Origin of the sequence: Streptomyces sp. P1-3 (assembly GCF_050613155.1) — a bacterium.
Lineage (GTDB): Bacteria > Actinomycetota > Actinomycetes > Streptomycetales > Streptomycetaceae > Streptomyces.
Genome location: NZ_CP192512.1, coordinates 5,122,934 through 5,180,604, shown reverse-complemented (window position 1 = coordinate 5,180,604; position 57,671 = coordinate 5,122,934). Strand labels below are relative to the sequence as shown.

The window sequence follows — 57,671 nt, the reverse complement described above, 5'->3', positions numbered from 1 at the left end:
GGAGGTGCCGCATGAAATGGAACTGGGACGTCGCCCGGGACTTCCTTCCCCATCTGGGGAAAGGGCTGCTGGTCACCCTCGAGGTGACCGCCCTGGGGTCGGTGCTGGCCTTCACGCTGGGCCTGGTGTGGGCGCTGGCCCTGCGCTCACCGGCCCGCTGGGTGCGCTGGCCGGTGGCCGCGGTGGTGGAGTTCGTCCGCAACACCCCGCTGCTGGTACAGCTGTTCTTCTTCTACTACGTGCTGCCGAACTGGGACATCACCTTCTCCGCGCTGACCACCGGTGTCATCGCGCTCGGCCTGCACTACTCCACGTACACCGCCGAGGTCTACCGGGCCGGCATCGACGGGGTGCCCAAGGGGCAGTGGGAGGCGGCGATCGCGCTGAGTCTCTCCCGCGGCCGGACGTGGTTCGCGGTGATCCTGCCGCAGGCCATCCGCCGCGTCGTCCCCGCGCTGGGCAACTACGTCATCTCGATGCTGAAGGACTCCCCGCTGATCGCGCTGATCGGCGTGTCCGAGATGCTGCAGAAGGCGCGCGCCGAGAGCGCCTCGTCCTTCCAGTACATCGAGGCCTACACGATGGTCGGCATCGCCTTCATCCTCATCGCCTATCCGGCATCTGTCCTCATGCGAGCTCTGGAGCGTCGCCTTGGCCACTGAACACACCGAAAGCACGAAGAAGACCGAAGGCACCGACGACGACGTGCTCATCCACTTCGACCAGGTGACCAAGCGCTTCGGGGACACCACCGTCCTGGATGATCTGTGCTTCTCGGTGTCGCCGGGGAAGCACGTGACGCTCATCGGGCCCTCCGGGTCCGGCAAGACCACGATCCTGCGGCTGCTGATGACGCTGATCAAGCCGGACCAGGGCACGATCAGCGTGGACGGCCGGTACCTCACGCACGAGGAGAAGGGCGGCAGGCTCGTCCCGGCGGGCGAGAAGCACTCCCGCGAGGTGCGGAAGCAGATCGGCATGGTCTTCCAGCAGTTCAACCTCTTCCCCAACATGCGGGTGCTGCGCAATGTCACCGAGGCCCCGATGCACGTCCTCGGCCTGAGCAAGGAGGAGGCGGAGGCGCGGGCACTGGACCTGCTGGAGCTGGTGGGTCTGGGCCGCAAGTGCAACGACTACCCGACCCGGCTGTCGGGCGGGCAGCAGCAGCGGGTGGCCATCGCCCGCGCGCTGGCGATGCGGCCGAAGGTGCTGCTGCTGGACGAGGTGACCTCGGCGCTGGACCCGGAGCTGGTGGCCGGCGTGCTGGACGTGCTGCGCGACATCGCCCACACGACTGACATCACGATGCTGTGTGTGACCCACGAGATGAACTTCGCGCGGGACATCTCGGACGAGGTCCTGATGTTCGACGGCGGCCGCGTCATCGAGTCCGGCCCACCGGAAAAGATCTTCAGCGATCCGGAACACGAGCGTACGCGGGGGTTCCTGAGCGCCGTGCTGTAACCGGACCGCCCACTGTCGCATGACAGTGGCATATGCCAATGGAGCGCGCCCCTGGTTACGGGCGCGGAAGTAGCTCCCAATATCTTCAACACCCACGCCACACGACCCGGTTGGCCGCTACCGTGGTAGTCAGCCGGGCCGTTTGGCAGCACATCGGCCCGCACGCCGCTGCGATCCAGAGCAGCGGCGATGACGCAAGCGGTAGCAACCTCCTAGGGGGAAACCGTGGCGCTCAAACCTGAGCCGACCGCGCCGCTCCACTCGGTGCAGCACGCCCTGCGTGTGATGGAGACCGTCTCCAGACACGGCAGCGGTGTGACCGATGTCCAGATCGCCCGGGAGACCGGGCTGCCCGTCGGGCACCTCGCCCACCTGCTCCGGATGCTGTGCCGCGAAGGCTATGTGGAGCAGGTCGCCGACGGCGCGTACATGGTGGGCGAGGCGCTGGTCCGCCTCGGCTCCGGCGGCGCCGAACGGCAGGCCGCGATCGAGCACAAGCTCCAGCAGACCCTCACCGCGCTGCGCGACTCCATCGGGGCCGCGATCTACCTCAGTCGCTACATCGACGGCGAGATCCGGATCACGCAGTACGCGGACGGGCCGCGCACCCCCAAGGTCAACGAGTGGGTGGACTTCAAGTCCGCCGCGCACGCGATGGCGGCGGGCAAGTGCATGCTCACCCAGCTCGACCACAACGGCCGCCGCGACCACCTGTCCCGACACAAGATCGTGCGGCTCACCTCGCACACGACCACCAGCGAGCGGGTGCTGTTCAACAAGCTCGACAGCCACCCCGCCAGCGTGCCGGTCCTCGACCTCCAGGAGTACGCGGTGGGCACGGTCTGCGCCGCCGTCCCGATCACCGCGGGCCAGGCGGTCGGCAGCCTGGCCCTCTCCCTGCCGCTGACACACGCCCACCGGCTGCGCCAGGCGGCCCACACGCTGAACCGGGAGGCCGCACCGGTGCTGCTCTCACTGGCGATCTAGGTCGGCGCTCGACCCGGTCGGGCCTGGTCGGACGTGGTCAGGAGCATCCTCCGGGACCAGGTAGTATTTACCTCGTCGACAGCCGCTCAAGGCGGCGAAGGTCGGCGGGCGCCGCTAGCTCAGTTGGTTAGAGCAGCTGACTCTTAATCAGCGGGTCCGGGGTTCGAGTCCCTGGCGGCGCACAGCATCCACAGCGGGCGCTCCTGGTCTTCCAGGAGCGCCCGCTGTCGTATGAGGTCACAGTCGCAGATGACGCAGCGCGACCGCCGGCCGACCGGTGCCGAGCCGGTCCTCGGTACGGAGCGCGACGGCGGCGTGATAGCCGTCCGGGGCGGCGACGTCGATCAGCGCCCAGCCTTCCGGGGCCCGACCGCCGTCGGGTGCGAGCCTCTCTGCGAGGCCGACATGGTTGGTGCTCACCCCGCCCGGCAGCCCGGTGCCGATGCCTTTCAGGTACGCCTCCTTGCGCACCCAGCAGCTCAGGAACGCCTCGTCGCGCAGCGGCTCGGGCAGCGCGGCGATGGCGGCCCGCTCGTCCGGGTGGAGCCGGCCGGTGAGGTCGACGCCTCCGCTACGGGTCTGCCGCGCCTCGATGTCCGCGCCCACGGGGGCGGCCGCCACGGCCACCAGAGCGGCGTCCTCCGCGTGCGACAGCGAGAAGTGCAGCCCCTCGCGCCCCGCGACGGCGGGGCGCCCGTGCGGCTCGTCGCAGTCGGGCATCCCGCACCGCTCGCGGGTGAACTCCACCGCCGCCGGCCCGACCCCGAGGTACGCGCCGATCAGGACCCGCAAGCCTACGTGCGAGGTGATGTAGCGCTGCCGATGGAGGTCGCCGCGCAACCGGGCCGCGCGCCGTGCCTCTTCGGCGTCCAGCAGATGCCCGGCCGCGGCCGCCGCGGCGGCGGCGGACGGGGGTATCTCCAGCAGCCAGACGGCGACTTCGCCGCGGCCCGGCAGCTCACCGGGGCCCGCGGGCAGCGGTGACGCCGGGCCCCACGGCACGGACGCCGGACCGGCGACGCTGTTCAACGGCACGACCGAACCCACCCCCGTGTCCCGTCCGGCGGCCCGCCTCGGCGTGCACCGGCCCGTCTGTCCCTCACAGTGAGCGTAAGGGGGCGGGGCTGCGACCGTTCAAGCCGGTACGGGGTCGGCAGGTTGCTGCCAGACGGTGACTTCGGACACGTTCGCGCCATGCGGGGCTACCAACGGGTAGCCATCCGACTACGATCACGCGCGTCTGCGCGCTCAACCTGTATGGGGGTCTTGGGACATGGCGACTGATCGGACGGCACGGGCGGAGACGTCGCGCAAGCCGGGGTTCTGGTCGGCCGCGGCCTCGGCGGCGGCCCTGCCGGTGGCGCCTCTGTACGGCGCCTTCCTCTCGTACTTCGTCTATCACCCACCCCGTAAGCCGCACCACCGCACCCCCGCCGAGTTGGGCATCGCCAGCACCGATGTGCGGGTGCCGCTGGGCGGCCGGGGCCGCAGCCTCCATGTCTGGCTCTGCCCGGGCGACCCCGAGCGGGTGGTGGTGATGGGGCATGGCCTGGGGCTCGGCAAGTCCGCCAGCCTGGCGCAGGCGCGGTTGCTGAACGAGGCCGGTTACACGGTCGCCCTGTTCGACCACCGCAACCACGGCAAGAGCAGCGGGGACCGCGCCTGCTGGGGCATGAGCGAGCGGCACACCGACGACGTCATCGCCGTGGTCCGCCACATGCGCTCGCTGGAGGAGTACACCTCGGCGAAGATCGCCGTTTACGGCTTCTCCATCTCCACGTTCCCCTCGCTGTACATGCTGCGGAAGGCTGCGGACTGCCCGGTCGACGCGGTGGTGTGCGACAGCGGGCCCGCGGTCGACCTGCCGCCCCTGTTCCGCAACTTCGTGGCGGCGGGCGGGCTGCCGGTGCCGGGGCCGTTGCGCACGGGCGTCTCCAACAAGGTGCTGGGCAAAGTGTTCTCCAAACTCTCCACGGCGATGCTCCAGGTCAGTTGGCCGCCGCCGGTGGCGGGCGCGTACGAGGACACCCCGCTGCTGTTCCTGACCGGCGAGGACGACCCCGTCATCCCGGCGTCCGGGGTGCGCGCGCTGGCGGAGCGCTATCCGCTGGCCGAGGTGCACGTCCTGCCTGGCACCGGGCATCTGATGGGCGTCAAGGCCCAGCCGGAGACGTACGCCGAGACCGTGCTGGGCTTCCTTCGGCGAACGCTCAAGAGCTGAACCCTGCACGGCGGTTCATCGCCGTCAGGGCCGCGGCGCACGGGCCGGGCTTGGCCTCCCCCGCCCCCGTGTCCACGGGGGAGACCAAGATCATGGCGCCGCGCCGGCACGCCGGCCACGCCGCCGGGCCGCGGTGGGCCGCTCACTCCATGGTCCTGCACCGCGGCGGCATACGTTCCGTACATGTCACGAAGCTGCCAGTGCGCGTGACGCGCTCCCGGACGGCCCCACCCCTCACATCGGCGTTACATTCATGCCGCACGACATTGCTACAGTCATAACCAGCGCGCGGGACAAGGGATTCGGGACACCCGTGCCACGCAGCTTTTTCGACATAGGGGAACGTGCGTTCTGGACTTACCCTCCGGTATCTGACCAGGGCAGGGGCGCACACGGCGAGCGGGGCGCTTTCATCACCCCTTATTGCACTGTTCATCGGGGGAAGGGCTTATGTTCGCATTGGTGGAGCGTGACAGCGAGATAGCGCGACTCACCCGACTATTCGATGAGCCGTTCGACGGCGGAATGCGTATCGGGGTCATCAACGGCGCCGTCGCCTCGGGAAAGACCGAGCTTCTCAACGCGGTGTCAAATAACGCCGTACAGCGCGGCATCCGGCTGCTGGGCGCCGTCGCGTCGGCCGCCGAGCAGGAGTTCCCGTACGCCGTGGTGGAGCAGATCGCGCGCGGCGCACGGCTGGACGCCGGCCCGAACGGACAGGACCCCGGCCCGGCCGGGCAGGATCAGGTCCCCCTCGCCGTCCTCCAGGAAGTCCACCGCGTCCTCGCCGGACTGGCCGCCGACGCCCCGCTGCTGATCACCGTCGACGACGTCCAGTACGCCGACCCCCAGTCCCTGCGCTGCCTCGCCTACGCCGTCCGCCGGCTGGGCCCCGACGTGACCGTGATGGTCACCTGCGGCAGCCGTCCCTGCCTGGGCACCACGGCACTCGACGAGCTGCTGTACCAGCCGAGGATCTGCCAGGTACGGCTCGGCCCGCTCACCGTCGACGGGGTGACCCGGCTGCTGGCCGAGGAGCTGGGGCCCGAAGCCGCCCGCCGGCACGCCGCCGCCTGCCACGCCATGACCGGCGGCAATCCGCTGCTGCTGCACGGCCTCGTGGACGACCACATCGGCCGGCGGGGCGGCCGCCACGACACGGGCGCCGATGTCGGCGCGCCGGTCCCGGGAGAGCTGTTCCGGCAGGCCGTCCTGGCGTGCGTGCACCGCGGCGGCGCTGCCGGGCGGCGCGCCGCCCACGGCATCGCGCTGCTCGGCGACGCCACCTCGCTGTCCCTGCTGAGCGACCTGGTCGGCCTGGAGGAGCGGACCGCCGAGCGGGCGGTCACCGCGCTCACCGAGACCGGGCTCCTGCACGAGGGCCGGTTCCGGCACGACGAGGTCCGGGCCGTGCTGCTGGAGGACCTGCCCGCGCAGGAACTCGGCCCGCTCCGCCGCCGCGCCGCCGTCCTGCTCCACGAGGAGGGCGCCGACGCCACCGACGTGGCCCGCCAGCTCCTGAGCCACGACGCCGCCGTACCCGATGAAGAGTGGGTCAGCCGGGTGCTGCGCGAGGCGGCCCGTGAGGCCCTGGCCGACGACCGGATGGACTTCGCGGTCAGCTGCCTGCAACTGGCCGAGCGCGCCAGCACCGACGAACGGGAGCGGCTCGTCCTGCGTGCCACGCTGGCCCAGGCCATGTGGCGGGTCAAGCCGCTGGCCCAGGCCCGGCAGTTGCAGTCGCTGGCCGAGCCCGCCCGCGACGGCCTGCTGCCGCCCGTCCAGACCCTCGGCGTCGCCCTCGGGCTGATGTGGGCCGGCCGGATGGAGGACGCGGCCGCGGCGATCGAACAGGTCAGCAGAGTCGCGGCCGAGGACCCCGGCTCGGAGATCGACGGCGAACTGGAAGTCATCGGGCTCACCTTGGCCTCCACCTACCCCGGCGCCCCGGAGCTGAAGAGGTTCCAGGAGCGCTGGTTCCCGCACGACACCCGCGGCCGGCTGGCCGACCAGGCCGCCGAGGCGCCCCGGCTGACCGCGATGCGCGCCCTGCAGACGGTGCTCACCGTGGGCGCCGACGAGCACGCCGTACGGGCAGCGGAGCGCGTCCTGGAGCACACCCGGCTGGGCAACACGACCGTGTTCACCCTGCGGGCCGCGCTGCTGACCCTCATCTACGCCGACCGGCTGGCCACCGCCACCATCTGGTGCGACCGGATCCTCACCGAGTCCGCGCGCCGCGGCACGCCCGCCTGGCTGGCCTGCTTCTACGCCGTACGGGCCGGGATCTCGCTGCGCGTCGGCCGGTTGACCGAGGCCGTGGGCTACGCGGAGCAGGCGCTGGAGGAGCTGCCGGCGCGCGGCTGGGGCGTCGGGATCGGCGTGCCGCTGTCGGTGCTGGTCAGCGCGCGCACCGCCATGGGCCGGCACGACGAGGCCGCGGAGCTGCTGTCCCGGCCGGTGCCGGAGGCACTGTTCCAGACCCGGTACGGGCTGCACTATCTGCACGCCCGGGGCATGCACCAGCTGGCCACCGGCCGGCACCACGCCGCCCTCACGGACTTCCGCGCCTGCGGCGACCAGATGCCCCTGTGGGGCCTGGACACCGCGGCCGTGGTGCCGTGGCGGCTCGGTGCGGCCCAGGCGTGGCTGGCGCTGGGCGACCAGGAGCAGGCGGCGCGGCTGGTGGAGCGCCAGCTGGAGCTGCTGAGCCCCTCGCAGACCCGGGCCCGGGGCTCGGCCCTGCGGGTCATGGCCGCCACCCGGCCGCTCGCCGAGCGGCCCGCCCTGCTCCAGGAGGCCGTCGGGCTGCTCCAGGACAGCGGCAGTTGGTACGGGATGGCGCGGGCGCTGGCCGATCTCGCGGAGGTCCACAAGGAGGCGGGGGATCTGCCCAAGAGCCGGCTGATGACCCGGTGGGCCTGGCGGATGGCCGACGGTTGCGGTGCGCGGGAGCTGGCCCAGCGGCTGCGGCCGGCCCCGGGCCGTACGGCACCGTCCGAGCCGGAGTCCGCGGCCGGCGGAGCGGCCGACACGGCGGCGTTCGCCACGCTCACCGACGCCGAGCGCCGGGTGGCCTCGCTGGCGGCCGCCGGGCACACCAACCGGGAGATCGCCGCGAAGCTGTACATCACGGTCAGCACGGTGGAGCAGCATCTCACCCGCGTGTACCGCAAGATCAACATAAGCCAGCGCCAGGATCTGCCCGCGAGCCTGGACCGCTATGTCGCCCACACCGCGTGACCGCCTCGCCCCGGCGTCCGGGCGTCCGCGCCTTCGGGTGCGGATTCGCAAGGGTGGATAGGGGTTGAGGGGCCGGGATCGGTGTCCATAGCGTTTCTCTTATGACGTCAGCCACCACGGCTCCGACGACGATGCTCGTGCCGGACTTTCCTTTCTCCTATGACCGTTGGCTGTGCCATCCGGCGGGGCTCGGCAGCCTGCCACCCGGAGCGGCCGGCACCGAGGTCGCCGTCGTCGGCGGGGGAATGGCCGGACTGACCGCCGCCTATGAGCTGATGCGGCTGGGCCTGCGGCCCGTGCTGTACGAGGCGGAGCAGCTGGGCGGGCGCATGCGCTCGGTCCCCTTTCCCGGAAACCCGGAACACGTGGCCGAGATGGGCGCCATGCGCTTTCCCGTTTCCGCCCGGGCGCTGTTCCACTACATCGGTCTGCTGGGCCTTGAGACGCGCCCTTTCCCCAATCCGCTGGCGCCGGGGACTCCGAGCACGCTGATCGACCTGGGCGGCGTCCGCCACCGGGCCCGTACTCCCGAGCAATTGCCGGACGTCTACCAGGAGGTCGCGGACGCCTGGGAGAAGGCGCTGCAGGAGCGGGCCGAGTTGTCCACGGTCCGCGACGCGATCCGGCAGCGGGACGTGGGGACCCTCAAGGCCGTGTGGAACCGGCTGGTCCGGGACTTCGACGACCAGTCCTTCTACGGCTTCCTCGCCACCTCCCCCACCTTCCAGTCGTTCCGGCACCGGGAGATCTTCGGCCAGGTCGGGTTCGGCACCGGCGGCTGGGACACCGACTTCCCCAACTCGATGCTGGAGATCCTGCGGGTGGTCTTCACCGAGGCGGACGACGACCACATGGCCATCGTGGGCGGTTCCCAGCAGCTGCCGCGGGGCCTGTGGGAACACCGCCCGACCGCTCTCGCGCACTGGCCGCGGGGCACGTCCCTGGCATCCCTGCACGGCGGTGCGGCGACCCGGCCCGCGGTCACCGGACTGCACCGGTCCGGCGCGGGCATCCGGGTCGAGGACGCGGGCGGCGGCAGCGCAACGTACCCGGCGGTGGTCTTCAGCCCGCACGTGTGGACGCTGCTGAACCGGATCGACTGCGATCCCGCGCTGCTGCCCACCGGCCACTGGACCGCGGTGGAGCGCACCCACTACATGGGCGCGTCCAAGCTGTTCGTCCTGGTGGACCGGCCGTTCTGGCGGGACACCGATCCGGCCACCGGCACCGACGCGATGAGCATGACGCTGACCGACCGGATGCCGCGCGGGGTGTACCTCTTCGACGACGGCCCGGACCGGCCGGGCGTGATGTGCCTGTCGTACACCTGGAACGACGACTCGCTGAAGTTCGCGACGCTGTCGGCGCAGGAGCGGCTGGAGGTGCTGCTGGCCCGGCTGGCCGCGATCTATCCGGACGTCGACATACGGTCGCATCTCATCGACGGGCCGCTGACCGTCACCTGGGAGACCGAGCCCCGGTTCATGGGGGCGTTCAAGTCGAACCTGCCCGGCCAGTACCGGTACCAGCGGCGACTGTTCACCCAGTTCATGCAGGACGGGATGGGCGCGGAGCAGCGCGGCTTCTTCCTGTGCGGCGACGATGTGTCCTGGACGGCGGGCTTCGCCGAGGGCGCGGTGACGACGGCGCTGAACGCGGTGTGGGGGGTGCTGCGCCATCTGGGCGGCGCCACGCACCCGGACAATCCGGGGCCGGGCGATGTGTTCCACGAGATCGCGCCGGTGGAGCTGCCGTACACCTGAGCCGGATGGCAGAGGGGCCGGTGACGGTGTCACCGGCCCCTCTGTCGCGTGCGGCCCCGGTCGCGTACGCCGCCGTCGCGTACGCCGCCGTGGCGGCTACTGCCGGGCGAGCTTCTCCAGCTGGCGCTTGTCCGGCTTGCCGTTGCGGTTGAGCGGGAAGCTGTCCAGGACGACGACCCGGTTGGGCTGCTCGTAGGCGGGCAGCGCCTCGGCCAGCAGGTCCCGCCAGTGGGCCGCGTCCCGCAGTTGGTCGTCCTCGACGAAGAAGACCAGCTGGGCGCCGCGGCGTTCGTCCGGCAGCGGCACGATACGGGTCGAGATGTGGGCCACGGCCGCCTTGCGCTCGATGAGTTCGGGGTAGAGCGTGTAGCCCATGCGGTGCACGGCGAACTTGCGGCCCAGGACGTAGAGGTTGTCGGACTCGTCCAGATAGCCGAGGTCGCCGGTGCGCTGCCAGCCCGACGGCATGGAGTCGATGCCGCCGTCGTCGGCGAGGTGGCCTTCCAGCGCGTCGGGGGTGTCCACCTCGATCTCGCCGGCCTCCCCGGCGGCGACCGGCACTCCGTCCTCGTCGACGACGCGCAGCTTGATGCCGTCCATGGCCCGGCCGCAGGAGACCGGGTTGTCCAGGGTGGCGAAGGCGATGTTGCCCAGTTCGGTGCTGCCGTAGGAGTCCAGCAGCGGCAGGCCGAACTCGGCCACGTAGGCGTCGTTGAGGGAGCCGTCCAGCGGCGCCGCCCCGGAGCAGAACATCCGCACCGGCGCCAGGTGGGCGCGCAGCGAGGGCTTGCGGGTGACCAGGTTGAGGATGCTGCGGTAGCTGGCGGGGGTGGCGTCGATGACCGTGGCGCCGGTCCGGCCGGCCATCTGCACGGCCCGGTCGAGCCGCTTGTACGGGGCTATGACCAGCGAGCACCGGGTGAGCCAGGCGATCAGCACCATGGACAGCCCGTACTGGTGGGCGAAGGGCAGCAGCGGCATCAGGACGTCGTCCGGGCGGTGCCCCACCTGGGCGGCGTTGCGCTCCAGGTTCTTGAGGAACTTGCGGCCCGATTTCACGGCGCCCTTGGGGGTGCCGGTGGAGCCGGACGTCCACATGATCAGGCCGTCGGGGCGGGCGCCCCAGGCGTCGAAGTCCAGCCGCTCCTCGGTGACCGGGCGTCCGGCGGCGGGGGCTATCAGCTCGTAGAGGTTGACGGCGCGGGCGTCGTCGTCGATCGGGGCGTCGTCGTCGACGAACGAGATCGCGGTGTGGGTCCGCTGGGCGATGCGCCGGGTCTCGTCCGCGTGCTCCTGCTGGTCGACCAGCACGATGGAGGCGCCCACGTGCATCAGCGCGAACAGCACGCTGACGTACGCGGCGGAGTTGCCGGCCTTGAGGATGACCCGGTTGCCGGGGTTCACCCCCAGTTCGCGGATCACATCGGCGACGCGCAGGGCGTCCTGTTCGAAGTCGTCGAGGGTCTGCACCGAGTCGACTGCAAAGATCTTCGCGGTCATCGGTCGTACTTTCCTTTTCTCTGTGGAGTACGGGCAGCCGCCGGGACCCTTGCCGGCCCCTAGGCTCCCTTGTCTTCGGCGCCGGTTTCCCACTCGGCATCGAGGGTGGACTGGGAGAGCAACTGGTCGTGCACGAGATTGACGACCTCTCTCCGGTTCGAGTCGAGGTAGCAGCCAAGGGAGCCGGGAAACACCTCGAGGTCGAATCGTCCGCTCGTACACCGCCGCCAGGCGCGCACGCCGCGCAGCGGAGTCTGAGGGTCGCGCTCACCGGTGAGGGCGACGATGCGGCAGTTGAGGGCCGGCGGGCCCAGCGGCCTGTCCCACTGGGCGGCCCGGCCGGAGACGAACAGGGTGAGCAGCGCCGTCGCGGTCTCCCGCTCCAGGCGTTCGGCGACCCGGTAGGCGAGTTCGGCCCCGGCGCGGTGGCCGAAGAGGGCCACGGGCCGGTCGGTCCACTCCCCCAGGGCGTCGAAGATACGGTCGGCCAGCTCCGGGGCGGTGGCGATGTCGCCGCCTTCCGCGCCCCTGGCCTCGGGCGGGTACTGGATCGCGAGCACCTCGACGGTGGGCAGCAGCAGTTCCGACAGCGACAGGTAGTACGCGGTGGAGCGCGCCGATTCCGGGAAACAGATCAGCCGGAAGCTGCTGGGGGTCTCCGGTTGCAGAATCCGGATAAGGCCGACATCATCGGGCTTGGCCTGCTTGACCTGACTCAAGGACCACACCTCTGCGGCGGCCGCGGGCGGAACGGGCGGTGCGCGCGGGGCCGGACAACAGCGGGCCCCACCGCCTCTTCCGGAAATCCGGAAACGGGCGCATTATTCGAAGCGCTCACGCGGTGAGGCTATGAGCCCTTCTCCGGCGGCCACAACCCCTAGTGACCGCTATTCGCGACGGCCGGTTTACGTGCCCCCTAAACACCCCTAACCCGTCCCGTCTCCCCCTATCGTGCAGGCCGATTCTGCCTGCACGTTGATGGTCCGTGCTAGACATGGCGAGCATGTTTTCCGTGCCCCTTTAATCCATGTCCTTCGCATCGGCGCACGATCCATATTCGTGTTCCGTCTGATTTAACAGGCATCGATGAACACAACACGCCCCATGGATTTCGCCGTCATCGTCGACGGCCTGGTCAAGCAGTACCCCGGCCGCCCGGTTCCGGCCGTCGACAACCTGAGCTTCACGGTCAACCACGGCGAGGTCTTCGGCTTTCTCGGCCCCAACGGAGCGGGAAAGACCACCACCCTCGGCATTCTCACCACCCGGGTCGCCCCGACCGGCGGACGTGCCTTCGTACAGGGCGTGGACGTGGTGAACAAGCCGGCCGTGGCCCGCCAGTCGTTCGCCGTCGTACCCCAGCGCAACAATCTGGACCGGTCCCTGACGATCCGCCAGAACCTCACCTTCCACGCCGGCTACCACGGCCTGTCGCGCGCGGAGCGCAACCGGCTGGCGGACGAGAGCCTGGAGTGGGTGGGACTGGCCGACCACGCCAAGGCCCGCGCCGACCAGGTCTCCGGCGGCCAGGCGCAGCGCGTGATGATCGCCCGCGCGCTGATGCACCGGCCGCGGGTGCTCTTCCTGGACGAGCCCGCCACCGGCCTGGACCCGCAGTCGCAGATCTTCGTGCACGAGCGGGTCGCCGAACTCAAGCAGCGGGGCGTCACGGTGGTCATCACCACCCACAACATGGACGAGGCGGCCCGCCTGTGCGACCGCGTCGGCATCGTGGACCACGGGAAGCTGCTGGCACTGGACACCCCGCAGGCGTTGATGGACACCCTCAGCGCCACCGCGCTGACGGTGTCGGTGGTGCCACCGCACGCGGGGATCGACGGGCCGCTGTCCATGCTGCGCGCGCTGAGCTTCGTCGAGCGCGTGGAGGTGCTCCAGCAGGACGACGCGGACCTGGTGGCGAAGGTCCTCGATGGTGGCGGCCAGGCCGCGGCCCTGGACAACACCGTACGGATGAAGATCTACAGCGAGGCGCTGTCCTCCACGCTGCTGCCCGCCGCCATCAAGGCTCTGACCGAAGCCGGTTGCGAGCTCAAGGACCTGAGCGTGAACGAGGCGTCTTTGGAAGACGTCTTCGTCGAGCTGACGGGGAAGGAACTGCGATGACCACCTCCGCAGCCGCCAACAAGCCGACCGGGGACGATACGGCCGTGATACCGGTGGTCGGGGCCGAGCCGCCGGGCTCTGGTCCCGGACCCGGAGCCGGAACCGGGAGCTCGCAGCAGCCCGGAACCGGGAACCGCCCGTCGCCGGTGACCGGGATCGTCCAGCCGGCCGCGGCCGGGAACAGGCAGACGCCCGTGGCCGGGCCCGCGTTCGGCTCGACGTCCGGCGGCGGCCAGACTCCGGTGGTGAGCGGGCCCCTGTTCGGCGGGGGCCCCGCGGGCTCCGGAGCCGCGTCGGGCTCCGGAGCCGCGTCGGACCATGGAGCTACGTCCGGCCCCGGAGCCGCGTCAGGCTCCGGAGCCGTGTCGGGCCCCACCCCCGCGTTCGCCTCCGCCCCCGCCCCCGCCCCCGCCCCCGCGCCGATGGAGAGCGCCACCCCCAAGCCCCGGGCGTCTGGCACCGGTGGCCGCCACCGCCGCCGGGCCAACCGGTGGCGCACGTTCTGCTTCATCCTGTGGCGGGACGTCTTCGTGACCGGCCGTGAGATCGCGCCCTTCCTGGGCCAGGTCCTCGTCGAACCGTTCTTCATCCTCTTCGTCTTCGGCAAGGTGCTCGGCCAGCTCGGCTACACCGCGCCCGGCTTCGAGCAGGTGCTGCTGCCCGGTGTGGTGGCTCTCAACAGCTTCCTGGTGGCCCTGCAGAACACCGCGCTCCCATTGGCCATCGACTTCTCCTGGACCAAGGAGATCGAGGACCGGCTGCTCGCCCCGATCCCCACCTCGCTGGTGGCGGTGGAGAAGGCGATCTTCGGCGCGATCCGCGGGCTCATCGGCTCCCTGATCATGATCCCGATCGGTCTGCTGCTGCTGGACAACGTGTCCTGGCCGCTGAGCAAGATGCCCGAGACGCTGGGCATCCTCGCCCTCGGCGGGATCGTCGGCGGCACGGTGGGCCTGACGCTGGGCACCCTGGCCCCGGCCCGCCACATCAGCATCGTCTTCGCCATGACGCTGACCCCGATCATGTTCACCGGCGCCACCCAGTTCCCCTGGCAGAGCCTGGAGGACCTGCGCTGGTTCCAGATCATGTGCGCCTTCAACCCGCTGACGTACGTCAGTGAGGCGATGCGCGGCCTGCTGCTGCCGCCGGAGGGCCCGGACTCGATCCCGCTGTGGATCTGCGTCTCGGCCATCTCCGCGGCGACGCTGATCTACGGGTTCATCGGGATCCGGGGCTTCAACCGCAGGGCGCAGGACTGACGCCGCGTCCGCCTCCGTTCAAAGGCAAAAGCTCAAAGGCAAAAGGTGAAAGGCAAAGGAACGCAGACCATGACGGCACCGACGGATTCCGCGCAGACGAAGACGGCCATCGTCTTCCCGGGCATGGGACCGTCCACCTTCGCCGAGGTGGGCAAGTTCCTGATGCTGGACCCGTTCGCCCGCAAGCGGCTCGCCGAGGCCGACGAGGCGCTGGGCTACTCGGTCTTCGACGCGCTGCGCGAATCCGAGGACGACTACTCCGAGGCCACCCAGATCGCCTTCCTGGTCAACTCGATGGCCTCGGCGGACCGGGCGGAGCAGGAGCTGGGCCTGGTCCCCGACCTGTGCGTGGGGCCCAGCTTCGGCCAGAAGGCGGCAGCCGCGTACGTCGGCTCGCTGCCCTTCCCCGAGGTGGTCCGGCTGACCGCGGAGCTGGCCCGCTGCGAGCACACGTACTTCACCGAGCAGTACCAGGACGCGGTCACCCACACCTTCGTCCGCACCCCGCGCGAGAAACTGGACGAGATCCTCTCCGAGTTCGACGCGCGGGGCGAGTGGTACGACTTCTCCGGCTATCTGGACGACGGCTTCTTCATGGTCTCGCTGCGCGAGAAGGAGCTGGACGGCCTGAAGCACCGGGTCAGCCAGGTCGGCGGCTACTCGATGTACACGATGGTGCCGGCGGTGCACGCCCCCGCGTTCACGGAGCTGCGGCGGCGGGCCGCGGAGGAGATCCTCCCCCGCTACACCTTCACCGACCCGAAACTGCCCGTCGTCACCGACCAGGACGGCACGGTCATCACCTCGGCCGACGACCTGCGCACGATGATGCTGGACACCTTCGATCTGCCGATCCACTGGCCGAAGGTGGTGGCGGCGTTGAAGACCGCCGGGGTGGCGAAGCTGTGCGTCACCGGCCCCGACAACCTCTTCCACCGCCTGGACTGCACGAAGCGGAACTTCGAGGTCGTGACGGTGGGCCCGGGCGCCCGGCGCGCCCGTGGCCCACGGCCGCGCTGAGGCCGGGCGCGGTGACCTGGATGCTCAGCGCCGGTCGAGCAGCATCACATCGTGGGGGCCCGCGCCCTCGCCCGGGCGCGACTCGCCGACCTTGCGGTATCCCCACGACCGGTACGCGGCTTGCGCCGCTGCCACATCCGGCCGGGCGTTGAGGACGACGCGCTCCTCGGCGGCCTGGGCGAGCAGCGCTTCGTGCAACCGTCGCGCGACACCGAACCGCCGCCAGGGTGCGCGTACGGCCAACTCCAGCAACCCGAAGGTCCGGTGCCCGTCCTCGCGGCGCAGTTCGTCGGGGACAGGGGTGATGAGCCGGTCCCACCACCCCGTGGTGGGACCGAGCGCGTGGCCGTAGGCGATCCCGACCGGCTCACCGTCCGCGGTACGGGCGAGGGCGGCCCGGAAGGTGGGCTCGCGGACCTGCGAACGGAAGTGCCGGAAGGTCGCCTCGACGCCCTTCGGGGTTTCGTTGTACGGAGGTTCGGCAAACGCTTCGGCGTACACCAGCCGGAACGCCGCCTCGGCTTGCGCGGCCGCAGCTCCATCCATGCGCTCCACGCCGATCGTCTCCGGCACGCTCATGCCCGGCCTCCTCGTGCGGTCTCGCGGATGCGGCGGTGGCTGCGACCCCGGCCGACGATACAGCGCGGAACCGCCAGGTGATCGTGAGTAATTGGGCCGACCCGGGAGCCATCATCACGTCGGCAGAGGTGAATCAGCGGACGCAATGATGGCCTTGCGCCATACCCTGATCAGTGACGAGCTGTTCAGAGAGGGGCAAGGCCATGTCATCTGATGCTACCCCGGTCCCGTACACCCAGCCCTTGGTCTTCGGCCAGCGCATGCAGGTCCTCCGAACCCGCAGAGGAATGTCGCGCACCGTTATGGCTGGGCTCGTCGGCAAATCGACGAGCTGGGTCAAGCAAGTCGAGCGCGGCGACATCGGCGTCCCGTCACTCTCCATGATCCTGCGCATCGCCGAAGTCCTGCGCGTCCGCGACCTCTCCGACCTCACAGGCGACCAGACGCTCCCCACCCACCTGTTCATCGGTCCCGGCCACCCGAAGCTGTCGGCGGTGCGCACCGCGATCGACACCTTTCCCTTCACCGCCGATCGTGAAGCGCCGCCGTCGGCCAACCTCAGCGCGCGGATGTCCCGCGCGTGGAGCGCCCGCCACTGTGCAGCCAACCACCGGGAGGTCGTGGGCACCCTGCTTCCCGACCTGATCCGCGATGCGCAGCTGGCCGTGTGCCAGACCGACCGCGCTGCCGACCGGCGAGCTGCTCAGGCTGCCCTCGCCGAGGTCTACAGCCTCTGCCAGTTCTTCCTTGCCTACCAGCCCGACACAGCACTGTATTGGCGTGTGGTCGAACGCCGCATGGTTGCCGCGCAGGAAAGCGAGGATCCGCACGCCATAGGAGTCGCCGCCTGGCTGGCAGCGGAAGCACACCGCGACAGCGGTCACTACGACGCCGCAGACGCCGTCACAGCAGACACATTGCGCTACCTGGAGCCGCTGTTGGCAGATGCCGCAACCGACGTTCGAGCCATCGTGGGGGCCCTGAAAATGGCTGCTGGATACACCGCCGCTCGGCGCGGCGACACGGGCACCGCGTGGCACCTATGGGACCAAGCCGCTGGTGTGGCGAAGAAGTTGCCCGCCGACTACTTCCACCCGGTCACCAGCTTCTCTCGCGCCATCATGGGTGCCCACGCGGTGACGATCGCGGTCGAACTGCATGCCGGAGGCGAATCCGTACGGCAGGTCGCGGCGGCGGACGCGACGACGATCCCGTCGCGCCCCCGGAGAGCCCGCCACAGGATCGAGGAAGCCCGCGGGTACCACATCGACGGCCAGCCAGAAGCCGCGATCGCTACGTTGTCCAAGGCGTACGAGGCGGCGCCGGACACCGTGCAATACAACGGGTACGCGCGCCGCATCGTCCTGGAAGAGGCCGAATCGAAGTCACCTGCCCGGCGCCGCCGTGCTGCCGAACTTGCCGCAAGGATTGGCGTCCTCGCTGCCTGAGTGCTTGTTCGAGGGGCAGGAATCCTGCCCCTATCCCTCCCCCAGCGTTCCTACGGTGATAGCCGCCTGATCACCGACGACGCTGGGGGCGCTCATGCATGTCAACATCACACGCTCCAAGGAACTGTGGTTCCCACCCTCCGGGGCCGATGCGGAGGCATTACCTGCGGGCAAGTGGTGGAACGCGGTGCGCGTCCCCGCTCGCATCGGCGAGTGCGCCGTTGCCCTGCTCGGTGACGACTGCGGGGCAGTCATCCAGGACCGGCGCAGTATGTACTGGCTGGTGCCGACGGCGATGACGCACCACCCGTCGATGCAGAACGTCACGGTCTGCCCGAGACCAGGGACAAGGTCGTCTACGTCGGCGTGCCACCGGTCCATCGGACCGTTGGCCCAGGGCTGCACTGGCGCGTCCCTGCCGACCGGGCACTCACCGACGCCGACCTGCTGTTCGTGGCGCTGCGGATCGCGATCAACACCGAGTCGAAGGTGGTGGACTCATGAGTGAGCGGCGACGGCGGTACGGAGTGGGCGGTCCGGCACCTCAAGGCCAACCCGCAACACCGCGCCTACCGCGAGCACATCACCCGGCCCTACCGGGCCGAGCCGGGGGCGTGGCTGTGAGCACGGACGCGATCATCAAGGGCGCCGAGTGGGTCCTGAGCCCCGAGTCGGGCGAGGGCGCGCCGCAGGCGATCTACGGCGTGGAGTGCATGACGTGCGCCCAGTCCTCGGGGCTGGTGGACGACGACCCGCGCCCGGTCGAAGTGTGGACGATCAACCACACGCGAGCAGAGCCGACGCATCGCCAGTTCCTCGTGACGACTCAGAAGCACTGGCGCGTCGACCCCAACCCCGGCTGAGGCACGCCGTCCTGCCCCCATTTGCCCCATGAACCCCGCCCCGACTGTTTCCAGGGCAGCCAGCCGGGGCCGGGTTCGTACGACACGACGACAGGAAGGAGCCCCTGGTGGGTGGCAACGAGATCAACGGGTATGACGTGTTCGAGAACGAGATCGTGACCCCGGCCCCTGAGCCGGAGCCCCCGGCCGAGGACGAGGAATGACCGACCACTCGCTCCCCGAAGGCGAACCACTTCCGCCGCGCGCCGTGATCGGCATGCTGATCAAGCGGGACCTGCCCGACCAGTCCGGTCCGTCGGCATGGTGCGGCAAGCACCCGAAAGAACGGACCCAGCTAGTCGCCCGCAAGGAGTGGGTCTGTCTCGACTGCCTGCGTGAGGCCAGCCGAGACTGATAACAGCGTCTCTTCGGTCCACGTAGCCCCGACAGGACGGCGCGGACCGCCCCCCTTCGGCGATCACTACGTGTGGTCCTCATACAGGTCGGCCGCCGGCTCAGCCCTCCAGCACGGTGGCGGGCTTGCGGCGCTGGTAGTAGCGGACGACACCACCCGGCGAGCTGGGAAGCTGGCTCCGTGCCATCGGCGCGTACGGCCGACGCTCCTGCTTCAGGGCCGGTAGATGCACTCCGCCAGCGTCGCGTGCTTCTTCCAGCCCAGCGTCTCGTACAGCGCACACCCGGCGTCGGTCGCGCCGAGAACGCCGAGGACCGCGCCCTGCTCCAGGGCGCGGTCGGCGAGCGTACGCATCACGAAGTTGCCCAGCCCGCGCCGCCGATGGGCCTCCTCGGTCACCACCCGGTCCACGACCACGGCTTCCCCGAGGGATGCCATCTGCCCCTGGGCCGCCTGCTCGCCCGCCACATTCAGCACCCGGACGCAGGTCACGGATCCAACGGTCTCCACGGTCGCGGTGTACCCCTCGGGTGCGACCGGGTTCGTGGCCATCAGGTCAACGGCCATCAGATGTCCGGTCTCCTCCCAGGCCACCACCCACCCCGGGGACAGCCAGCGCTCGATCTCCTTCGGCTCCGCGGGCATCTTCATCCAGGTCCGTGGCACGGTCACCGAGGCAGCGGCGCTGCGGACCAACGACTCCTCGACCTCGGGCAGGACATGGCGTCCCACTTCGTCGGGGTTGCCGGCCACCTCGACATACAGCCCCCAGGGCTTCTCGACAGGCGGGGGCGTCCGCCGGGACACGGCCCAGCCCGCAACCCAGGTCCTGACTACGTCCGCAACCATCAAGCCCTCCCGAAGCTGTGGCCGTACGAACGGCCAGGTAATAGGCAGCATCCGGGAGCACACATTACGTCGCCGTGCGGTCTGCGGCATCTGTTTTGCCGGGGTGCGGATCCTGAAGGGCAGTCGCGAGCTGAACGCGTACTGCGCGATGTGCCCGGTGGCGAACCGCAGCTGTTCGGCACCAGGCACTTCGCCCTGGAGGACCGCCGGTCCGAGATCGCCCCACTGATCGCCGACTTCCTCGACCAGACCTGGGCCTGAGCCTGCATGCGAGCCGGTGCCGCCGCGGCCGCGTGGGGGACGCCCCGACACTTGGCGCACCGGGGCGCCCGGTGCGCTGTCGAGGCCTACGCAGCACGCCGCTGACGGCGCTCCAGGCGCTGGGCGGTCGCACGCCGAGCGTCGGCCAGCACATCAACTGCGGTGCCTGCGCCCTTTCCTGGCGTGTCAGCCCAGTTGCGGAGCTTCGTCACGATCTCTGCCGGTCGCCGCCGCCAACAGGTCCCGCCTGTTCGCCATGTGCTGCGTGACAGCAGCCAGTGCAGCGACTGCAGAACAGTACAGAAAGGTGATGAACCCGGGATTCACATAGGACGGCACCAGGTTCAGCGTGTAGCCGTCTGCCCATCGGCATGTATGGCCAACAGGGAGAAGGACCTCACCGCCGGATACGAATTCAGGGAGACCTACGCCGGCGGGGTCTCCGCTCCGCTCATAGGAGCACGTCGCGAACTCGGACTCGGAAGTGAGCATGCTGGAGAGCCCGATGGTATACAGCGTCAGTGCGATGGCCAGCAGGAGCACGGATGCGTCCGCGTATAAGCGCACCCTGCCACTCCCGAGAACCGCTCCTCTCCCCTTTGCAGAGACGCACAGATACGCAACGAGCCCGACAACGGTTAACGGAACGCTGAAGAACAGCACGCTATACACAGTCATCGCACCTTCCAGACGCGCGCCTTCTGGCTAGGGACCCACCCTGATGCGGGGGCGCCGCTCCCTAAGGGAGCGGCGCCCAGCCGTGCATTGTCAACCGGTCGGACCGGTCGGACCTGTCAGAGCGAGAGCCAGTCCGAGACCGCCTGGGACGTCGTGGGCGCGTGGGTCTCCATCATCGTGAAGTGGTTGCCCGGCACGTCAACGGCCGTGTGGGGCAGGCCCCAGTACGAGCGCCAGTCTCCGTCCTCACCGTCCCTGGTCCAGTCAAAGAGGCGTTCACCGGCCCGTACCAGCAGGGTCGGTGTCTTGATCTCCTTGGGGCGCCACTCGCCGAAGAGGCGGAAGTACGCGCCCATTGCGAGGAGGCGCTGGTCGTCCACGGGGACGTAACCCTCGGCCCGCTCGTCCATGCCTGCTGTCAGGCCGGGCTGGATCGCGACGGCCGCGTCCGTGTCGTGCGAGTAGATGTCCAGCAGGACGACGGCCTGCGGGAAGACGCCGTCGGACTCCAGGCGGGCGGCGACCTCGTGGGCGAGCATGCCGCCGGAGGAGTGGCCCAGGAGGACGAACGGGGCGCCGTCCGCGTGGCGCAGGGCCGCCTCGGCCTGGGCCTCGATCGCCGCCTCGGCGTGCGCGGGCAGCTGTTCCCCGGCCTGGAAGCCGGGGGCGGCCAGCGCCCAGACGTCCCGGTGGCCGCGGAACCCGGCGGCGAAGCGCGCGTACTGGTGCGGGCCCGAGATCGACAGGATGGAGGGCAGGCAGATCAGCGACGGGCGCGTCTCGCCCCGTGCGAGGCGGACCAGGGCGGGGGGACGGCGGAGTTCCGCGGTATTGGCGAAACTCTCGCGGAACCTGGAGACGTCCATGAGGAGTTTGGTGAACTCCGCCTGCCTGCCCTGCTCGGCCGCCTCCCGCATCATCGTCGCGAAGACCGTCGTCGGTTCGGTGTCGGGATTCGTGTTCCCTGCCCCAGCCCCGTCGAGGTCCCCGGACGTGGTCGCCAACTGCTCCCGCAGCCGCCTCGCGACCAGGGTCGGCGTCGGGTGGTCGAAGAGCAGGGTCGGGGGCAGCCTCAGGCCGCTGGCCGCGTTGAGGCGGTTGCGGAGTTCCACGGCCGTGAGCGAGTCGAAGCCCAGTTCCAGGAAGCCGCGGGTGGTGCCCACGGCGTCCGCCGACGGATAGCCCAGGATCGCCGCCGCCTGGCCGCGCACCAGGTCCAGCAGCAGCTGCTCCTGTTCGGCCGGGTCCAGGCCGGACAGTCGACTTGTCAGCGTCAGGGCGTCGGCCTGCGTCGCCTCCGCCGCGCGCCGCCTGGCGGGCCGTACCGGCCCCACGAGACCGCGGAGGACCGCGGGCAGCGCACCGGCCGCGGCCTGCTCGCGCAGCGGGGCGGTGTCCAGGTGGAGCGGGACCAGGAGGGCGTCCCCCTCGGCCCCGTCGGTGTCGTGGAAGCCGCCCGCCCCGCACGCCGCGTCGAACAGGTCCAGGCCGTCCCGCGAGGACAGCGGCGCCATCCCCGAACGCGCCATCCGCAGCACGTCCGCGTCCGCCATGTCCCCGGTCATGGTGCTGCGCTGCTCCCACAGGCCCCAGGCCAGCGACAGCGCGGGCAGGCACTGGGCGCGGCGGTGCCGGGCGAGGGCGTCCAGGAAGGTGTTGGCCGCCGCGTAGTTGCCCTGTCCCGGCGCGCCGAAGACACCGGCCGCCGAGGAGAACAGGACGAACGCGGACAGGTCCATGTCCCGCGTGAGGTCGTGCAGGTTCCGCGCCGCGTCCACCTTCGGGCGGAAGACGGTGTCGATCCGGTCCGTCGTCAGGGCCGGGAGGAGCCCGTCGTCCAGCACGCCCGCGGTGTGGACCACCGCGGTGAGGGGATGGGCTTCGGGGATCTGCGCCAGCAGCCGGGCCAGTGCCCCCCGGTCGGCCGCGTCGCAGGCCGCGACGGTCACCTCGGCGCCTTCGGCGGTGAGTTCGGCGACCAACTCGGGCACGCCGTCCGCCTGCTGCCCGCGCCTGCTGGTGAGCAGCAGATGCCGTACGCCGTGCCGGGTGACCAGGTGCCGGGCGAGCAGCCCGCCGAGCACGCCCGTGGCGCCGGTGATCAGGACCGTACCGGCCGGGTCGAAGGGGGACTTCTGGTCCTGGTCCTGGCCCTGGTTCTGCTTCTCTACGCGTGCCAGGCGCGGTGCGGACACGTTGCCCCGCCGGACCGCGAGTTGTGGTTCTCGCGTCGCCACCGCCGCCGCCAGGACGCCGTACGAGGGCTCCTCGTCGTCCAGGTCGAGGAGAAGGAACCGGTCCGGGTTCTCCGTCTGGGCCGTGCGCACCAGACCCCATACGGGGGTGTGTGCCAGGTGCGGCACGTCGGCTGCGGCGTCGGTCGCGACCGCCCCCCGGGTGACGAACGCCAGCCGCGCCCCGGAGAACCCGTCCTCCGCGAGCCAGGTCTGGACGGAGTCCAGCGCCGCGTGCGCGGCCAAACGGGCGTCCTCGGCCACATCGCCGGTGCCGTCCTGGGCGCAGGGCAGCAGCACCAGGTCCGGCCGCGGCCTGCCCGAGGCCAGCACACCGGCGAGCGTCTCCAGGTCGTCGTACGCCTCCCAGTCGGCCCCGGCGGCGTCCAGCGCCCGGCCGAGGCCGAGACCGTCGTCCGCGCCGATCACGGCCCAGCGGCCGGCGGTGTCCGGGCTTACGGGGACAGGGGCGGGCAACGGCGTCCACTCCAGCCGGAACAGCGAGTCGTGGTACGCGACCTGGGCCGCACGCAGCTGGTCGGGCGCGATCCGCCGCAGGGCGAGATGGTCCACCGACGCGACGGGGCCACCGGTCTCGTCGGCCACGGCCAGGGCGACGGCGTCGGGACCGGCCGGGGCGATCCGCACCCGCAGCGCGGTCGCACCGGCGGCGTGCAGCGTGACGCCGCTCCAGGAGAACGGGAGGCGGATGCCGCCCGCGTCCGGGGCACCGCCCGCATCCGGGGTGCCGCCCTCCCTGGTGTCCGACCGGCCCTCCGGCCGGCCGTCCTTGCCCGGCGCCGAGCCGATGCCGTCTCCGCCCGGCGTCTCGCCGAGGAAGTCGCCGAGAGCCACGCCGTGCAGGGCCGCGTCCAGCAGGGCCGGGTGCAGTCCGAACAGGGCGGCGTCCGTCCGCTGCCTGCCGTCGAGCGCCAGCTCCGCGAAGACCTCGTCGCCGCGCCGCCAAGCGGCGCGCAGCCCCCGGAACGCGGGGCCGTAGCCGAACCCGCCCGCCGCGAACCCTTCGTACAGCCCCTCGACTTCGATGGGCTCGGCATCGGCGGGCGGCCAGGCGGTCAGTGCTTCGGGCGTGCGGTCCGTCGCCTCGGAGACCGCGAGGACGCCGCTGGCGTTACGGCTCCAGGGCTGGTCGGGGCCACCGTCGCCGGCCGCGGGCGGCTCCGGGCGGGAGTACACCTCCAGCGTCCGGCGTCCGGTGTCGTCGGCCTCGCCCACGGTCAGCCGCAGTTGGACACCGCCGCGCTCGGGCAGCAGCAGCGGTGCCTCCAGGGTCAGCTCTTCGAGCTCGTCGCAGCCGACCTGGTCGCCTGCCCGGATGGCCAGTTCCACGAAGGCCGTGCCGGGCAGCAGGACGGTGTCGGAGACGGCGTGGTCGGCGAGCCAGGGATGGGTCTGGAGCGAGAGCCGCCCGGTGAGCAGGAACCCGTCGGAGTCGGGGAGTTCGACGGCGGCGCCGAGCAGGGGGTGCCCGGCAGCGCCGAGGCCCGCGGAGGCGACGTCGCCGACGGAGAGCGGGACCTCGATCCAGTAACGCTGGTGCTCGAAGGCGTACGTGGGCAGGTCGACGCGGGCGGCGTCGCCGTAGACGGCGCTCCAGTCCACGGCCACACCACGGGCCCACGCCTCGCCCAGGGAGAGCCAGAAGCGCTCCAGACCGCCTTCGTCGCGGCGCAGCGAGCCGAGTACGGCGGCCTCGCGGCCCGCGTCCTCGGCCGTCTCCTGCACGCCCATCGTCAGCACCGGGTGCGCGCTGGACTCGATGAAGACCCCGAAGCCCTCGTCCAGCAACCGCCGTACAGCGCCTTCGAGTTCGACCGTGCGACGGAGGTTGGCGAACCAGTACTCCGCGTCCAGCTCCGGACCCTCGACCCACTCGCCCGTGACGGTGGACAGGAACGGCACCTCGGCCGCCTGCGGCACCACCGGGGCGAGCAGGGTCAGGAGTTCGTCGCGCAGCAGCTCGACCTGCGCGGAGTGCGAGGCGTAGTCCACCGGCACGCGGCGGGCCCGGACCTCGTCCGCCTCGCAGGAGGCCAGCAGCTCTTCCAGTGCGGTGGGTTCACCGGAGACGACCACCGAAGACGGCCCGTTGACGGCCGCCACGGAGATCCGCTCCTCGCCCCAGGCGGCGATCCGCTCGCGTACCTCGGCGTCCGGCAGCGAGACCGAGACCATGCCGCCGAGGCCGGCCAGCACCCGGCCGATCGCCTGGCTGCGCAGCGCCACGACGCGGGCCGCGTCCTGAAGGCTGAGAATGCCCGCCACGCAGGCCGCCGCGATCTCCCCCTGGGAGTGGCCGACGACGGCGGACGGCGCCACGCCCAGCGAACGCCACAGCTCGGCGAGGGAGACCATCACGGCGAACAGCACCGGCTGGACCACGTCCACCCGCTCCAGCGACGGCGCTCCCTCCACACCCCGCAGCACATCCACCAACGACCAGTCACAGAACTCCGCAAGAGCAGCGCCACACTCCTCAATACGGGCGGCGAACACCGGCGAGGCATCCAACAACCCCACCGCCATCCCCACCCACTGCGACCCCTGCCCCGGGAACACGAACGCCGTCTTGGCCGCCGTGCCGGTCCCCGCTACGGCGTTGGGGAGCGGCTGCCCCTGGGCCAGGGCCTCCAGCGCGCGGACGAAGTCGTCTCGGTCCGCCCCGACCAGCACCGCGCGCTGGTCGAGAACGGCCCGGCTGGTGGCCAGCGAATAGCCGACGTCGGCCGGGCGCAGCGACGGTTCCGCTTCGAGGTGCGCGAGCAGCTTGCGCGCCTGCCCCCGTAGCCCCGCCTCCGTACAGCCCGACAGGACCCACGGCAGGACGGCCGCCGACGTCACGTCGGACGGCTCGGCTGGCTCGGGCCCTGCGACCGGCTCGGTCGGCTCGGGCCCTGCGGCCGGCGGCTGTTCGAGGATCGTGTGCGCGTTGGTGCCGCTGATGCCGAACGAGGACACGGCGGCGCGGCGCGGCCGCCCCGTCTCCGGCCACTCTCGCGCCTCCGTCAGCAGCGACACGGCGCCCGCCGACCAGTCCACGTGCGGCGTCGGCTCGTCGACATGCAGGGTCCTGGGGAGCACGGCGTGCTCGATGGCCTTGACCATCTTGATGATCCCGGCGACACCGGCGGCGGCCTGGGTGTGCCCGAAGTTGGACTTCACCGAGCCCAGCCACAGCGGGCTGTCGTCCGAGTGCTCCTGGCCGTAGGTGGCCAGGAGCGCCTGCGCCTCGATCGGGTCGCCCAGCGTCGTCCCCGTGCCGTGCGCCTCGACCGCGTCCACGTCGGCGGCGGACAGCCGGGCGTTGGCCAGGGCCTGCCGGATGACGCGCTGCTGGGACGGGCCGTTGGGGGCGGTCAGGCCGTTGCTCGCGCCGTCCTGGTTGACGGCGGAGCCCCGCACGACCGCCAGCACCGGGTGCCCGTTCTTCCGCGCGTCCGACAGCCGCTCCACGAGCAGCATGCCGACGCCCTCACCCCAGGCGGTCCCGTCCGCCGCCGCCGCGAACGGCTTGCAGCGGCCGTCCGTCGCCAGGCCGCGCTGCTTGCTGAAGGCCACGAACGTGCCCGGCGTCGCCATGACGGTGACGCCCCCGGCCAGGGCCAGCGAGCACTCGCCGTTGCGCAGCGCCTGCACGGCCATGTGCAGCGTCACCAGCGACGACGAGCAGGCCGTGTCGACCGTGACCGCCGGGCCCTCCAGACCGAAGGTGTACGAGACCCGGCCCGAGGCGACGCTGCCGGAGCTGGCGGTGCCCATGTAGCCCTCAAGGCCGTCCGGGTTGCGGTGCAGGAGCGTGCCGTAGTCGTTGTACATGACGCCGGTGTAGACGCCCGTGCGGCTGCCGCGTACGGCGGCGGGGTCGATGCCCGCGCGCTCGAACGCCTCCCAGGTGGTCTCCAGCAGCAGCCGCTGCTGCGGGTCCATGGCGAGGGCCTCACGCGGCGAGATCCCGAAGAAGACGGGGTCGAAGTGGTGGGCGTCGTGGAGGAAGCCGCCGTTGCGGGCGTAGCTGGTGCCCTGCTGGTCGGGGTCGTCGGCGTAGAGCCCGTCGATGTCCCAGCCGCGGTCGGCCGGCATGTCGGTGATCGCGTCCCGGCCCTCGGTGACCAGCGTCCACAGGTCCTCGGGGGTGCGGACGCCGCCGGGGTAGCGGCAGCTCATCGCGACGATGGCGATGGGCTCTTCGCCCCCCACCACAGCGGCCGCGGGCGCGGCGGCGTCGGCCGTGGTGCCCTGGGCCTCGTCCCGCAGATGGCGGGCGAGGGCGGTGGGCGTCGGATAGTCGAAGATCAGCGTCGCGGGGAGCCGGACGCCGGTGGCCGCGCCGAGCCGGTTGCGCAGCTCCACCGCCGTCAGCGAGTCGAAGCCGACCTCGCTGAACGCGCGCTGCGCGTCGACCGCCTCGGGGCCCGCGTAGCCCAGGACGGCCGCGACCTGGGTGCGGACGAGGTCCAGGACGATACGGTCGGCCTCGCCGCCGTCGACCCCGGCCAGGGCCTGGGCCAGCGAACCGGACCGCTCGCCGCCGCCCTGGGCGGCACGGCGCGGCGGGACGCGGACGAGGCCGCGGAAGAGCGGCGGGAGCATGCCGCCGCTCGCCTGGGCGCGCAGGGCCGCCATGTCCAGCGGCATGGGAACCAGCAGCGCCTCGCCGGTGCGGGCCGCCGCGTCGAACAGCTCCACACCCTGCTCGGCGGTGATGGCGGCGATCCCGCCGCGCCGCAGCCGGGCCAGCTCCGCCTCGTCGAGGTCGCCCGCCATGCCGCCGGGCTCCGCCCACAGACCCCAGGCGAGCGAACTGGCCGTCAACCCTTGGGACTTGCGGTGCTGGGCGAGTGCGTCGAGGAAGGCGTTGGCCGCCGCGTAGTTGCCCTGGCCCGCGCCGCCGAAGACACCGGCGGCCGACGAGAACACTACGAACGCCGACAGGTCGAGGTCGCGCGTCAGCTCGTGCAGATGCCACGCCGCGTCCACCTTCGGCCGCAGGACGCGGTCGATCCGCTCCGGGGTCAGGGAGCCGATGACACCGTCGTCCAGCACACCGGCCGTGTGCACGACGCCCGTCAGCGGATGCCCCGCCGGAATGCCCGCCAGGACGGCGGCCAGCGCCTCCCGGTCGGCCACGTCACAGGCGGCGAGGGTCACCTCGGCGCCGGACGCGCGCAGCTCGGCCACCAGTTCGTCGGCGCCCCGCGCCTCGGCACCGCGACGGCTGAGCAGCAGCAGATTCCGTACGCCGTGACCGGCCACCAGGTGCCGGGCCACGAGGCCGCCGAGCGTACCCGTCGCGCCCGTGACCAGGACCGTGCCCTCGGGATCGAACGACGGGACGACGTGAGCGGGGTCCGCGGCGACCCGCGCCAGCCGCGGCGTGCGGAGCACGCCTTCCCGAACGGCGACTTCCTGCTCCGCGCAGGCCAGCGCGGCGGGCAGGGCCGCCAGCGACGACGCGTGGGCATCGGTGTCCACGAGCACGATGCGGCCCGGATTCTCCGACTGGGCGGAGCGCACCAGGCCCCGCACCGCCGCGTGCGCGAGCGCGCCCGAGGTCAGGACGGCCAGGCGGGTGTCCGTGAAGCGCTCGTCGCCCAGCCACTGCTGGAGCATGGTGAGCGTGTCGGCGGTGGCCCGGTGCGCTTCGGCGGCCACGTCCGCGCCGCCCTTCGCGGGCGGAGACACGATCACGTACTCCGGTGCCGCAGCGCCGGATCCCAGCGCCTCGGCGAGCGCCGTCAGGTCCGCGTACGACGACACCTCGGATCCTGGGGCCTCTGATGCCCCGAACGGGTCGGGACCCACGACCGCCCACCGGCCCGCCGGGGCGGTGTCCGGCGCCGGGACCGTCGTCCACTCCACCCGGAACAGCGCGTCGCCCGCGCCGCCCCGGGCCGCGCCCAGTTGCTCAGGCGCCACCGAGCGCAGTGCCAGACGCGCCACCGACGCGACCGGGGCACCCGTCACGTCCGCGATGTCAAGCCTCACCCCGCCGTTCCCGGCCGCGGAGAGCCGGACGCGCAGGGCGTCGGCGCCCACCGAGTGGACGGTCACATCGTTCCAGGAGAACGGCAGCCGACCGCCTTCGGTGTGCTCGACCAGGTCTCCCAGGCCGATGCCGTGCAGCACGGCGTCCAGCAGCGCCGGGTGGAGGGTGAACAGCCCGGCTCCGGGTTCGGTGCCTTCGGGGAGCGCGACTTCCGCGTAGATGTCGCCGCCGTGCCGCCAGGCGGCCCGCAGGCCCTGGAAGGCGGGTCCGTAGTCGAAGCCCGCCGCGGCCAGGCCCTCGTACAGGCCGTCGGTGCCGATCCGCTCCGCGTCGGCGGGCGGCCAGGCGCTCAGGTCGAACGAGGCCGGGGCGGCGCCCTCCGCGAGCACACCGGTGGCGTGCCGCGACCACGCCTCCTCTTCTGCCGCGTCCTCGGGACGCGAGTGGAACGCCAGCGAGCGGCGGCCGGTGGCGTCCTGGGCGCCGACGGCGATCTGGACCAGGACCCCGCCCCGCTCGGGCAGGATCAGCGGCGCTTCGAGGGTGAGTTCCTCCAGCAGGTCGCAGCCGACCTGGTCACCGGCGCGGACCGCCAGCTCCACGAACGCCGTACCGGGCAGCAGGACAGCGCCCATGACGGCGTGGTCCGCCAGCCAGGGGTGGGTCTCCAGGGAGAGCCGCCCGGTGAACAGGAACCCTTCGGCGTCGGCGAGGGCGACGGCCGCGCCGAGCAGCGGGTGGTCGGCGGAGCCGAGTCCTGCGGCCGTGACGCCGCCGAAGTCGGTGCCCGCGTCCAGCCAGTAGTGCTCGCGCTGAAAGGCGTAGGTGGGCAGTTCGACGCGCTGGGCGCCGGTGCCCGCGTAGTACGACGCCCAATCCACGGCGACGCCGCGGACGTGCAGGCGGGCGAGGCCGGTGGTCAGCGCCTCGGCCTCGGGCCGGTCCTTGCGCAGGACGGGCACGAAGGCCCCACCCTCGCCGGTCACGCACTCCTGCGCCATCGCGGACAGCACCCCGTCCGGGCCCAGTTCGACGAAGGTGGTGACGTTCTGGGCTTCGAGGGTGCGGACGGCGTCGAGGAAGCGGACGGCCTCGCGGACGTGCCGGACCCAGAAGTCGGCGGTGGCGATCTCCTCGGCGAGGACGACGGCGCCGGTCAGGCCGGAGACGACCGGGATCTTCGGCGCGTGGTACGTCAGGCTCTCGGCGACCTTGCGGAACGGCTCCAGCATGCCGTCCATACGGGGCGAGTGGAACGCGTGGCTGACGGCGAGCCGCTTGGTCTTGCGGCCCTCGGCCTCGAACCGCGCCGCGATCTCCAGCGCCGCGTCCTCGTCACCGGCGACGACCACGGAGGTCGGGCCGTTGAGGGCGGCGATGCCCACCCGGTCGGTGAGCAGCGGCAGCACCTCCGCCTCCGACGCCTGGACGGCGATCATCGCGCCACCGGCCGGGAGTCGCTGCATGAGGCGGCCGCGGGCCGCCACCAGCAGACAGGCGTCGCCCAGGGACAGCACCCCGGCGACGTGCGCGGCGGCCAGCTCGCCGATCGAGTGCCCGGACAGGAAGTCCGGCGTCACGCCCCAGGCTTCCACCAGGCGGAACAGCGCCACCTCGACCGCGAACAGCGCGGGCTGGGTGAAACCGGTCCGGTCCAGCAGCCCGGCGTCGTCGCCGAACAGCACGTCCTTCAGCGGCCGTTCCAGACGCGGGTCCAGCTCCGCGCAGACCTCCTCCAGCGCGTCGGCGAAGACCGGGTACGTCTCGTACAGCTCACGGCCCATGCCGAGCCGCTGGCTGCCCTGACCAGTGAACAGGAACGCGACCTTGCCGCGGGTCTCGGCGTCCTGCACCAGTCCGGCGGCCGTGCGGCCCTCGGCCAGCGCGGTCAGGCGGTCGAGGAACTCCGCGCGGTCACCGCCGATCACCGCCGCGCGGTCCTCCAACGCGCTGCGGGTGGTGGCGAGCGAGTAGCCGAGGGACAGCGGGTCCAGCTCGGGGTGGGCGGCCACGTGCGCGCGGAGCCGCTCGGCCTGGGCGCGCAGGGCGTCCTCGCCCTTGCCCGACAGCACCCAGGGCTGCACCGGCAGGGCCCTGTCCGTGGTGCCGGGGCCGTCGTCATCCGTACCGGCGTCCTCCGGCGCGGGGGCCTGCTCGATGATCAGGTGGGCGTTGGTGCCGCTGATGCCGAACGAGGAGACGGCCGCGCGGCGCGGCCGGCCGGTCTCCGGCCACGGCCGGGCCTCGGTCAGCAGCTCGACCGCGCCCGCCGCCCAGTCGACGTGCGGGGTGGGCGCGTCGACGTGCAGCGTCCTGGGGACGGTGCCGTGCTCGATGGCCTTGACCATCTTGATGATCGCGGCGACACCGGCGGCGGCCTGGGTGTGCCCGATGTTGGACTTCACCGAACCCAGCAGCAGCGGCCGTTCGGCGGTCTTCTCCTTGCCGTACGTGGCCAGCAGCGCCTGCGCCTCGATCGGGTCGCCCAGCGTCGTGCCCGTGCCGTGCGCCTCGACCACGTCGATCTGCTCGGCGGTCAGCCGGGCGCTCGCCAGGGCCTGGCGGATGACGCGTTGCTGGGACGGGCCGTTGGGGGCGGTCAGACCGTTGCTCGCGCCGTCCTGGTTGATGGCGCCGCCGCGTACGACCGCCAGGACCGGGTGGCCGTTGCGCCGGGCGTCGGAGAGCCGCTCCACGAGCAGCATGCCCGCGCCCTCGGACCAGCCCGTGCCGTCGGCGGCGGCCGCGAACGACTTGCAGCGGCCGTCGAAGGACAGCCCGCGCTGGCGGCTGAACTCGGTGAACGTACCCGGCGTCGACATCACCGTGACGCCGCCGGCGAGCGCCAGCGCGCACTCGCCGTTGCGCAGCGCCTGCATCGCCAGGTGCAGGGTGACCAGCGACGACGAGCAGGCCGTGTCGACGGTGACGGCCGGGCCCTCCAGGCCGAAGGTGTACGCGACCCGGCCGGAGGCGATGCTGCTGGAGCCGCCGGTGCCGAGATAGCCCTCGACGCCCGGCGGTACGGCCCGCAGCCGCGAGGCGTAGTCGTGGTACATCACGCCCGCGAAGACACCGGTGCGGCTGCCGCGCACCGCGGCGGCGTCGATGCCCGCGCGCTCGAACACCTCCCAGGTGGTCTCCAGCAGCAACCGCTGCTGCGGGTCCATGGCCAGCGCCTCACGCGGGTTGATGCCGAAGAACGCCGGGTCGAACTCGTTGGCGTCGTGCAGGAATCCGCCCTGCCGGACATAGCTGGTGCCCTGCCCGTCCGGGTCGTCGCTGAAGAGCCTTTCGATGTCCCAGCCGCGGTCCGTGGGGAATGCGGAGATCGCGTCGCCGCCTTCGGACACGAGCCGCCACAGGTCCTCGGGCGAGCCGACCCCTCCGGGGTAGCGGCAGCTCATGCCGATGATCGCGATCGGCTCCCGGTCCTCGGACTCCACCTCTTGCAGGCGGCGCCGGGTCTCGTGCAGGTCGGCGGTCACCCGCTTGAGAAAGTAGCGGAGCTTTTCCTCGTTCATTGATGCGTTCCCCACGGTCTTGTCATCCACGTCAGGAGATCCCGAATTCCTTGCCGATGAAGTCGAAGAGGTCGTCGTCCGTGGCCGATGCGATCTCGTCGGCGACTTCCGCGGCGTCTTCCGGTCCTTGGTTGTCATGGCATTGGGCGAGCAGGGCCTGGAGGCGGGCGGCGATCCTGTCCCGGTCCTCGTCGCCCGGATCGGCCGCCGTCAGTTGTGCCTCCAGCCGGTCGAGTTCGGCGAGCAGGCCGGTCACGGCGGTCGTCTCGTCCGGCGTGACCTCGTCCGCCAGGAAGCGCACCAGCGCGGCCGGCGTCGGGTAGTCGAAGACGAGCGTGGCCGGGAGCCGGACGCCGGTGGCCGCGCCGAGCCGGTTGCGCAGCTCCACCGCCGTCAGCGAGTCGAAGCCGACCTCGCTGAACGAGCGGGCCGGGTCGACCGCTTCGGGCCCGGCGTAGCCGAGTACCGCCGCGACCTGTGTGCAGACCAGGTCCAGCAGCACGCCCTCCCGCTCGGGGGCGGTCAGCCCGGCCAGCCGGGCCGCCAGCGCGTCCGCTCCGGCGGCCGCCGCCGCGGACTCGGCGGCCCGCCGCGCCGGGACCCGGACCAGGCCGCGGAAGAGGGCCGGGAGCATGCCGCTGCCCGCCTGGGCGCGCAGGGCGGCCAGGTCCAGCGGCAGGGGGACGAGCAGCGCCTCGCCGGTGCGGGTGGCGGCGTCGAACAGCTCCACACCCCGCTCGGCGGTGATGGGGACGACGCCGCCGCGCCGGATCCGGCTGATCTCCACCTCGTCCAGCTCACCGCCCATGCCGCCCTCGGCCCACAGGCCCCAGGCGAGGGAGGTGGCCGCCAGGCCCTGATCCGTACGGTGCCGCGCCAGCGCGTCCAGGAACGCGTTGGCGGCGGCGTAGTTGCCCTGGCCCGCGCCGCCGAAGACACCGGCGGCCGAGGAGAACAGCACGAACGCCGACAGGCCGAGGTCGCGCGTCAGCTCGTGCAGATGCCACGCGGCGTCCACCTTGGGCCGCATGACGTCGGCCAGCCGCTGGGGTGTCAGCGAGCCGATGACGCCGTCGTCCAGCACACCGGCCGTGTGTACGACGCCGGTGAGCGGGCGGTCCGCCGGAATCGCGGACAGTACGGCGGCCAGGGCCTCGCGGTCGGCAGCGTCGCACGCCGCCCACGACACGTCGGCGCCCGATGCGGCCAGGTCGGCTGCCAGTTCCGCGGCGCCGGGTGCCTCGCTGCCGCGTCGGCTCATCAGCAGCAGGCGCCGTACCCCGTGCTCGGCCACGAGGTGCCGGGCCACCAGGCCGCCCAGCGTGCCGCTGGCGCCGGTCACCAGCACGGTGCCGTCGGTCGTGAAGGCGGGCCCGGCCGCGCCGCCGTCCACCGCGGCCCGGGTCAGCCGGGGCGCGAGGACCACGCCGTCGCGGACGGCCACCCGCGGCTCCCCGGCCGCCAGGGCGGCGGTCACCGCGTCCAGCGGCTCGCCCTGGTGGTCGATGTCCACCGTGACGACGCGGTCCGGGTGCTCCGCCTGCGCGGAGCGCACCAGGCCCAGCGCCGCCGCGTCCGGCAGGGACGTGGCCGCGTCGTCGGCACCGGTGCGCTCCGCACCGGAGGTGAGGAAGACCAGCCGGGCGTCGCCGAACCGGTCGTCGGCCAGCCAGCGCTGGAGGAACGTGAGCGTGCCGGCGGTGGTCCGATGGGCCGCGTCCGGCACGGCCGCGCCGTCCACGGCGGACGGGGACACGAGCACATACTCCGGTGCCGGCGCGCCGGACTCCAGCGCCTCGGCCAGCGCCGCCAGGTCGGCGTACGCGGTGGGCTCGTTGCCCGATCCCGCCTGGGGCTCCGCCCCGGACCCCGGGGAACCAGGGGCTTCGCTCCCCGCCTCCACGGCGGCCGCGAGCGCGTCCAGGTCCGGATGCGCCCCGAGCCCGAGAGCCCCAGTGCGGCCCACGACCGCCCAGCACTTCGGGTCGACGGCGCCGGAGGACGGAACAGCCGTCCACTCCACGCGGAACAGCGCGTCGCTCGCGCCACCCCGGGCCGCGCCCAACTGCTCCGGTGCCACGGTGCGCAGCGCCAGGCTCTCCACGGTGGCCACGGGAGCACCGGCCACGTCCGCGAGGTCCAGCCGCGCGTTGCCGTTCCCGGTGGCCGAGAGCCGTACCCGCAGCGCGGCGGCGCCCACCGCGTGGAGCGACACCCCGCTCCAGGAGAACGGCAGCCGTCCCCCGCCGTCCGCGCCCTGCTCGGCGGCGGCGGTCAGGCCCAGGGCGTGCAGCGCGGCGTCCAGCAGGGCCGGGTGCAGGCCGAAGGTCTTCGCGTCCGCCGCGGCGTCGTCGGGCAGCCGGACCTCGGCGTACACCTCGTCGCCGCGCCGCCAGGCGGCGGTCAGCCCCTGGAACACCGGGCCATAGTCGAAGCCCGCCCCGGCCAGGCCCTCGTACAGGCCGTCGGTCTCGATCTTCTCCGCGTCGGCGGGCGGCCAGGCGCTCAGGTCGAACGAGGCCGCCGCGGCGCCCTCGGCCAGCGCGCCGGTCGCGTGCCGCAGCCACGGTTCCTCGGCCGGGGCGTGCTCGGCGCGGGAGTGCAGGGTCAGCGCCCGGCGTCCTGTGGCGTCGGGCCCGGCGAGGGCGATCCGCAGTTGGACGCCGCCCCGCTCGGGCAGGATCAGCGGCGCCTCCAGCGTCAGTTCGTCCAGCCGGTCGCAGCCGGCCTGCTCGCCGGCGCGCAGCGCCAGCTCCACGAACGCCGTGCCGGGCAGCGGCACGGTGCCCATGACCGCGTGGTCGGCCAGCCAGGGGTGGGTCTGGAGGGACAGCCGACCGGAGAGGACGAGCCCGTCGGTGCCGGGCAGTTCCAGTGCGGCGCCGAGCAGCGGGTGCCCCGCCGCGTGCAGGCCGATCGCGGCGGCGTCGCCGCCGAGGGGACCGGCGTCCAGCCAGAACTCCTGGCGCTGGAACGGGTACGTGGGCAGCTCGACCCGGCGCGCCCGGTGTCCTTCGTAGGACGCGGCCCAGTCCGGGGACGCGCCTCGCACGTGTGCCCCGGCGAGCGCGGACAGCAGGGTCTCGGGCTCGGGGCGGCCGCCGCGCAGCACGGGCACGAAGGCCGCGCCCTCGCCGGTGACACACTCCTGCGCCATCGCGGACAGCACTCCGTCCGGGCCCAACTCGACGTATGTCGTGACGCCGTGGGCTTCGAGCGCCCGTACGCCGTCGAGGAAGCGGACCGCCTCGCGGACGTGCCGCACCCAGAAGTCGGCAGAAGCGATCTCCTCGGCGGAGACCAGACCGCCGGTCAGATTCGACACGATCGGGATACGCGGGGCCTCGTACGACAGCCCCTCCGCGACCGTACGGAACGCGTCCAGCATCCCGTCCATGTGCGGGGAGTGGAACGCGTGGCTGACGGTCAGCCGCTTGGTCTTCCGGCCCTCTGCCTCGAACCGCGCCGCGACCTCAAGCGCTGCGTCCTCGTCGCCCGCGACGACCACGGAGGTCGGCCCATTGATCGCGGCGATGCTCACCCTCTTACCGAGCAGCGGACGCACCTCCGCCTCCGACGCCTGGATCGCGATCATCGCGCCACCGGCGGGCAGCTCCTGCATCAGGCGGCCACGCGCCGCCACCAGCGCGCACGCGTCCGCCAGCGACAGCACGCCCGCCACATGCGCGGCGGCCAGCTCGCCGATCGAGTGCCCCGACAGGAAGTCAGGCTTCAGCCCCCAGGCTTCCACCAGGCGGAACAGCGCCACCTCGACCGCGAACAGCGCGGGCTGGGTGAAGGCCGTCTGATCCAGCAGCCCGGCGTCCTCGCCGAACAGCACGCCACGCAGCGGCTGTTCCAGGTGCCGGTCCAGCTCGGCGCAGACCGCGTCCAGCGCCTCCGCGAAGACGGGGTACGTCTCGTACAGCTCACGGCCCATGCCGAGCCGCTGGCTGCCCTGACCGGTGAACAGGAACGCCGTCCTGCCCTCGGTGACCGAGCCCTGGGTCAGCGCGGCCGTCTCGCGGCCCTCGGCGAGGGCGTCGAGGCCGGCGAGGAAGCCGTCCCGGTCGCGGGCGACGAGCACCGCGCGGTGCTCGAACGGCGCGCGCGTGGTGGCCAGCGACCAGCCGACGTCCGCAAGGGAGGCATCCGCGAGAGAGGCGTCCGCGGCGGTGTCGAGGTGGGCGCGGAGCCGGGCACCCTGGGCGCGCAGGGCCTCCGGGGTCCGGGCGGACAGCGCCCACGGCAGCGGACCGGCGGCTTCGGAGGACTCCGCCGGCGCCTCCGCCGCGGTGTCCGGGGCCTGTTCGATGATGGTGTGGGCGTTGGTGCCGCTCATGCCGAACGAGGAGACGCCGGCGCGGCGGGCCCGGCCGGTCTCCGGCCAGGGCCGGGCCTGCGCCAGCAGCTCCACGGCGCCCGCCGACCAGTCGACGTGCGACGACGGCGCGTCCACGTGCAGGGACCGCGGCAGCAGCCCGTGCCGCATGGCCAGCACCATCTTGATGACGCCCGCGACACCGGCCGCGGCCTGCGTGTGGCCGAAGTTCGACTTGATCGACCCCAGCCACAGGGGCCGGTCGGCGGGCCGCTCGCGGCCGTAGGTGGCCAGCAGTGCCTGCGCCTCGATCGGGTCGCCGAGCGTCGTGCCCGTGCCGTGGCCCTCCACCGCGTCCACATCGACGGACGTGAGGCCCGCGTTGGCCAGCGCCTGGCGGATGACGCGCTGCTGGGCAGGGCCGTTGGGCGCGGTCAGGCCGTTGCTGGCGCCGTCCTGGTTGACGGCTGTGCCGCGTACGAGGGCGAGCACCTGGTGGCCGTTCCTGCGGGCGTCCGAGAGCCGCTCCACCAGCAGCATGCCGACGCCCTCACCCCACGCGGTGCCGTCCGCGGCCTCGGCGAACGGCTTGCAGCGGCCGTTGGCGGCCAGCCCCCGCTGGCGGCTGAACTCGGTGAACACGTCCGGGGTGGTGATGATGGTGACGCCGCCGGCCAGGGCGAGCGAGCATTCGCCGTTGCGCAGCGCCTGCGCGGCCAGGTGCAGCGCGACCAGCGACGACGAGCAGGCCGTGTCGACGGTGACCGCCGGGCCCTCGAAGCCGAAGGTGTACGACACCCGTCCGGAGGCGATGCTGCTGGAGCCACCGGTGCCGAGGTAGCCCTCGACGCCGTCGGGGACGGTGTGCAGCCGCGACACGTAGTCGTTGTGCATCTGCCCGACGAAGACGCCGACCGGCTTGCCGCGCAGCGCCGCCGGGTCGATTCCGGCGCGCTCGAACGCCTCCCAGGAGGTCTCCAGCAGCAGCCGCTGCTGCGGGTCCATGGCCAGCGCCTCGCGCGGGTTGATGCCGAAGAACGCCGGGTCGAAGTGGTGGGCGTCGTAGACGAAGCCGCCTTCGCGGGCGTACGAGGTGCCGGGCCGGTCCGGGTCCGGGTCGTACAGCGCCTCGACGTCCCAGCCGCGCTCGGCGGGCAGGTGGGCGATGCCGTCGCGGCCTTCGGCGAGCAGCCGCCACAGGGCCTCGGGGGTGTCCGCGCCGCCGGGGAAGCGGCAGCTCATGGCGACGATCGCGATCGGGTCCTCGTCGGCGCCCTGGGTGGCGCCCGCCGTCTCCGTCGGGAGTTCCGCCGGTTCCGCCGCCTGGGAGCCGAGGAGTTCGTCGCGCAGGTATCCGGCCAGCGCCGTGGGCGTCGGGTAGTCGAAGACCAGGGTGGCGGGCAGCCGCAGCCCGGCGGCGGCGCCGAGCCGGTTGCGGAACTCCACCGCGGTCAGCGAGTCGAAGCCGAGGTCCTTGAAGGCCCGGCCCGCCTCGACCGCGTCGGGCGAGGCGTGCCCGAGCACCACGGCCACCTGGGTGCGGACCAGCTCCAGCAGGGTCTGGTCGCGTTCGGCCGTGGGCAGCCGCAGCAGCCGGTCCAGCAGCGACGACGCGTCGGCGGCCGGCCCCGCCCCGGCGGTGCGGCGGGCCGGGGCCCGTACCAGGCCGCGCAGCAGCGCGGGCACCATGCTCGCGTCGGCACCGCGCAGCGGCGCCAGATCCAGCTGCATGGGCACCAGGAACGGGTCACCCAGCCGGTGGGCGGCGTCGAACAGCTCCAGGCCCTCGTCGGAGGAGAGGCCGAGCACACCCGAGCGGCTCATCCGGGACCTGTCGGTGCTGTCCAGCTCGCCGGTCATGCCGCTGGCCTCGGCCCACAGGCCCCAGGCGAGGGAGGTGGCGGGCAGGCCGCGGGCGTGCCGGTGCCGGGCCAGGGCGTCCAGGAAGGAGTTGGCCGCGGCGTAGTTGGCCTGCCCGGCGCCGCCGAACGTACCGGCGGCGGAGGAGAACAGCACGAACGACGCCAGGTCGAGGTCCTGGGTCAGCTCGTGCAGGTTGACCGCGGCGTCCACCTTCGGGCGCAGTACGCGGGCCAGACGCTCCGGGGTCAGCGAGCCGACGACGCCGTCGTCCAACACACCTGCGGTGTGCACCACGGCGGTCAGCGGGTGGTCGGCCGGGATCGCGGCCAGGACGGCGGAGAGCGCCTCCCGGTCGGCCGCGTCGCAGGCGGCGACGGTCACCTCGGCACCCAGCGCGGTCAGTTCGTCGCGCAGCTCGGCCGCGCCGGGGGCGTCCAGGCCCCGGCGGCTGGTCAGCAGCAGATGCCGGGCGCCGCGCACGGTCACCGCGTGCCGGGCCACCAGCCCGCCCAGGGTGCCGGTGCCGCCGGTGATGAGCACCGTCCCGTCGGGGTTCCACTCCGCGGGCACGGTGAGCACGACCTTGCCGACGTGCCGGGCCTGGCTCAGGTAGCGGAAGGCGTCGGGGGCCTGCCGCAGGTCCCACGCGGTGATCGGCGGCGGGGTCAGCGCGCCGCGCGCGAACAGCTCCAGCAGTTCGCGCAGCATCTCCTGGATCCGGTCCAGGCCCGCCTCTGTCAGGTCGAACGCCTGGTAGGAGACACCGGGGTACTGGGCGGCGACCTCCTCCGGCTCCCGTACGTCGGTCTTGCCCATCTCCACGAACCGGCCGCCGCGCGGCAGCAGCCGCAAGGAGGCGTCCACGAACTCCCGGGCCAGGGAGTCGAGGACGACATCGACCCCGCGCCCGCCGCTGGCTCCGCGGAACTTCTCCTCGAAGGCCAGGTCGCGGGAGGAGGCGATCCGGTCGTCGGGCAGGCCGAGCCCGCGCAGGGTGTCCCACTTGCCGGGGCTGGCCGTGGCGTACACGTCCACCCCCCAGTGGCGGGCCAGCTGGACGGCGGCCATGCCGACACCGCCGGCGGCGGCGTGCACCAGCAGCGCCTCGCCGCTCTGGAGCCCGGCCAGGTCGCGCAGCGCGTAGTACGCCGTCATGAAGACGATCGGCACCGACGCCGCCTCGGCGTACGTCCAGCCGTCCGGCATCGGCGCGATCATGCGGCGGTCGGCGACCACCAGCGGCCCGAACCCGCCGGGCAGCATGCCCATGACGCGGTCGCCGGGCGCCAGGTCGGTGACCCCGGGCCCGACCTCCAGGACGACACCGGCGCCCTCGCTGCCCATGAGCCCGGCGTCGCCCGGGTACATGCCCAGCGCGTTGAGGACGTCGCGGAAGTTCAGCCCGGCGGCCCGCACCGCGACCCGCACCTGTCCGGCCTCCAGCGGCGCGACGGCCTCCGGGCACGGCAGCAGGACCAGGTTCTCCAGCGTGCCCTTGTCCTCGATGTCCAGGCGCCAGGCCGGGTCGCCGGTGGGCGGCACCAGCGGTCCGGCGGCCGGGACGCGCGCCAGCCGGGGCGCGTGGACGGCGCCGCGGCGCACCGCGAACTGCGGCTCCCCGGAGGCGAGCGCGGCGGCCAGCGCCTCGTACGAGGAGCTGTCTCCGTCGATGTCGGCCAGGACCAGCCGGTCCGGGTTCTCCGACTGCGCCGAGCGCACCAGGCCCCACACGGGGGCGTGCGCCAGGTCGTGGATCCCGGCGTCGGCCTGGGTGGCGACGGCGCCGTGGGTGACCAGCACCAGGCGGGAGCCGGAGAACCGGTCGTCGGCCAGCCATGCCTGGACCAGCTCCAGCGACTCCCGCACCGCGACATGGACGGCCCCGGCCACCTCTCCCCCAGCGGCCTGACGGCAGGCCAGGACGTAGGCAGGCGGCTCGGCTCCGGCGTCCACGGCGGCGCCGAGCGCGGCCAGGTCGGCGTGGCCGGCCGCCCTGGTGGCGGCGGTCAGCGCGGCGGGCGCGGCGCCCAGCACCGCGTACGTCGCCGGCTCGGCGGCGGGCACCGGCACGGTGGCCCAGTCCACGCGGAACAGCGACTCGTGGTGTGCGGCGGCGGGGCCGCCGAGCTGCCCGGCCGAGACCGGGCGCAGCGCCAGGTGCTCGACCCGGGCCACCGGCGCGCCGGTGCCGTCGGCGAGCTCCAGCGCCACCCCGTCGGCTCCGGCCGGGGCGAGACGGACGCGCAGCGCCCCGGCGCCGACGGCGTACAGGGACACGCCGCTCCAGGAGAACGGCAGGCGGCCCTGCTCGTCGCCGCCCTCGCGGGCGAAGGTGCCGTGCAGCGCGGCGTCCAGCAGCGCCGGGTGCAGACCGAACCGCCCGGCCTCGGCTGCGCGGTCCTCCGGCAGCTCGACCTCGGCGAACACCTCGTCGCCGCGCAGCCACGCGGCCCGCAGGCCCTGGAACACCGGCCCGTAGGCGAAGCCGCCGTGCGCCAGGTGCTCGTACAGGCCCGCCACCTCGGCCGGTTCGGCGCCCGGCGGCGGCCACTCGGTCAGCTCGAACGCGGGCCGCGGGGCCCCGGCTGCGAGCACACCGCTGGCGTGCCGGGTCCAGGGCGTCCCCTCGGGCGCGTCCTGGGCCCGCGAGTACACGGCCAGTGCGCGATGCCCGGACTCCTGTGAGGGGTCGACCACGATCTGGAGCTGTACGGCGTCGTGCTCGGCCAGCACCAGCGGCGCCTCGATGGTCAGCTCTTCGAGGTGGTCGCAGCCGACCTGGTCACCGGCGCGGATCGCCAGCTCCACGAACGCGGTACCCGGCAGCAGGACGGTGCCCATGACGGCGTGGTCGGCCAGCCAGGGGTGGGTGTCGAGCGAGAGCCGCCCGGTGAGCAGGAAGCCGTCGGAGTCGGCGAGCGGCAGGGCGGCGCCGAGCAGCGGGTGGTCGGCCGGGCCGAGCCCCGCCGACACCACGTCGCCGACCCAGCCCTCGGGCGTCTGGAGCCAGAAGCGGCGGCGCTGGAAGGCGTAGGTGGGCAGGTCGACGCGCTGCGCGCCGGTTCCGGCGAAGAACGCCGTCCAGTCCACGGCCGCGCCACGGACGTGCGCACGGGCGAGGGCGGTGGTCGCCGTCTCGGTCTCAGGCCGGTCCTTGCGCAGGACGGGTACGAAGGCGGCGTCCTCGCCGGTGACGCACTCCTGCGCCATCGCGGAGAGGACCCCGTCCGGACCCAACTCGACGTAGGTGGTGACGTTCTGGGCTTCAAGGGTGCGGATGCCGTCGAGGAAGCGGACCGCCTCGCGGACGTGCCGCACCCAGAAATCGGCGCTCGTGATCTCCTCGGCGGAGACCACGGCACCGGTGAGGTTGGAGACGATCGGGATGCGGGGCGCCTCGTAGGAAAGACCTTCCGCGACCTCGCGGAACGCCTCCAACATGCCGTCCATACGCGGCGAATGGAACGCGTGGCTGACGGCCAGCCGCTTGGTCTTCCGGCCCTCGGCCTCGAACCGCGCCGCGATCTCCAACGCCGCGCCCTCATCACCGGCGATGACGACGGAGGTCGGGCCGTTGAGGGCGGCGATGCTGACGCCCTCGGTGAGCAGCGGCAGCACCTCCTCCTCCGAGGCCTGGACCGCGATCATCGCGCCACCGGCGGGCAGCTCCTGCATCAGACGGCCACGAGCCGCCACCAGCACGCAGGCATCCGCCAGAGACAGCACCCCGGCGACATGCGCGGCGGCCAGTTCACCGATCGAGTGCCCGGACAGGAAGTCCGCCCGCAGACCCCACGCCTCAACCAGCCGGAATAGCGCCACCTCGACCGCGAACAGCCCCGGCTGCGTATACCCCGTCTGATCCAGCAGGGCCGCATCCTCGCCGAACAGCACATCCTTCAACGGCCGCTCAAGATGCCCGTCCAGCTCCGCGCACACCGCATCCAGCGCCTCCGCGAACACCGGAGACGCCTCATACAACTCACGACCCATCCCCAGCCGCTGACTCCCCTGCCCCGTGAACAGGAACGCCGTCCTGCCCTCGGCCACCGAGCCCTCGACCAGGCCCGGGACGGGCTCACCGGCGGCCAGTGCCGCCAGGCCCGCGACGAGCGCGTCCCGGTCGTCGCCGGTGACCGCCGCGCGGTGGTCCAGTGCGGCGCGCGTCGTGGCCAGCGCGTAGGCGAGGTCGGTGACGTCATGCTCGGGCCGCTCCGCCAGGTGCGACAGCAGCCGCTCGGCCTGGGCGCGCAGGGCGTCGGCGGTCTTGCCGGACAGGATCCACGGCAGCACCCCGGCCGCGCGGGGCGCGGCACCGGGCTCCTCGGTGGAAGCCGGTTCGGGCTCCGGTGCCTGCTCGATGATGGTGTGCGCGTTGGTGCCGCTCACGCCGAACGAGGAGACGGCGGCGCGGCGCGGGTGTCCCGTCTCGGGCCACGCGCGCGTCTCCGTCAGCAGCGAGACCGCGCCCGAGGACCATTCGACGTGCGGGGTCGGCTCGTCCACGTGCAGCGTCCGCGGCAGCACGCCGTGCCGCATGGCCAGCACCATCTTGATGATGCCCGCGACACCGGCGGCGGCCTGCGTGTGGCCGATGTTCGACTTCACCGAACCCAGCCACAGCGGCTGGTCGGCGGTCTTCTCCTTGCCGTACGTGGCCAGCAGCGCCTGCGCCTCGATCGGGTCGCCCAGCGTCGTCCCCGTGCCGTGCGCCTCCACCACGTCCACATCGGTGGCCGCCAGGCCCGCGTTGGCGAGGGCCTGGCGGATGACGCGCTGCTGGGACGGGCCGTTGGGCGCGGTCAGACCGTTGCTCGCGCCGTCCTGGTTGACGGCGGTGCCGCGTACGACGGCCAGCACCTGGTGGCCGTTCTTCCGCGCGTCCAACAGCCGCTCTACGAGCAGCATGCCGACGCCCTCACTCCAGCCCGTACCGTCGGCGGCGGCCGCGAAGGACTTGCAGCGGCCGCTGGTGGACAGGCCGCCCTGGCGGCTGAAGTCCACGAAGGTGTCCGGGGTGGCCATCACCGTGACACCACCGGCCAGGGCCATGGTGCACTCGCCGTTGCGCAGCGCCTGCGCCGCCAGGTGCAGCGCGACCAGGGAGGACGAGCAGGCGGTGTCGATCGTGACGGCCGGGCCTTCGAGACCGAAGGTGTAGGCGATCCGGCCGGAGGCCACACTGCCCGCCGTGCCCGTGCCCAGATAGCCCTCCAGGCCCTCGGGCAGGGCCGCGAGCCGGGACAGGTAGTCGTGGTACATGACGCCCGCGAAGACGCCGGTCTTGCTGCCGCGTACGGTCGCCGGATCGATCCCGGCCCGCTCGAAGACCTCCCAGGAAGCCTCCAGCAGCAGCCGCTGGTGCGGGTCCATGGCGAGGGCCTCGCGCGGGTTGATGCCGAAGAAGTCCGGGTCGAACTCCCCCGCGTCGTACAGGAAGCCGCCCTGGCTGGTGGTGCTGGTGCCGGACTGGGCGGGGTCGTCGCCGTGGAGGGCGTCCAGCGGCCAGCCGCGGTCGGTCGGGAAGTCGCCGATGGCGTCCACCGCGCCCATGACGAGCTGCCAGAGCCCCTCGGGGCTGGTGACGCCGCCCGGGTAGCGGCAGCTCATGCCGACGATGGCGATCGGCTCGTCGTCATGGGCGACGGCGACCGTGGCCACGGGGGCGGCGGCGTTGTCGTCGGCCTGGTCGCCGAGGATCTCGGTGCGCAGGAAGCCCGCCAGCGCGGTGGGCGTCGGGTAGTCGAAGACCAGGGTGGCCGGGAGCCGTACGCCGGTGACGGCGCCGAGCCGGTTGCGCAGTTCGACGGCGGTGAGGGAGTCGAAGCCCAGCTCCTTGAAGGCGCGTGCCGAGCCGACGGCCTCCGGGCCCGCGTAGCCGAGCACGGCGGCGACCTGGGTGCAGACGATCTCCAGCAGCAGCCGGTCCCGTTCGGCGACGGTCAGGCCGAGGAGGCGCTCCGCGAGGCCGCCGGCGGGTGCGGCGCCGCCCGCCGCCACGACGCGGCGGCCCGGGGCGCGCACCAGTCCGCGCAGCAGCGCGGGCACCATGCTCGCGTCGGCCTGCCGCAGCGGCGCCAGGTCCAGGTGCATCGGTACGAAGGCGGGGTCTCCGACGGCGAGCGCGGTGTCCAGCAGGGTCAGGCCCTCGGCGGAGGAGAGGGCGGCGACTCCGGCACGGGTGATGCGCTGGATGTCGGTGTCGGCCAGGCCTCCGGTCATGCCGCTGCGCTCGGCCCACAGGCCCCAGGCCAGGGCGGTGGCGGGCAGGCCGGCCGCTCGGCGGCGGTGGGCGAGGGCGTCGAGGAAGGCGTTGGCGGCGGCGTAGTTGGCCTGGCCGGGGCCGCCGAGGGTGCCCGCGGCGGCGGAGAACAGCACGAACGCGGACAGGTCGCTGTCCTGGGTGAGCTCGTGCAGGTTCAGGGCCGCGTCCACCTTGGGGGGCAGGACGCGGTCGATGCGCTCCGGGGTGAGGGAGTCGATGACGCCGTCGTCCAGCACACCAGCCGTGTGCACGATGCCGGTCAGCGGATGCTCCGCCGGAACGGCCGCCAGGACGGCGGCCAGCGCCTCCCGGTCCGCCACGTCGCACGCGGCGAGGGTGACCTCGGCGCCGGAGGCGCGCAGTTCGGCGACGAGCTCGTCGGCGCCGTGCGCCTCGGCACCGCGACGGCTGAGCAGCAGCAGGTGCCGTACGCCGTGCTCGGCGACCAGGTGCCGGGCGACGAGGCCGCCGAGCGTGCCGGTCGCGCCCGTGACCAGGACCGTGCCCTCGGGATCGAGGGACGGGACGACGTGGGCGGGGTCGGCGGCGACCCGGGCCAGTCGGGGTACGACGACCGTTCCGGCGCGTACGGCCAGTTGCGGCTCGCCGGCGGCCAGTGCGGCGGGCAGGGCCCTGTACGACGGGTCCTCGCCGTCCACGTCCAGCAGGACGAAGCGGTCGGGGTTCTCCGACTCGGCGGAGCGCAGCAGGCCCCACAGCGGGGCGTGGACCAGGTCCGCGACGTCGGCGTCGGCGTCGGTGGCGACGGCGCCCCGGGTGGCGATGACCAGCTTGGAGTCGGTGAAGCGGCCGTCGGCGAGCCACTCCTGCACCAGCTCCAGGGCGTGGTGGAGGGCGGTCCGTACGTCGGTGGGCAGCTCGTTCGCGGTCTCCGCCGTGCCGGTCGGGAAGAACGGCGCCACGACGGCCTGGGGCAGCGGGGCCCCGGCGGCCACGGCCTCGCCGAGCGCGGCCAGGCCGGGGTACGTCGCGGCGGTCGGCAGCGCGGCGGCCAGTTCCGGCGCGGAGTCGCCGATGACGGCCCACTGGCCCGCCGTGACCGTCGTGGTCGCCGAGGCGGGCGCGGCGGTCCACTCGACCCGGAACAGCGCGTCGTGGAACGTGTCGCGGGCGGCGTGCACCTGCTCCGGGGAGACCGGGCGCAGCAGCAGCGCGTCCACGGAGGCGACGGGGGTGCCGGAGTCGTCGGTGACGAGGACGGCCACGGTGTCCTGGCCCGCGGGCGACAGCCTGACCCGCAGGGCGGTGGCGCCGACGGCGTGCAGGCTGACGCCGCGCCAGGAGAACGGCAGGCGGCCGTGCTCGGTGTCCTCCAGGAGGTCGCCGATGCCGACGGCGTGCAGGGCGGCGTCCAGCAGCGCCGGGTGCAGGCCGAACCGTCCGGCGTCCTCGTGGGCGGTCGCGGGGAGCCGTACCTCGGCGTACACGTCCGTGCCGTGCTGCCAGGCGGCGGTCAGGCCCTGGAAGACCGGCCCGTAGGCGAAGCCGGACTCGGTGAGGAAGTCGTACAGTCCGTCGACGGGGACCTCGGTGGCGCCGGGCGGCGGCCAGGCGGCCAGGGCCGCCTCGGGGGTGCGGGCCCCGGCGGCGAGCACACCGGTGGCGTGGCGGGTCCATTCGCCCTCGCCCCAGCTGCCGTCGGCGGCGTCCTCCAGGCGGGAGTGCAAGGTCAGGGTGCGGCGGCCGGTGGCGTCCGGGGCTCCGACGGCCACCTGGAGCTGCACACCGCTGGTCGGGGGCAGGACGAGCGGCGCTTCGAGGGTGAGTTCCTCCAGTACGTCGCAGCCGACGTGGTCCCCGGCGCGGACGGCGAGCTCCACGAAGGCGGTGCCGGGCAGCAGGACCGTGTCCATCACCGCGTGGTCGGCCAGCCAGGGGTGGGTGTGCAGCGAGAGGCGGCCGGTGAACAGGAATCCGGCGGCGTCCGCCAGTGAGACGGCGGCGCCCAGCAGCGGGTGGTCGGCGGAGCCGAGCCCGGCGGAGGTGACGTCGCCGGTCCACGGGCCGGGCGGCTCGGGCCAGTACAGCTCGCGCTGGAAGGCGTACGTGGGCAGCTCGACGCGGCGGCCGCCGCTGCCGTCGAGGACGGCGCCCCAGTCGACGTCGGCGCCGTGCACGTGGGCGTGGGCCAGCGCCGTGGCCAGTGCCGTCGCCTCGGGGCGGTCGCCGCGCAGGACGGGTGTGAACACGGCGCCGTCGGTGGGGACGCAGTCCTGGGCCATGGCGGACAGGACGCCGTCCGGGCCGAGTTCGAGGTACGTGGTGACGCCGTACTGGGCGAGCCGGCGGGCGCCGTCGAGGAAGCGGACGGCCTGGCGGACGTGCCGTACCCAGTAGTCGGGCGAGCAGATGTCGGCGGCGACGGAGTCGCCGGTGAGGGTGGACACGATCGGGATGACCGGCGGGTGGTACGTGACGCCCTCGGCGACCTGGCGGTAGGCGTCGAGCATGCCGTCCATGTGCGGGGAGTGGAAGGCGTGGCTCACGGTCAGCCGCTTGGTCTTGCGGCCCTGGGCCTCGAACGACGCGGCGATCTCCAGTGCCGCGTCCTCGTCGCCCGCGACGACGACCGACGCCGGACCGTTGATCGCGGCGATGCCCACCCCGTCGGTGAGCAGCGGCAGCACCTCCGCCTCCGACGCCTGGACGGCGATCATCGCGCCACCGGCGGGGAGTTCGTCCATCAGCCGGCCGCGGGCGGCCACCAGCGTGCAGGCGTCCTCCAGCGACAGCACCCCGGCGACGTGTGCGGCGGCCAGTTCGCCGATGGAGTGGCCGATCAGGAAGTCGGGCTTGACGCCCCAGGTCTCCAGCAGCCGGAAGAGCGCCACCTCGATGGCGAAGAGGGCGGGCTGGGTGTAGCCGGTGCGGTCCAGCAGCCCGGCCTCGGGAGAGCCGGGCTCGGCGGACATCACCTCGCGCAGCGGCCGCGGCAGGTGCGGGTCGAGTGCGGCGCACACCTCGTCCAGGGCGTGCGCGAAGGCGGGCAGGGCCGCGTACAGCTCACGCCCCATGCCGGGGCGCTGGCTGCCCTGGCCGGAGAACAGGAACGCGGTCTTGCCCTCGCGGACTTCGCCCCGTACCAGGCCCGGTACGAGATCGGCGGCGGTGCCGTCGGCGGCGGCGAGCGCGGCCAGACCGCGCAGCAGTTCCTCACGAGCGGTGTCGGCACCGGCCAGCAGCACGGCCCGGTGGTCGAGTGCGGAGCGGGTGGTGGCCAGGGAGTGGGCGAGGTCGACCGGGCGCTGGTCGGGGTGGCCGGTCACATGGGCGGCCAGCCGCTCGGCCTGCGCGCGCAGCGCCTGCGGGCTCTGCGCGGATATCACCATGGGCAGCGGCCCGCCGAGCCCGGAGCCGCTCTGTACGGGGCTGTCGGCCGGGGCGTCGGCGGCCGCCTCCTCGACGGGGGCCTGCTCGATGACGGTGTGCGCGTTGGTGCCGCTGACGCCGAACGAGGAGATGCCGGCGCGGCGCGGCTGGCCGGTCTCCGGCCACGGCCGGGCCTCGGTCAGCAGCTCGACGGCGCCGGTGGTCCAGTCGACGTCGGACGACGGGGCGTCGACGTGCAGGGTCTGCGGCAGGAGGCCGTGTTCGATGGCCTTGACCATCTTGATGATCCCGGCGACACCGGCGGCGGCCTGGGTGTGCCCGAAGTTGGACTTGACCGAGCCCAGCCACAGGGGCCGCCCGTCGGGCCGGTTCTGCCCGTAGGTGGCCAGCAGGGCCTGGGCCTCGATGGGGTCGCCGAGGCTGGTGCCGGTGCCGTGCGCCTCGACGGCGTCGACCTGGGCGGGGGTCAGCCGGGCGTCGGTGAGGGCCTGGCGGATGACGCGCTGCTGGGACGGGCCGTTGGGGGCGGTGAGCCCGTTGCTCGCGCCGTCCTGGTTGATGGCGGAGCCGCGCACGACCGCCAGCACCGGGTGGCCGTTCGCGCGGGCGTCGGAGAGCCGTTCCACGAGCAGCATGCCGACGCCCTCGCCCCAGCCGGTGCCGTCGGCGCCGTCGGCGAACGCCTTGCAGCGCCCGTCGGGGGCCAGGCCGCGCTGGCGGCTGAAGTTGACGAACGCGCGCGGGCTGTTCATCACGGTGACGCCGCCGGTCAGCGCCAGCGAGCACTCGCCGTTGCGCAGCGACTGCACGGCCAGGTGCAGGGCGACCAGCGACGCCGAGCAGGCGGTGTCGACGGTGAGCGCCGGCCCCTCCAGGCCGAAGGTGTAGGAGATCCGGCCGGAGATGACGCTGGCCGCGTTGCCGGTGAGCAGGTACTGCTCGACGCCCTGGGGCAGCCGGTGCATCAGCTCCGGGTAGTCCTGGCCGTTGGTGCCGATGAACACCCCGGCCTTGGCTCCGCGCAGCGTGGCCGGGTCGATGCCGGCCCGTTCGAAGACCTCCCAGGAGGTCTCCAGCAGCAGCCGCTGCTGCGGGTCCATGCCGAGGGTCTCGCGCGGGCTGATCCCGAAGAACGCGGCATCGAACCGGCCCGCGTCCGCCAGGAATCCGCCCTTGTCGGTGTAGCTGGTGCCCTGCTGGTCGGGATCGCTGTCGAACAGCGCCTCGACGTCCCAGCCGCGGTCGGTGGGGAAGTCCCCGATGGCGTCGCGGCCTCCGGCCACGAGCTCCCACAGGTCCTCCGGAGACGCGACGCCTCCGGGGAACCGGCAGCTCATGCCCACGATCGCGATGGGTTCAGGATCCCGCGACTCAACCTCGCGGAGCCGCTGCCGCGTCTGGTGCAGATCGGCCGTTACCCGCTTGAGGTAGTCGAGGATCTTGTCCTGATCCGCCATTGGAGTCTCACCCATGCTTCTCGTCACAAACCTTGCGCCCGCGGATCGGTGGATCCTTGGATTCCGAGTTCTCTAGATTCCGAGTTCTTTCTCGATGAAGTCGAAGACCTCATCCGCCGTCGCCTCGTGCAGTTGCTCCGTCACTTCGGCGGCGCCCTCGCCGGTCGCCGCGCGGGGCTCGCTCCAGGCGGTCAGCAGGGCCTGGAGCCGGGCCGCGATGTCCGCCCGCTTCTCGCCGTCCTCGCTCGCCGGATCCAGGACCGACAGGGCGGATTCCAGCTTCTCGAGTTCCGCGAGGCCCGGCGCCGCCGTGCCGCCGCCGTCCGGCACGAGCTGCGCGCGGAGGAACTCGGCGAGCGCGGCCGGGGTGGGGTAGTCGAAGACCAGCGTGGCGGGGAGCTTCCGCCCGGTGGCGGCGCTCAGCCGGTTGCGCAGCTCCAGGGCGATGAGCGAGTCGAAGCCCAGCTCCTTGAACGCCCGCTGGGCACCGACCTCGTCGGTGGAGGGGTGTCCCAGCGCGGCGGCCGCGTGGGAGCGCACCAGTTCCGTGACGACCAGCAGTTGCTCGGCGGCGGGCATGGCCGCCAGCCGCTGCCGCAGCGCGGACGCCGGGGCCTCGGCCGGGCCGGGCTCGCCGCCGCCGGCCGCCTCGGTCATCCGCCGTACCTCGGGCAGATCGCCGATGAACGGGCTGGGACGGACCGCCGTATAGCCGTGGACGAACCGCTCCCACTGGATGTCGGCGACGGCCACGGCCACGTCGTCGTGGTCCAGCGCCTGTTGGAGCGCGGCGATCGCCGCGGCCGGGGCCATGGCGGGGACGCCGCCGCGGTCCAGCCGTTCGCCGATGGCGCCGCCCGCGGCGAGTCCGGTGTCGCCCCAGCGGCCCCAGGCCACGGAGGTGGCGGGCAGCCCGTCGGCGCGGCGCTGCTCGGCCAGTGCGTCGAGGTACGCGTTGGCCGCCGCGTAGTTGCCCTGCCCGGCGTCGCCGAGGGTGGCCGCGACGCCGGAGAACAGCACGAACGCCGACAGGTCCAGGTCCTTGGTGAGTTCGTGCAGATGGCGGGCGGCGTCGGCCTTCGGGCCGAGTACGGTGGCGAACCTCCCGGGCGTCAGCGCGTCCAGCACGCCGTCGTCGAGTACCCCGGCGGCGTGCACCACGGCCGTCAGCGGCCGGTCGGCGGGGATGGCGTCGAGCAGCGCCGCGACGGCCTCGCGGTCGGCCACGTCGCAGGCGGCGATGGTCACCTCGGCGCCCAGGGCGGTCAGTTCGTCGCGCAGCTCGGCGGCGCCGGGGGCGTCCGGGCCGCGGCGGCTGGTGAGCACCAGGTGCCGGGCGCCGTTCCCGGCCAGCCAGCGGGCCACGTGCGCGCCGAGCGCGCCCGTACCGCCGGTGACCAGCGCGGTGCCGTCGGGCCGCCAGGACCGTACGGCGGGTGCGCCGGCGAGCGGGGCGCGGCTGAGCCTGCGGACGAAGACGCCGGAGGCGCGCACCGCGAGCTGGTCCTCGCCGTCCGCGGCGGTGAGCACGCCGGCCAGCCGGGACAGCGCCCGCTCGTCGGGGGCTGCCGGAAGGTCGACCAGGCCGCCCCAGCGCTCGGGGTGCTCCAGGGCCGCGGTCCTGCCCAGGCCCCACACCAGCGCCTGCCCGGGGTCGGCCAGCCGGTCGGAGCGGCTGACGGAGACGGCGCCGCGGGTGGCGCACCACAGCGGGGCGTCCACCTCGGCGTCGCCCAGGGCCTGTACGAGGGCGGCGGAGCCGGCGAGCCCGGCGTCGACCCCGTCGGTGGCGGGCTCTTGAGCGAGCGCCAGAAGGGACAGCACCCCGGTGACGGCGGCGGATCCGGCACCGTCCCGTCCGGGGTCGGCCTCGCGTCCGTCGCCGGAGGTCGCGGACTCGCCGGACTCTGCCGTCTCCGCTCCCATGGCGTTCCCGGCGAGCGCCGCGCGCAGCCGCGCGGTCAGCGCCGCGCGGTCCACGGCGTCGGCGTCCACGACGATCTGCCGTACGGCGGCGCCGCGTTCGGCGAGGGTGCGGGCCGCGCCGGCGGCCCAGGCGCCGGCGGCCTCCGTAGGCGGTACGACGAGCAGCCAGGTGCCGGACAGCCGTCCGGGTCGCCCCTCGGACCGGGGCTGCCAGGTGACGCGGTAGCGCCAGCCGTCGACGGTGGACTGCTCGCGGGCCTGCCTGCGCCACGAGGACAGGGCGGGCAGGACGGCGCCGAGCGAGTCCAGCCCGTCGGCGTCGGCGAACTCCAGGGTCCCGGCCAGGGATTCCAGGTCCTCGCGTTCGACGGCCGCCCAGAAGCGGGCGTCGACGTCGTCGGCGCGCTGTGCCGGGACGGTGGCCTCGGCCGCGGGGGCCTGCGGCCACAGGTGCTGGTGCTGGAAGGCGTACGTGGGCAGGTCGACGCGGGCGGCGTCGCCGTAGACGGCGCTCCAGTCCACGGCCACACCACGGGCCCACGCCTCGCCCAGGGAGAGCCAGAAGCGCTCCAGACCGCCTTCGTCGCGGCGCAGCGAGCCGAGTACGGCGGCCTCGCGGCCCGCGTCCTCGGCCGTCTCCTGCACGCCCATGGTCAGCACGGGGTGCGCGCTGGACTCGATGAAGACCCCGAAGCCCTCGTCCAGCAGGCGGCGTACGGCCCCTTCGAGTTCGACGGTGCGACGCAGGTTGGTGAACCAGTACTCGGCGTCCAGCTCCGGGCCCGTGATCCACTGACCGGTCACGGTGGACAGGAACGGCACCTGGGGCGCCTGCGGCCGGATCGGGGCCAGGCAGGCCAGGAGTTCCTCGCGCAGCAGCTCCACCTGCGCGGAGTGCGAGGCGTAGTCCACCGGCACGCGGCGCGCCCGGACCTCGTCCGCCTCGCAGGAGGCCAGGAACTCGTCCAGCGCGACGGGTTCGCCGGAGACGACCACGGAGGACGGGCCGTTGACCGCCGCCACCGAGATCCGCTCCTCTCCCCACTCCGCGATCCGCTCCCGCACCCGCGCGACCGGCAGCGCCACCGACACCATGCCGCCCAGACCGGCCAGCTCCCGGCCGATCGCCTGGCTGCGCAGCGCCACGACCCGGGCCGCGTCCTGGAGGGACAGCGCCCCGGCGACGCACGCGGCGGCGATCTCGCCTTGGGAGTGGCCCACCACGGCCGACGGCTCGACGCCCACGGAGCGCCACAGCTCGGCCAGCGACACCATCACCGCGAACAGCACCGGCTGGACGACGTCCACCCGCTCCAGCGACGGCGCGCCCTCGACCCCGCGCAGCACATCCACCAACGACCAGTCGGTGAACTCCGCGAGCGCGGCGGCGCACTCATCGATCCGAGCAGAGAACACTGGCGAAGCATCCAACAGGCCCACGGCCATGCCTACCCATTGCGACCCCTGTCCGGGGAACAGGAACGCCCCCTTGCCCCCGATACCGGACCCCTGTACGAGGCCGGGCAGGACCTGTCCGCGGGCCAGGGCGTCCAGGCCGCGCACGAAGTCGGCACGGTCGCCGCCCACCAGGACGGCGCGCTCCTCCAGCGTGCTCCGGGTGGTGGCCAGCGACCAGCCGACGTCGGCCGGGCGCGGCGCCGGGTCGGTCTCCAGGTGGGCCAGCAGCTTCTGCGCCTGGGCCCGCAGACCCGCCTCGGTACGGCCCGACAGCACCCACGGCAGGGGGGTGATCGGGGCTGCCTCCGGGGTCTTGTCGGAGGGCTCTTCGGCGGGCTCTTCGGAGGACTCTTCGGCGGGCGCCTGCTCCAGGATGGCGTGCGCGTTGGTGCCGCTGAAGCCGAAGGAGGAGACGGCCGCGCGGCGCGGGTGGTCGGCCTCCGGCCACGGCGTGGCCTCGGTCACCAGCGACACCGCGCCCGCCGACCAGTCGACGTGCGGGGTCGGTTCGGCGATGTGCAGGGACTCCGGTACGACGCCGTGCCGCATAGCCAGCACCAGCTTCATCACCCCCGCGACACCGGCCGCCGCCTGGGCGTGCCCGATGTTGGACTTGACGGAGCCGAGCAGCAGCGGCCGGTCCTCGGGACGGTCCTGACCGTAGGTGGCCAGCAGCGCCTGCGCCTCGATCGGGTCGCCCAGCGTCGTGCCCGTGCCGTGCGCCTCGACGACGTCCACGTCGGCGTACGACAGCCGGGCGTTGGCCAGGGCCTGGCGGATGACGCGCTGCTGGGACGGGCCGTTGGGGGCGGTCAGGCCGTTGCTGGCGCCGTCCTGGTTGATGGCCGTACCGCGGACGACGGCCAGCACCGGGTGCCCGTTCTTCCGCGCGTCCGACAGCCGCTCCACCAGGAGCATGCCGACGCCCTCGGCCGGGCTGAAGCCGTCGGCGTCCGACGAGAACGCCTTGCTGCGGCCGTCGGAGGCCAGCCCGCGCTGGCGGCTGAACTCGATGAAGGTGCCCGGGGTCGCCATGACGGTGACGCCGCCCGCCAGGGCCACGGTGCACTCGCCGTTCCGCAGCGCCTGCACGGCCAGGTGCAGCGCCACGAGGGAGGCGGAACAGGCCGTGTCGACGGTGACCGCCGGGCCTTCCAGGCCGAAGGTGTAGGAGAGGCGGCCGGAGACGACGCTGGCGGCGCTGCCGGTGGCCAGATGGCCCTCGTAGCCGCCGTCGGTGGTGTTCCGCATGAGGATCGAGTAGTCGGAGCCGTTGGTGCCGACGAAGACCCCGGCCTGGCTGCCGCGCAGGGCGGCCGGGTCGATGCCGGCCCGCTCGAACGCCTCCCACGAGGTCTCCAGCAGCAGCCGCTGCTGCGGGTCCATCGCCATGGCCTCGCGCGGCGAGATCCCGAAGAAGCCGGGGTCGAACTCGGCGGCGCCGGTGAGGAATCCGCCCTCCCGGGCGTAGCTGGTGCCCTGTGCGTCCGGGTCCGGGTTGTACAGGGACGCCACGTCCCAGCCCCGGTCGGCGGGGAACTCCGACAGCGCGTCGCCGCCGGAGGCGAGCAGCTGCCACAGCTCCTCGGGGGTGCGGACGCCGCCGGGGAAGCGGCAGCTCATGGCCACGATGGCGATCGGCTCATCGTCGGAGGCCGTTGCCGCGACCGGTAGCGGGGCACCTGTCCTCTGCTGCTCGTCGGACAGCTCCGTCCGCAGGTGCCTGGCGAGCGCCGTCGGGGTCGGGTAGTCGAAGATCAGCGTCGGGGGCAGCTTGAGTCCGGTGGCCGCGCCGAGCCGGTTGCGCAGTTCGACGGCGGTCAGGGAGTCGAAGCCCAGCTCCTTGAAGGCGCGGCCCGCCTCGACGGCTTCGGGACCGGCGTAGCCGAGGACGGCCGCGACCGCGCCGCGCACCAGGTCCAGCAGCAGCCGCTCCTGGTCGGCTTCGGGCAGCCCGCCGAGCTGCTGCGCCAGGGCGGCGGCACCGCCCGCGGCGTCCTCGTCGGCGGCCCCGCTCATGTCCTTGATGACGTCCCGGGCCTCGGGCAGGTCGTGCAGCAGCGGACGGGATCGGCCGGAGGTGAAGGCCAGGACGAAGCGCTTCCACTCCATGTCGACGACGGTCAGGGCGGTCTCGTCGCGGTCCAGGGCGTGCTGGAGCGCGGTGACGGCCGACGCCGGGGCCATCTCGATGACACCGTGGCGGCGCATCCGGTCGCCGACCGCGCCCTCGGCCATCCCGCCCTCGCCCCAGGGGCCCCAGGCGAGGGAGGTGGCGGGCAGTCCGGCGGCGCGCCGGTACTCGGCGAAGGCGTCCAGGAAGGCGTTCCCCGGCGCGTAGTTGCCCTGGCCGGGCGCGCCGAAGGTGGCGGCGAAGGAGGAGAACAGCACGAACGCGGACAGGTCCAGGTCCTTGGTGAGCTCGTGGAGGTGGAGCGTGGCGTCGACCTTGACCTTCAGCACCCGGTCGACCTGCTCCGGCGTCAGCGCCTCGATGACCCCGTCGTCCAGGACGGCGGCGGTGTGCACCACGGCGGTCAGCGGGTGTGCTGCCGGTACGGACGCCAGCAGCGCGGCGACGGCGTCCCGGTCGGACACGTCGCAGGCGGCGACGGTGACGTCCGCGCCCAGGGCGGCCAGTTCGTCGCGCAGCTCGGCCGCGCCGGGGGCGTCCAGGCCCCGGCGGCTGGTCAGCAGCAGATGCCGGGCGCCGTTCCCGGCCAGCCAGCGGGCCACGTGCGCGCCGAGCGCGCCCGTACCGCCGGTGACGAGAACGGTGCCGTCCGGCCGCCACGACCGTACGGCGGGGGTCTCGGCCAGCGGGGCGCGCACCAGCCTGCGGGCGAGCAGTCCGGCGGGCCGGATGGCGACCTGGTCCTCGTCCTCGGCACCGGCGCAGGCACCGGCCAGGACGGACACGAGGCGCGTGAACGCGCGGTCGTCGGGCTCCGGGTGTGTGATTGCCGGGAGGTCGACCAGACCGCCCCAGCGCTCGCCGTGCTCCAGCGCGGCCACCCGGCCCAGGCCCCACACCAGCGCCTGCGTGGGGGAGGCGAGCGGTTCGGCGCGGCCGACCGAGACGGCACCCTGGGTGGCGGACCACAGCGGGGCGGTGACCTCGGCGTCGCCCAGCGCCTGGAGCAGCGCGAGCTGCGCGGCGACGCCGGAGGGGACGGAGGAGTGCGCCGGGTGCGGCCGCTCTTCCAAGGCCAGCAGGGACAGCACGCCGGTCAGGGGGCCGCCGTCGGCGAGCTCGGCGAGCAGCCGCTCGGCGAGCTCCGCACGGCCCTCCGCGCCGGTGTCGACCACGAGCTGCCGTACGGCGGCGCCACGCTCGGCGAGCACACGGACCGTACCGGTGACCCACGGCCCGTCGGCCTCGGACTGCGGCACCACGACGAGCCAGGTGCCGGGCAGGCGGGCGGACTGCGCCTCGGACAGCGGCTTCCACGTCACGCGGTAGCGCCAGCCGTCCACCGTGGACTGCTCACGGGCCTGCCTGCGCCACGACGACAGCGCGGGCAGGAGGGAGCTGAGGGGCTGGTCGCCGTCGACCGCCAGCTCATCCGCCAATGCCTGCCAGTCCTCGCGCTCGACGGTCTCCCAGAAGCGGGCTTCCAGGGGGTCGGCGGCGGCGACCGCGGCGGCTTCGGGGGTTCCTGCTTCGAGCCAGTAATGCTGGTGCTCGAAGGCGTACGTGGGCAGGTCGATCGTGGCGGCGCCGGTGTCTCCGTAGACGGCGGTCCAGTCCACGGCGACACCGCGTGCCCACGCCTCGCCCAGTGACAGCCAGAAGCGCTCCAGCCCACCCTCGTCGCGCCGGAGCGAGCCGAGCGCGGCGGCCTCATGACCCGCGTCCTCGGCCGTCTCCTGCACGGCCATGGTCAGCACCGGGTGGGCGCTGGACTCGATGAAGACCCCGAAGCCCTCGTCCAGCAACCGCCTTACAGCGCATTCGAGTTCGACCGTGCGACGGAGGTTGGCGAACCAGTACTCCGCGTCCAGCTCCGGGCCCTTGACCCACTCGCCGGTAACGGTGGACAGGAACGGCACCTGGGCGGGCTGGGGCACGACCGGGGCCAGGCAGGTCAGGAGTTCGTCGCGGAGCAGCTCCACCTGGGCGGAGTGCGAGGCGTAGTCCACGGGTACGCGACGGGCCCGCACCTCATCCGCCTCGCACGAGGCCAGCAGCTCATCCAACGCGTCCGGTTCGCCGGAGACCACCACCGACGACGGCCCGTTGACGGCCGCCACCGAGATCCGCTCCTCTCCCCAGGCGGCGATCCGCTCGCGGACCTGGGCCACCGGCAGCGCGACCGACACCATCCCGCCCTTGCCCGCCAGCACCCGGCCGATCACCTGACTCCGCAACGCCACCACACGCGCCGCGTCCTCAAGCGACAGAACCCCCGCCACGCAGGCCGCCGCGATCTCCCCCTGGGAGTGACCCACCACGGCGGCGGGTCCAACGCCCAGCGAACGCCACAACTCCGCGAGGGAGACCATCACGGCGAACAGCACCGGCTGGACCACATCCACCCGCTCCAGCGACGGCGCGCCCTCCACACCCCGCAGCACATCCACCAACGACCAGTCACAGAACTCCGCAAGA

At 73.1% G+C, this 57,671-nt stretch carries 24 protein-coding genes and 1 tRNA gene (2 of these 25 running past the window's edge); 15 read left to right on the top strand and 10 right to left on the bottom strand.

The window, feature by feature from the left end:
• The 5 genes from ehuC to ACQUSR_RS21905 all read left to right on the top strand — a co-directional run.
• Nucleotides 1-15 carry the end of an ectoine/hydroxyectoine ABC transporter permease subunit EhuC gene (gene ehuC, locus ACQUSR_RS21925; RefSeq protein WP_431044297.1) on the top strand. 735 nt of this gene lie to the left of the window's left edge, so the window shows 15 of its 750 coding nt (coding positions 736-750); its start codon lies beyond the left edge, outside the window; the stop codon is at nucleotides 13-15.
• Nucleotides 12-662, top strand: a complete 651-nt coding sequence (gene ehuD / locus ACQUSR_RS21920) for an ectoine/hydroxyectoine ABC transporter permease subunit EhuD (protein WP_431044296.1) — start codon at nucleotides 12-14, stop codon at nucleotides 660-662. Before ehuC ends, ehuD begins: the two co-directional genes overlap by 4 nt.
• Nucleotides 652-1,464, top strand: coding sequence for an ectoine/hydroxyectoine ABC transporter ATP-binding protein EhuA (gene ehuA / locus ACQUSR_RS21915; protein ID WP_431044295.1), 813 nt, complete (start codon nucleotides 652-654; stop codon nucleotides 1,462-1,464). Before ehuD ends, ehuA begins: the two co-directional genes overlap by 11 nt.
• Nucleotides 1,465-1,689: 225 nt before the next feature.
• Nucleotides 1,690-2,451: an IclR family transcriptional regulator gene (locus ACQUSR_RS21910; protein WP_431044294.1), complete on the top strand. Its 762-nt coding sequence runs from the start codon at nucleotides 1,690-1,692 to the stop codon at nucleotides 2,449-2,451.
• Between the two features lie 108 nt (nucleotides 2,452-2,559).
• Nucleotides 2,560-2,633, top strand: a tRNA-Lys gene (locus ACQUSR_RS21905).
• 55 nt (nucleotides 2,634-2,688) lie between these two features.
• On the opposite strand, the gene ACQUSR_RS21900 is transcribed toward ACQUSR_RS21905, so the two are convergent.
• Nucleotides 2,689-3,486 (bottom strand): 4'-phosphopantetheinyl transferase family protein, encoded by a 798-nt coding sequence (locus ACQUSR_RS21900; RefSeq protein WP_431044293.1) that lies wholly within the window; start codon nucleotides 3,484-3,486, stop codon nucleotides 2,689-2,691.
• Nucleotides 3,487-3,724: 238 nt separating this feature from the next.
• Here ACQUSR_RS21900 and ACQUSR_RS21895 point away from each other — a divergent pair, with 238 nt between their 5' ends.
• The 3 genes from ACQUSR_RS21895 (at nucleotide 3,725) to ACQUSR_RS21885 (ending at nucleotide 9,678) form a co-directional block, all read left to right on the top strand.
• On the top strand, nucleotides 3,725-4,672 hold the full coding sequence (locus ACQUSR_RS21895; protein WP_431044292.1) for an alpha/beta hydrolase: 948 nt from the start codon (nucleotides 3,725-3,727) through the stop codon (nucleotides 4,670-4,672).
• A 462-nt stretch (nucleotides 4,673-5,134) separates the two neighbouring features.
• The gene (locus ACQUSR_RS21890; protein ID WP_431044291.1) at nucleotides 5,135-7,915 is read left to right on the top strand and encodes an AAA family ATPase; all 2,781 of its coding nucleotides are present in this window, start codon (nucleotides 5,135-5,137) and stop codon (nucleotides 7,913-7,915) included.
• A 101-nt stretch (nucleotides 7,916-8,016) separates the two neighbouring features.
• Complete coding sequence (locus ACQUSR_RS21885) at nucleotides 8,017-9,678, top strand: flavin monoamine oxidase family protein (protein ID WP_431044290.1); 1,662 nt, start codon at nucleotides 8,017-8,019, stop codon at nucleotides 9,676-9,678.
• A 96-nt stretch (nucleotides 9,679-9,774) separates the two neighbouring features.
• Here ACQUSR_RS21885 and ACQUSR_RS21880 read toward each other — a convergent pair whose 3' ends face one another.
• Both ACQUSR_RS21880 and ACQUSR_RS21875 read right to left on the bottom strand, forming a co-directional pair.
• Nucleotides 9,775-11,178, bottom strand: a complete 1,404-nt coding sequence (locus ACQUSR_RS21880; protein ID WP_431044289.1) for a class I adenylate-forming enzyme family protein — start codon at nucleotides 11,176-11,178, stop codon at nucleotides 9,775-9,777.
• 59 nt (nucleotides 11,179-11,237) lie between these two features.
• Nucleotides 11,238-11,906: a thioesterase II family protein gene (locus tag ACQUSR_RS21875; RefSeq protein WP_431044288.1), complete on the bottom strand. Its 669-nt coding sequence runs from the start codon at nucleotides 11,904-11,906 to the stop codon at nucleotides 11,238-11,240.
• Nucleotides 11,907-12,264: 358 nt separating this feature from the next.
• Here ACQUSR_RS21875 and ACQUSR_RS21870 point away from each other — a divergent pair, with 358 nt between their 5' ends.
• The 3 genes from ACQUSR_RS21870 to ACQUSR_RS21860 all read left to right on the top strand — a co-directional run bounded on the left by ACQUSR_RS21870 (nucleotide 12,265) and on the right by ACQUSR_RS21860 (nucleotide 15,581).
• Nucleotides 12,265-13,302, top strand: a complete 1,038-nt coding sequence (locus ACQUSR_RS21870) for an ABC transporter ATP-binding protein (protein ID WP_431044287.1) — start codon at nucleotides 12,265-12,267, stop codon at nucleotides 13,300-13,302.
• Nucleotides 13,303-13,664: 362 nt separating this feature from the next.
• Nucleotides 13,665-14,561 (top strand): ABC transporter permease, encoded by an 897-nt coding sequence (locus ACQUSR_RS21865; RefSeq protein WP_431044286.1) that lies wholly within the window; start codon nucleotides 13,665-13,667, stop codon nucleotides 14,559-14,561.
• A 69-nt stretch (nucleotides 14,562-14,630) separates the two neighbouring features.
• Nucleotides 14,631-15,581, top strand: a complete 951-nt coding sequence (locus tag ACQUSR_RS21860; protein ID WP_431044285.1) for an ACP S-malonyltransferase — start codon at nucleotides 14,631-14,633, stop codon at nucleotides 15,579-15,581.
• A gap of 24 nt (nucleotides 15,582-15,605) precedes the next feature.
• On the opposite strand, the gene ACQUSR_RS21855 is transcribed toward ACQUSR_RS21860, so the two are convergent.
• Nucleotides 15,606-16,160 (bottom strand): GNAT family N-acetyltransferase, encoded by a 555-nt coding sequence (locus ACQUSR_RS21855; RefSeq protein ID WP_431044284.1) that lies wholly within the window; start codon nucleotides 16,158-16,160, stop codon nucleotides 15,606-15,608.
• A 203-nt stretch (nucleotides 16,161-16,363) separates the two neighbouring features.
• On the opposite strand from ACQUSR_RS21855, the gene ACQUSR_RS21850 reads away from it, so the two are divergent.
• From ACQUSR_RS21850 to ACQUSR_RS21835, 4 genes are all read left to right on the top strand, one after another.
• On the top strand, nucleotides 16,364-17,608 hold the full coding sequence (locus tag ACQUSR_RS21850) for a helix-turn-helix domain-containing protein (protein ID WP_431044283.1): 1,245 nt from the start codon (nucleotides 16,364-16,366) through the stop codon (nucleotides 17,606-17,608).
• Nucleotides 17,609-17,974: 366 nt separating this feature from the next.
• A complete protein-coding gene (locus ACQUSR_RS21845) occupies nucleotides 17,975-18,112 on the top strand; it encodes a hypothetical protein (RefSeq protein WP_431044282.1) in 138 nt (45 codons plus the stop codon).
• A 116-nt stretch (nucleotides 18,113-18,228) separates the two neighbouring features.
• Complete coding sequence (locus ACQUSR_RS21840; RefSeq protein WP_431044281.1) at nucleotides 18,229-18,471, top strand: hypothetical protein; 243 nt, start codon at nucleotides 18,229-18,231, stop codon at nucleotides 18,469-18,471.
• A 199-nt stretch (nucleotides 18,472-18,670) separates the two neighbouring features.
• The gene (locus tag ACQUSR_RS21835) at nucleotides 18,671-18,865 is read left to right on the top strand and encodes a hypothetical protein (RefSeq protein WP_431044280.1); all 195 of its coding nucleotides are present in this window, start codon (nucleotides 18,671-18,673) and stop codon (nucleotides 18,863-18,865) included.
• 100 nt (nucleotides 18,866-18,965) lie between these two features.
• Here the strand turns inward: ACQUSR_RS21835 and ACQUSR_RS21830 are convergent, their stop codons facing one another.
• The 6 genes from ACQUSR_RS21830 to ACQUSR_RS21805 form a co-directional block, all read right to left on the bottom strand.
• Nucleotides 18,966-19,097, bottom strand: a complete 132-nt coding sequence (locus tag ACQUSR_RS21830) for a hypothetical protein (protein WP_431044279.1) — start codon at nucleotides 19,095-19,097, stop codon at nucleotides 18,966-18,968.
• Nucleotides 19,079-19,714: a GNAT family N-acetyltransferase gene (locus ACQUSR_RS21825; RefSeq protein WP_431044278.1), complete on the bottom strand. Its 636-nt coding sequence runs from the start codon at nucleotides 19,712-19,714 to the stop codon at nucleotides 19,079-19,081. Before ACQUSR_RS21825 ends, ACQUSR_RS21830 begins: the two co-directional genes overlap by 19 nt.
• Before the next feature lie 447 nt (nucleotides 19,715-20,161).
• The gene (locus ACQUSR_RS21820; RefSeq protein WP_431044276.1) at nucleotides 20,162-20,638 is read right to left on the bottom strand and encodes a hypothetical protein; all 477 of its coding nucleotides are present in this window, start codon (nucleotides 20,636-20,638) and stop codon (nucleotides 20,162-20,164) included.
• 131 nt (nucleotides 20,639-20,769) lie between these two features.
• Nucleotides 20,770-32,418 (bottom strand): type I polyketide synthase, encoded by an 11,649-nt coding sequence (locus ACQUSR_RS21815; protein ID WP_431044275.1) that lies wholly within the window; start codon nucleotides 32,416-32,418, stop codon nucleotides 20,770-20,772.
• Between the two features lie 31 nt (nucleotides 32,419-32,449).
• Nucleotides 32,450-49,675 (bottom strand): SDR family NAD(P)-dependent oxidoreductase, encoded by a 17,226-nt coding sequence (locus ACQUSR_RS21810; protein ID WP_431047767.1) that lies wholly within the window; start codon nucleotides 49,673-49,675, stop codon nucleotides 32,450-32,452.
• 72 nt (nucleotides 49,676-49,747) lie between these two features.
• On the bottom strand, nucleotides 49,748-57,671 hold the 3' portion of the coding sequence (locus ACQUSR_RS21805; RefSeq protein WP_431044274.1) for a type I polyketide synthase. The gene runs 1,811 nt beyond the window's last position; 7,924 of the gene's 9,735 nt are visible here — the last part of the coding sequence; the start codon falls outside the window, past its right edge; the stop codon is at nucleotides 49,748-49,750.

Coding starts and splice junctions, on each gene's coding strand:
- ehuD (WP_431044296.1), top strand. CDS start 12: ATGAAATGGAACTGGGACGTCGCCCGGGACTTCCTTCCCCATCTGGGG.
- ACQUSR_RS21895 (WP_431044292.1), top strand. CDS start 3,725: ATGGCGACTGATCGGACGGCACGGGCGGAGACGTCGCGCAAGCCGGGG.
- ACQUSR_RS21885 (WP_431044290.1), top strand. CDS start 8,017: ATGACGTCAGCCACCACGGCTCCGACGACGATGCTCGTGCCGGACTTT.
- ACQUSR_RS21880 (WP_431044289.1), bottom strand. CDS start 11,178: ATGACCGCGAAGATCTTTGCAGTCGACTCGGTGCAGACCCTCGACGAC.
- ACQUSR_RS21870 (WP_431044287.1), top strand. CDS start 12,265: ATGAACACAACACGCCCCATGGATTTCGCCGTCATCGTCGACGGCCTG.
- ACQUSR_RS21860 (WP_431044285.1), top strand. CDS start 14,631: ATGACGGCACCGACGGATTCCGCGCAGACGAAGACGGCCATCGTCTTC.
- ACQUSR_RS21855 (WP_431044284.1), bottom strand. CDS start 16,160: ATGAGCGTGCCGGAGACGATCGGCGTGGAGCGCATGGATGGAGCTGCG.
- ACQUSR_RS21850 (WP_431044283.1), top strand. CDS start 16,364: ATGTCATCTGATGCTACCCCGGTCCCGTACACCCAGCCCTTGGTCTTC.
- ACQUSR_RS21835 (WP_431044280.1), top strand. CDS start 18,671: ATGACCGACCACTCGCTCCCCGAAGGCGAACCACTTCCGCCGCGCGCC.
- ACQUSR_RS21825 (WP_431044278.1), bottom strand. CDS start 19,714: ATGGTTGCGGACGTAGTCAGGACCTGGGTTGCGGGCTGGGCCGTGTCC.
- ACQUSR_RS21815 (WP_431044275.1), bottom strand. CDS start 32,418: ATGAACGAGGAAAAGCTCCGCTACTTTCTCAAGCGGGTGACCGCCGAC.
- ACQUSR_RS21810 (WP_431047767.1), bottom strand. CDS start 49,675: ATGGCGGATCAGGACAAGATCCTCGACTACCTCAAGCGGGTAACGGCC.